51 protein-coding genes and 1 pseudogene (1 of these 52 only partly in view) are annotated in these 56,526 nt (G+C 73.2%); 35 read left to right on the forward strand and 17 right to left on the reverse strand.

Annotated features, from left to right (window positions below):
• Positions 1-57: 57 nt before the first annotated feature.
• Positions 58-972, reverse strand: coding sequence for an SGNH hydrolase domain-containing protein (locus VMF51_RS17560; RefSeq protein WP_325475752.1), 915 nt, complete (start codon positions 970-972; stop codon positions 58-60).
• Between the two features lie 95 nt (positions 973-1,067).
• Here VMF51_RS17560 and VMF51_RS17565 point away from each other — a divergent pair, with 95 nt between their 5' ends.
• Both VMF51_RS17565 and VMF51_RS17570 read left to right on the forward strand, forming a co-directional pair.
• Positions 1,068-1,415, forward strand: a complete 348-nt coding sequence (locus tag VMF51_RS17565) for a MerR family transcriptional regulator (protein ID WP_325475753.1) — start codon at positions 1,068-1,070, stop codon at positions 1,413-1,415.
• Positions 1,416-1,443: 28 nt separating this feature from the next.
• Positions 1,444-1,902, forward strand: coding sequence for a VOC family protein (locus tag VMF51_RS17570; protein WP_325475754.1), 459 nt, complete (start codon positions 1,444-1,446; stop codon positions 1,900-1,902).
• Positions 1,903-1,914: 12 nt separating this feature from the next.
• On the opposite strand, the pseudogene VMF51_RS17575 reads toward VMF51_RS17570, so the two are convergent.
• Positions 1,915-2,599: pseudogene (locus VMF51_RS17575) on the reverse strand (DUF6766 family protein).
• A gap of 81 nt (positions 2,600-2,680) precedes the next feature.
• A complete protein-coding gene (locus tag VMF51_RS17585; protein ID WP_325475756.1) occupies positions 2,681-3,148 on the reverse strand; it encodes a hypothetical protein in 468 nt (155 codons plus the stop codon).
• A gap of 29 nt (positions 3,149-3,177) precedes the next feature.
• Between VMF51_RS17585 and VMF51_RS17590 the strand changes: the two genes are divergently transcribed.
• From VMF51_RS17590 to VMF51_RS17605, 4 genes are all read left to right on the forward strand, one after another.
• Positions 3,178-3,984, forward strand: coding sequence for an SDR family NAD(P)-dependent oxidoreductase (locus tag VMF51_RS17590; protein ID WP_325475757.1), 807 nt, complete (start codon positions 3,178-3,180; stop codon positions 3,982-3,984).
• Positions 3,985-4,019: 35 nt separating this feature from the next.
• Entirely contained in the window at positions 4,020-5,363 is a 1,344-nt protein-coding gene (locus tag VMF51_RS17595) for an MFS transporter (RefSeq protein ID WP_325475758.1), read from the forward strand.
• Positions 5,360-5,983 (forward strand): hypothetical protein, encoded by a 624-nt coding sequence (locus VMF51_RS17600; protein ID WP_325475759.1) that lies wholly within the window; start codon positions 5,360-5,362, stop codon positions 5,981-5,983. Before VMF51_RS17595 ends, VMF51_RS17600 begins: the two co-directional genes overlap by 4 nt.
• A 117-nt stretch (positions 5,984-6,100) precedes the next feature.
• Entirely contained in the window at positions 6,101-7,759 is a 1,659-nt protein-coding gene (locus VMF51_RS17605) for an acyl-CoA synthetase (protein WP_325475760.1), read from the forward strand.
• Here the strand turns inward: VMF51_RS17605 and VMF51_RS17610 are convergent.
• The gene (locus VMF51_RS17610; RefSeq protein WP_325475761.1) at positions 7,735-9,432 is read right to left on the reverse strand and encodes a GMC family oxidoreductase; all 1,698 of its coding nucleotides are present in this window, start codon (positions 9,430-9,432) and stop codon (positions 7,735-7,737) included. The genes VMF51_RS17605 and VMF51_RS17610 overlap by 25 nt on opposite strands.
• A 126-nt stretch (positions 9,433-9,558) precedes the next feature.
• Here VMF51_RS17610 and VMF51_RS17615 point away from each other — a divergent pair, with 126 nt between their 5' ends.
• Entirely contained in the window at positions 9,559-10,089 is a 531-nt protein-coding gene (locus VMF51_RS17615) for a DNA starvation/stationary phase protection protein (protein ID WP_325475762.1), read from the forward strand.
• 444 nt (positions 10,090-10,533) lie between these two features.
• Here VMF51_RS17615 and VMF51_RS17620 read toward each other — a convergent pair whose 3' ends face one another.
• Positions 10,534-11,127: an acetoacetate decarboxylase family protein gene (locus VMF51_RS17620; RefSeq protein WP_325475763.1), complete on the reverse strand. Its 594-nt coding sequence runs from the start codon at positions 11,125-11,127 to the stop codon at positions 10,534-10,536.
• Positions 11,124-12,578: an NAD(P)/FAD-dependent oxidoreductase gene (locus VMF51_RS17625; RefSeq protein WP_325475764.1), complete on the reverse strand. Its 1,455-nt coding sequence runs from the start codon at positions 12,576-12,578 to the stop codon at positions 11,124-11,126. The genes VMF51_RS17620 and VMF51_RS17625 overlap by 4 nt, the downstream gene beginning before the upstream one ends.
• 69 nt (positions 12,579-12,647) lie before the next feature.
• Between VMF51_RS17625 and VMF51_RS17630 the strand changes: the two genes are divergently transcribed.
• Entirely contained in the window at positions 12,648-13,595 is a 948-nt protein-coding gene (locus VMF51_RS17630; RefSeq protein ID WP_325475765.1) for a helix-turn-helix transcriptional regulator, read from the forward strand.
• Positions 13,596-13,691: 96 nt separating this feature from the next.
• Here the strand turns inward: VMF51_RS17630 and VMF51_RS17635 are convergent, their stop codons facing one another.
• Positions 13,692-14,462: a 3-oxoacyl-ACP reductase family protein gene (locus VMF51_RS17635; RefSeq protein WP_325475766.1), complete on the reverse strand. Its 771-nt coding sequence runs from the start codon at positions 14,460-14,462 to the stop codon at positions 13,692-13,694.
• 166 nt (positions 14,463-14,628) lie between these two features.
• On the opposite strand from VMF51_RS17635, the gene leuS reads away from it, so the two are divergent.
• The 5 genes from leuS to VMF51_RS17660 all read left to right on the forward strand — a co-directional run bounded on the left by leuS (position 14,629) and on the right by VMF51_RS17660 (position 23,211).
• The gene (leuS, locus tag VMF51_RS17640; RefSeq protein WP_325475767.1) at positions 14,629-17,133 is read left to right on the forward strand and encodes a leucine--tRNA ligase; all 2,505 of its coding nucleotides are present in this window, start codon (positions 14,629-14,631) and stop codon (positions 17,131-17,133) included.
• Positions 17,134-17,168: 35 nt separating this feature from the next.
• Positions 17,169-18,038 (forward strand): DegV family protein, encoded by an 870-nt coding sequence (locus VMF51_RS17645; protein ID WP_325475768.1) that lies wholly within the window; start codon positions 17,169-17,171, stop codon positions 18,036-18,038.
• Between the two features lie 204 nt (positions 18,039-18,242).
• Positions 18,243-19,193 carry a ComEA family DNA-binding protein gene (locus tag VMF51_RS17650; RefSeq protein WP_325475769.1) on the forward strand — a complete coding sequence of 317 codons (951 nt, stop codon included), beginning with the start codon at positions 18,243-18,245 and terminating at the stop codon, positions 19,191-19,193.
• Between the two features lie 12 nt (positions 19,194-19,205).
• Positions 19,206-21,515 carry a ComEC/Rec2 family competence protein gene (locus tag VMF51_RS17655; protein ID WP_325475770.1) on the forward strand — a complete coding sequence of 770 codons (2,310 nt, stop codon included), beginning with the start codon at positions 19,206-19,208 and terminating at the stop codon, positions 21,513-21,515.
• A gap of 37 nt (positions 21,516-21,552) precedes the next feature.
• Positions 21,553-23,211 (forward strand): alpha/beta hydrolase, encoded by a 1,659-nt coding sequence (locus VMF51_RS17660; RefSeq protein WP_325475771.1) that lies wholly within the window; start codon positions 21,553-21,555, stop codon positions 23,209-23,211.
• Here the strand turns inward: VMF51_RS17660 and VMF51_RS17665 are convergent.
• Complete coding sequence (locus tag VMF51_RS17665; protein ID WP_325475772.1) at positions 23,208-23,897, reverse strand: CPBP family intramembrane glutamic endopeptidase; 690 nt, start codon at positions 23,895-23,897, stop codon at positions 23,208-23,210. The two genes, VMF51_RS17660 and VMF51_RS17665, sit on opposite strands and share 4 nt — an antisense overlap.
• Here VMF51_RS17665 and holA point away from each other — a divergent pair.
• Complete coding sequence (holA, locus tag VMF51_RS17670) at positions 23,896-24,954, forward strand: DNA polymerase III subunit delta (RefSeq protein ID WP_325475773.1); 1,059 nt, start codon at positions 23,896-23,898, stop codon at positions 24,952-24,954. The two genes, VMF51_RS17665 and holA, sit on opposite strands and share 2 nt — an antisense overlap.
• A 49-nt stretch (positions 24,955-25,003) precedes the next feature.
• Here holA and rpsT read toward each other — a convergent pair whose 3' ends face one another.
• Together rpsT and VMF51_RS17680 are read right to left on the reverse strand one after the other, a co-directional pair.
• Complete coding sequence (gene rpsT, locus VMF51_RS17675; protein ID WP_325475774.1) at positions 25,004-25,264, reverse strand: 30S ribosomal protein S20; 261 nt, start codon at positions 25,262-25,264, stop codon at positions 25,004-25,006.
• A 145-nt stretch (positions 25,265-25,409) separates the two neighbouring features.
• Positions 25,410-26,360: a hypothetical protein gene (locus tag VMF51_RS17680; protein ID WP_325475775.1), complete on the reverse strand. Its 951-nt coding sequence runs from the start codon at positions 26,358-26,360 to the stop codon at positions 25,410-25,412.
• 37 nt (positions 26,361-26,397) lie between these two features.
• Between VMF51_RS17680 and VMF51_RS17685 the strand changes: the two genes are divergently transcribed.
• The 12 genes from VMF51_RS17685 to VMF51_RS17740 all read left to right on the forward strand — a co-directional run bounded on the left by VMF51_RS17685 (position 26,398) and on the right by VMF51_RS17740 (position 43,099).
• Entirely contained in the window at positions 26,398-28,134 is a 1,737-nt protein-coding gene (locus VMF51_RS17685; protein WP_325475776.1) for a thiamine pyrophosphate-dependent enzyme, read from the forward strand.
• 73 nt (positions 28,135-28,207) lie between these two features.
• Positions 28,208-30,088 carry a translation elongation factor 4 gene (gene lepA / locus VMF51_RS17690; RefSeq protein WP_414689483.1) on the forward strand — a complete coding sequence of 627 codons (1,881 nt, stop codon included), beginning with the start codon at positions 28,208-28,210 and terminating at the stop codon, positions 30,086-30,088.
• Positions 30,088-30,927: an aminoglycoside phosphotransferase family protein gene (locus tag VMF51_RS17695; RefSeq protein ID WP_325475778.1), complete on the forward strand. Its 840-nt coding sequence runs from the start codon at positions 30,088-30,090 to the stop codon at positions 30,925-30,927. Before lepA ends, VMF51_RS17695 begins: the two co-directional genes overlap by 1 nt.
• 80 nt (positions 30,928-31,007) lie before the next feature.
• Positions 31,008-31,952 (forward strand): alpha/beta hydrolase family protein, encoded by a 945-nt coding sequence (locus VMF51_RS17700; protein WP_325475779.1) that lies wholly within the window; start codon positions 31,008-31,010, stop codon positions 31,950-31,952.
• A 37-nt stretch (positions 31,953-31,989) separates the two neighbouring features.
• Entirely contained in the window at positions 31,990-32,637 is a 648-nt protein-coding gene (locus VMF51_RS17705) for an MOSC domain-containing protein (RefSeq protein WP_325475780.1), read from the forward strand.
• Between the two features lie 165 nt (positions 32,638-32,802).
• Positions 32,803-34,623 (forward strand): AMP-dependent synthetase/ligase, encoded by a 1,821-nt coding sequence (locus VMF51_RS17710; protein ID WP_325475781.1) that lies wholly within the window; start codon positions 32,803-32,805, stop codon positions 34,621-34,623.
• Positions 34,624-34,741: 118 nt separating this feature from the next.
• Positions 34,742-35,431, forward strand: coding sequence for a hypothetical protein (locus VMF51_RS17715; RefSeq protein WP_325475782.1), 690 nt, complete (start codon positions 34,742-34,744; stop codon positions 35,429-35,431).
• The gene (locus tag VMF51_RS17720) at positions 35,431-36,987 is read left to right on the forward strand and encodes a DNA polymerase Y family protein (RefSeq protein ID WP_325475783.1); all 1,557 of its coding nucleotides are present in this window, start codon (positions 35,431-35,433) and stop codon (positions 36,985-36,987) included. The genes VMF51_RS17715 and VMF51_RS17720 overlap by 1 nt, the downstream gene beginning before the upstream one ends.
• A complete protein-coding gene (locus tag VMF51_RS17725) occupies positions 36,987-40,376 on the forward strand; it encodes an error-prone DNA polymerase (protein ID WP_325475923.1) in 3,390 nt (1,129 codons plus the stop codon). Before VMF51_RS17720 ends, VMF51_RS17725 begins: the two co-directional genes overlap by 1 nt.
• Before the next feature lie 110 nt (positions 40,377-40,486).
• Positions 40,487-41,365 (forward strand): 3,4-dioxygenase subunit beta, encoded by an 879-nt coding sequence (locus tag VMF51_RS17730; protein WP_325475784.1) that lies wholly within the window; start codon positions 40,487-40,489, stop codon positions 41,363-41,365.
• A gap of 32 nt (positions 41,366-41,397) precedes the next feature.
• Complete coding sequence (gene hemW, locus VMF51_RS17735; protein WP_325475785.1) at positions 41,398-42,624, forward strand: radical SAM family heme chaperone HemW; 1,227 nt, start codon at positions 41,398-41,400, stop codon at positions 42,622-42,624.
• 34 nt (positions 42,625-42,658) lie between these two features.
• Positions 42,659-43,099 carry a TM2 domain-containing protein gene (locus VMF51_RS17740; protein ID WP_325475786.1) on the forward strand — a complete coding sequence of 147 codons (441 nt, stop codon included), beginning with the start codon at positions 42,659-42,661 and terminating at the stop codon, positions 43,097-43,099.
• Between the two features lie 62 nt (positions 43,100-43,161).
• Here VMF51_RS17740 and VMF51_RS17745 read toward each other — a convergent pair whose 3' ends face one another.
• From VMF51_RS17745 to VMF51_RS17760, 4 genes are read right to left on the reverse strand one after another with little or no spacing between them, the layout of a single operon-like run.
• Positions 43,162-44,010: a DUF3097 domain-containing protein gene (locus VMF51_RS17745; RefSeq protein ID WP_325475787.1), complete on the reverse strand. Its 849-nt coding sequence runs from the start codon at positions 44,008-44,010 to the stop codon at positions 43,162-43,164.
• 51 nt (positions 44,011-44,061) lie between these two features.
• Complete coding sequence (locus tag VMF51_RS17750) at positions 44,062-44,292, reverse strand: hypothetical protein (protein WP_325475788.1); 231 nt, start codon at positions 44,290-44,292, stop codon at positions 44,062-44,064.
• Between the two features lie 16 nt (positions 44,293-44,308).
• Positions 44,309-45,169, reverse strand: coding sequence for an MBL fold metallo-hydrolase (locus VMF51_RS17755; protein WP_325475789.1), 861 nt, complete (start codon positions 45,167-45,169; stop codon positions 44,309-44,311).
• A gap of 26 nt (positions 45,170-45,195) precedes the next feature.
• Positions 45,196-45,939, reverse strand: coding sequence for a hypothetical protein (locus VMF51_RS17760; RefSeq protein ID WP_325475790.1), 744 nt, complete (start codon positions 45,937-45,939; stop codon positions 45,196-45,198).
• 314 nt (positions 45,940-46,253) lie between these two features.
• On the opposite strand from VMF51_RS17760, the gene hrcA reads away from it, so the two are divergent.
• Genes hrcA through VMF51_RS17775 form a run of 3 tightly spaced genes read left to right on the forward strand, consistent with a single transcriptional unit; the run spans position 46,254 to position 49,229 of the window.
• Positions 46,254-47,267: a heat-inducible transcriptional repressor HrcA gene (hrcA, locus tag VMF51_RS17765; RefSeq protein ID WP_325475791.1), complete on the forward strand. Its 1,014-nt coding sequence runs from the start codon at positions 46,254-46,256 to the stop codon at positions 47,265-47,267.
• A gap of 46 nt (positions 47,268-47,313) precedes the next feature.
• Positions 47,314-48,486 carry a molecular chaperone DnaJ gene (gene dnaJ, locus VMF51_RS17770; protein WP_325475792.1) on the forward strand — a complete coding sequence of 391 codons (1,173 nt, stop codon included), beginning with the start codon at positions 47,314-47,316 and terminating at the stop codon, positions 48,484-48,486.
• A gap of 2 nt (positions 48,487-48,488) precedes the next feature.
• Positions 48,489-49,229 (forward strand): 16S rRNA (uracil(1498)-N(3))-methyltransferase, encoded by a 741-nt coding sequence (locus VMF51_RS17775; protein WP_325475793.1) that lies wholly within the window; start codon positions 48,489-48,491, stop codon positions 49,227-49,229.
• Positions 49,230-49,243: 14 nt separating this feature from the next.
• Here VMF51_RS17775 and VMF51_RS17780 read toward each other — a convergent pair whose 3' ends face one another.
• The gene (locus VMF51_RS17780) at positions 49,244-50,296 is read right to left on the reverse strand and encodes a winged helix DNA-binding domain-containing protein (RefSeq protein WP_325475794.1); all 1,053 of its coding nucleotides are present in this window, start codon (positions 50,294-50,296) and stop codon (positions 49,244-49,246) included.
• Positions 50,297-50,324: 28 nt separating this feature from the next.
• Positions 50,325-51,227: a Gmad2 immunoglobulin-like domain-containing protein gene (locus VMF51_RS17785; RefSeq protein WP_325475795.1), complete on the reverse strand. Its 903-nt coding sequence runs from the start codon at positions 51,225-51,227 to the stop codon at positions 50,325-50,327.
• A gap of 152 nt (positions 51,228-51,379) precedes the next feature.
• On the opposite strand from VMF51_RS17785, the gene VMF51_RS17790 reads away from it, so the two are divergent.
• Together VMF51_RS17790 and VMF51_RS17795 are read left to right on the forward strand one after the other, a co-directional pair.
• The gene (locus VMF51_RS17790) at positions 51,380-51,724 is read left to right on the forward strand and encodes an HIT domain-containing protein (RefSeq protein WP_325475796.1); all 345 of its coding nucleotides are present in this window, start codon (positions 51,380-51,382) and stop codon (positions 51,722-51,724) included.
• Entirely contained in the window at positions 51,721-52,950 is a 1,230-nt protein-coding gene (locus VMF51_RS17795) for a hypothetical protein (protein ID WP_325475797.1), read from the forward strand. Before VMF51_RS17790 ends, VMF51_RS17795 begins: the two co-directional genes overlap by 4 nt.
• A 20-nt stretch (positions 52,951-52,970) precedes the next feature.
• Here VMF51_RS17795 and VMF51_RS17800 read toward each other — a convergent pair whose 3' ends face one another.
• Entirely contained in the window at positions 52,971-53,252 is a 282-nt protein-coding gene (locus tag VMF51_RS17800) for a hypothetical protein (protein WP_325475798.1), read from the reverse strand.
• 121 nt (positions 53,253-53,373) lie between these two features.
• Between VMF51_RS17800 and VMF51_RS17805 the strand changes: the two genes are divergently transcribed.
• The 4 genes in view from VMF51_RS17805 to VMF51_RS17820 are tightly spaced (each overlapping or abutting the next) and all read left to right on the forward strand, a layout consistent with a single transcriptional unit that may run on beyond the window.
• The gene (locus VMF51_RS17805) at positions 53,374-54,423 is read left to right on the forward strand and encodes a PhoH family protein (RefSeq protein WP_325475799.1); all 1,050 of its coding nucleotides are present in this window, start codon (positions 53,374-53,376) and stop codon (positions 54,421-54,423) included.
• Positions 54,420-54,884 (forward strand): rRNA maturation RNase YbeY, encoded by a 465-nt coding sequence (ybeY, locus tag VMF51_RS17810; RefSeq protein WP_325475800.1) that lies wholly within the window; start codon positions 54,420-54,422, stop codon positions 54,882-54,884. Before VMF51_RS17805 ends, ybeY begins: the two co-directional genes overlap by 4 nt.
• Positions 54,881-56,206 (forward strand): hemolysin family protein, encoded by a 1,326-nt coding sequence (locus VMF51_RS17815; protein ID WP_325475801.1) that lies wholly within the window; start codon positions 54,881-54,883, stop codon positions 56,204-56,206. Before ybeY ends, VMF51_RS17815 begins: the two co-directional genes overlap by 4 nt.
• Positions 56,199-56,526 carry the 5' portion of a cytidine deaminase gene (locus VMF51_RS17820; protein ID WP_325475802.1) on the forward strand. It continues 17 nt past the right edge of the window, so only the first 328 of its 345 coding nucleotides appear in the window; it begins with the start codon at positions 56,199-56,201; the stop codon falls past the right edge of the window. Before VMF51_RS17815 ends, VMF51_RS17820 begins: the two co-directional genes overlap by 8 nt.

Genomic DNA, 56,526 nt, shown 5'->3' on the forward strand with positions numbered 1-56,526 from the left:
GAGTCGGCAGTAACTACTGCCGACTCGACCCGCAACTTCTGCCGACTCGGCGGTGGGTCAGCGGCGGCCGAGGCGGCCGCGGGTGGAGCTGTGCAGGGCGCGGGAGAGCGCGCGGGTGCGGGAGGTGGCGTAGGTGTCGGAGATGTGCGAGCCGCCGCGGTAGACGAGGATGCCGCGGAGCACCGCGGGGCAGGTGGAGCGCGGGCACATGTGGCGGCTCATGTCGATCGCCTTGACGCCGCGCAGGGTTCGGGCGGCCTCGCGCGCGGCTGACGCTCCGGAGGACCGCATCGCGGGCGCCTTCGGGAAGGCGCAGCGCGACAGATCGTCCCGGTTCTTGCGGACGCACGCCGGAGCGTCGCCGGACGGCGGGCCGGGGGTGTCCAGGATCGGGCTCACCCGCGCGCCGGTCCGCAGCACCTGCCGCCAGTACGCGACCAGGCCGCGCACCATGGCGGCCTCGGTCTGCTGACCGGAGCGGGCGCCACGGGGGAGCCCGTCGCCCCAGCGGGTCACGGGGACGACCACGTCGGGCCGCAGTTGCTTGATCGTCCGCAGCGCCCTTTTCGACCAGTCCTCGCACTTGCGGTCCGGCCGGCCGTCGCGCATGCGGGTGACCCGGGCGAAGGAGCAGCCGTTCTTCGCGATGACCACGAGCCGCCACTTCTGCGCCTTCGCGATGCGCTCGAGCGGCGTGAACCATTGGGCGGCCTTGGAGTCGCCGACCAGGACGACGGTATGGCGACCGTTCCGGTCGCCGAAGCGGCACGCCTTGAAGGCCCGCGAGGACTGGCTGACCACGCAACCGGTGTGGTGCAGGGCCGGCAGGTCCTGGTAGGCGCGGGTGGGCGACGGGCGGACGGGAGCGGCGGCACTCGGAGGGGCGGGGGCCAGGGCGGCCGCGACGATCGTCACGAGGACGACCGCGCCGAGCCGTCCGGCCAGGCGCCGGAGCGAGGGGAGGGAGACCATACGCGCCGTGGTACCCCATGACCGGGCCGATATCCAGTCGTCACGCCGTGCCGGGGTCGCGGGAAGCCTCCGCGCCCGCCGCTGGTTGGGACGACATGCGCATCGGAGAGCTCGCGGAGGCGACCGGGGTCAGCCACCGCTCGCTGCGGTACTACGAGTCGGTCGGGCTGGTCGGCTCGGCGCGGACCCCCGGCGGCTGGCGGGAGTACGACGCCCGCACGGTCGACCGCGTCGTCCTCATCCAGCACCTGTACGCCGCCGGGCTGTGCAGCTCGACCATCGCCGACCTCCTGCCCTGCCTCGAGGCTCCGGCGACCGAGCGCACCGGCATGCTCGGTCTCCGGCTGACCGCGGAGGTCGACCGGCTGGAGGCGCAGCGCCGCGACCTCGACCGGCAGCTCGACGTCCTGATCACCCTCCGCGACGAGGCGGCTTGCACCTGACACCGGTGTCAGGACGCAGACTCGGGGCATGACGACCGAACCTTCCCGCGTCCGCCAGCTCCGCGTCATCGTGGAGGCCGAGGACTACGACGCCGCCGTGACCTTCTACCGCGACGTGCTCGGCATGCCCGAGCTGATCGCGTACGCCGAGGGCGGGGACGACCGCGTGTCGATCCTCGACGCCGGCCGGGCGACCCTGGAGATCGCCAACCCCGTGCACAAGGCCGTGATCGACCGGGTCGAGGGCGTGAGCGAGGAGAGCCCGCGGATCCGCCTCGCCTTCGAGGTGGACGACTCCGCCGCGGTCACCGACGAGCTCGACGCCGCCGGCGCGCGGGTCGTGGCGCCGCCCACCCTGACGCCGTGGAAGTCGCTGAACGCCCGCCTCAGCGCTCCGGCCGGACTGCAGATCACGCTCTTCCAGGAGACCGTGGACGCCGAGGAGCGCGCGGGCCTGCCGGGCTTCGACACCGACGAGTCCCGGTAGCGGCGCCGCGCCCTACCCGTCGATCCCGGTGGCGTCGTGCGGGGCGCCCACCGGCTTGCTCTGCGACGACCCGCGCTGCCGCAGGTAGATCGCCAGCACCGCCATGGTGCCGACGGCGAGGAACTCGCTCTGCCAGTTCTGCAGGGTGCGCGCCCAGAAGTCCGCGTTGCCGAGGTAGGCACCCCAGCCGATCGGGTCCTGGAGGCGCTGCAGCCGGGTCTCGTTGAAGGCGGCCCAGCCGGCGACGGACTGCGCCAGCCAGGAGCCGAGGAAGAACGCGCCCATGACCAGGGCGAGCGACGAGGAGTAGATCCGGGTCCGCCATCCGCCGGTCGCCGCCCAGCGGGGCGAGTCCTCGGTCGCGTACCGCCCGACCTTCTGCTCCTCGTCCGACTCGCGGCCGGCCTCCTCCAGCTTCTTCGACTCCGGCGAGCCGCGCTGGACCAGCCACACGGTCGCCATCAGGTAGACCCAGCTGGAGGAACTCGCTCTGCCAGTTCTCCGCCACGTCGACGGCGAACGCCGCCGAGGTGAGGTAGTCGGGGAGCCCGAGGGTGCCGAGCTCCTCGGCGACCTGGTCGGCGTTGAACTGGTGCCACCCCGCGATCGCCTGCCCGACCAGGGCGGCCAGGAAGATCAGCCCGAAGAAGAGGCTGAGCGAGCACTCGCGGACGAAGGAGCGGGGCCGGGGGCTCATGAGTGCCGGAGTCCGATCGCGACCAGGTAGGCCAGGCCCACGACGACGAAGGACAGGTACGCGACGAAGACGATCCGCACGTCAGCCTCCCTCGACCTGGCAGTCCTGGGGGAGCTCGCCGCGGGGACTGCACCCGGCCGCGAGCACGAGCCAGCGACCGTCGTACCGGGCCAGGAAGAGGGTGTCGTCCTCCATCCGCACCTGCGCCGCAGTACCGAACACCTCGGCGTCCCTCGCGGCGCCCGGGTCGGCGCCCACCTCGTCCACGACGGCCTCCTCGCACGGCTGCCCCGCCGACTCCTCGACGGTGCTCCGGGTGCTGGCCATCAGCAGGGCGCACGCGGCCGCGCCCTCGTCGGACCGCACCGCGCTCGCGAAGTCGTCGGCGGTACGACGGGCGGCGTCCACGTCGTCCGTGCTCGCGCACGAGGAGACGAGCAGCGACGCGAGGACGGCGGTCGCGCCGAGCCGGACCGATGCCCGTCCTGCGGAGGTGAGCCCCATCCCGCCCGAATACCCCGGTACGCCGTACGGCACGCGGGGGCGCATGGCGCACCGGCGGGGGGATACCAGCCGACATGACAGCCTCGAGCTCATCCAGCAACCTCGCCGTCGTCACCGGCGCCTCGACCGGCATCGGTCGTGCCCTCGCCGAAGTCTTCGTGGAGCACGGCTTCGACGTCGTCCTTGCGGCAAACGAGCCGGCCGTCCACGACGCCGCCGCCGAGCTCGGCGCCTCCGGCCGGCAGGTCGTCGCGGTCGAGGTCGACCTCGCGACCGCGGCGGGGGTCGAGGAGCTGTACGACCGGGTGCGGGCGCAGGGCCGGGGCGTCACCGCAGCCGCGCTCAACGCGGGCATCGGCGCCAGCGGGCGCTTCGACCAGATCTCCCTGGAGGCGGACCTGGAGCTGGTCGACCTCAACGTCCGCTCCACCGTCCACCTGGCCAAGCTGCTGGTCCGCGACATGGTCGACGCCGGCGCGGGCCGGATCCTGGTGACCTCGTCGATCGCGGCGGTGGCGCCCGGGCCGTACCACGCGACGTACGCCGCCTCGAAGGCCTTCGTGCACTCGTTCGCGGAGGGCCTGCGCCAGGAGCTGAAGGACACCGGGGTCACGGTCACCTCGCTGATGCCCGGCCCGACCGACACCGAGTTCTTCTCCCGTGCGGGGATGGGCGACACCAAGCTCGGCCAGCAGGAGGACAAGGACGACCCCCGCCAGGTCGCCGAGCAGGGGTACGACGCGCTGATGGCCGGGCGGTCCTCCGTCGTGGCCGGATCGCTGAGCAACCGGATCCAGGCCGAGCTGGGCACCCATCTGCCCGACGCGCTGGCCGCGCCCCTCCTCGCTCGGATGACCAAGCCCCAGGACCGCGTCGACTGACCCGTCGGACTTGGGGCTGTTGGCAGGATGCTCCCGTGCGTCGTGCCGTGGCTCCTCTGCTCGCCGTGACCGTGGCCCTGGTGCTCGCGGACTCGGCGGTGGTGACGCTCGCGCTGCCCGACATCCTCCAGCACCTGGACGCCACCGTCGGGCAGGTCGCCTGGGTGCTGATCTCGTTCAACCTGGTGCTGGGACTCATCGCCGTACCGGCTGCCGTGGCCTTCGACCGGGCGCAGCCGCGGATCCTCAGCGCCGTCGGGATCGCGCTGTTCGCGGGCGCCTCGGCCTGGTGCGCGGTGGCCGGCTCGATCGACGTGCTGATCGCCGCCCGGTGCCTGCAGGCCCTCGGCGGTGCGCTGGCCCTGGTCGGGTGCCTGGAGCTGATGGTGGCGGAGTGGGGCGAGCGCCGCGGGGTGGCGGCCTGGGTCACCGCAGGCGTGCTCGGCACGGCCGTCGGGCCGGTCGCGGGTGGGCTGCTCACGCAGGCCATCTCGTGGCAGGCCATCTTCGTGGTGCAGGTGCCGTTCGCGGTGCTGGCCGTCCCAGCCGCGCTGGCCGTCCGCGTCGTACCCGCGCTGCCACCGGACCGGCACCGACCCGCGGTGCGCCCCAACCTGACCCTCGCCCTGCTGTCGGCGGCGTTGACGGCGGCGCTGTTCCTGCTGGTCCTGCTCCTGGTCGAGGGTTGGGGCCGATCTCCGGCCATCGCGGCCGTGACCGTGTCCGTCGTACCGCTCGCCGCGCTCGCGGCCCGCCCGCTCGCCCGCCTGCTGAGGCCGTCGTCCGAGACGGAGGTCGCGGTGGGCTGCTTCCTGGTCGCCGGGGGACTGGCCGGGCTCGCGATCCTGCCGTCGGCGCACCTGGTGTGGACCGTCGCGCCCCAGGCACTCGTGGGCCTGGGCCTCGGCCTGACCATGGACCGGCTCACCGCGCAGGCGATGGAGCTGCGCCTGCCGCGGGCGCACCACGCGGGCTGGACGATCGGCGCGCGGCACGTCGGCGTCGTGGTGGGCCTGGCGATCCTGACGCCGGTCTTCACCGCCGACCTGCAGGACGCCCAGGAGCCGGCCCAGGAGGCGATCGCGTCCCTGGTCCTCGACGCGCCCCTGACCGCCCAGGACAAGATCGCCGTCGCCCGGGGACTCGGCGACGAGCTGACCCAGCAGCAGGGCCGGATCCCCGACCTGCACCGCGCGTTCGAGGCGGCGGAGCTCGCGCCGAGCGAGCGCCCGGCCGCGGCCGCGCTGGAGCGGGACCTCGACACCCAGCTGGAGGCGGCGGCCACGCGGGCGTTCCGTGACTCGTTCCTCATCGGGGCGGCGCTGGCTCTGCTCGCCCTGCTCACCGTGGTCTGGCCCGGACGGCGGCGAGCCGCATGAGCACCCGTCTGTCCGCGCTCGGCCTGCCGGCGCTCGCGCTGGCCCTGGTCGGCGGGGTGCTCGGCGTCCAGCTCGCGTACGGCGGGGGCAGCTTCGAGCCGCTCCGCTCCGCCGATCCCTGTACGACGCGGGAGGTCGCCTCGCGCTCCGACGGGATCGAGGGCCTCACCGAGCGCCTCGTGCTGATCGGCGTCGACGAGGCCGCCTGCGACCTGGGCGTCACGCGCGAGGCCCTCATCCTCGAGCTCGGTCAGCCGGGCACCCGCTCCGACGCCCAGATCGATGTCCAGATCGACGCACTGCGCGACGGGCTGTCGGCCGCCGTACGGCGGATGGACGAGGAGGGGACGCTGCCGCCCGCCTCGGAGCTGGTCGACGAGGCGCTCGACTCCGCCGACCTCAACCGCTTCCTCGAGATCGCGATCCGCGCGATCCCGGACTCGGTCGTGAACGCGGCCCTGAAGACCGACGACGTGCTGCTCCGCACGATCGCCGACCTCGACCTGCGCGCCCTGCTCGCGAACCTCGACGACCAGGCCGACCTCAACGCCCAGCTGGAGGAGGCGGTCACCCAGGCCGTCGTGGACTCGCTCGCCGATCGGCTCCGCGACCTGGTCTGAGCGCGTTGCGCAAGTCGGTGGGAGTTCGGCTGCACGGTCCGCACGTTTCACCTATCGTGCCGAGAACGTGTTCTACATCACTTGGGCCGTCACTCGGGCAGTCACTGGGAGCGATCGATGACCGACTTCAACCTCTCGACCGTGTTCGCGACCGTGGCCGCCGCGGTCCCCGACCAGGACGTCGTCGTCTGGCGCGACCTGCGGATGAGCTACGGCGAGATGGACCGGCGCATCGACGGGCTGGCGCACTACCTGGTCGAGCAGGGCCTCGGCTGCCACACCGAGCGCGACCGGCTGGCCGGGCACGAGTCGGGTCAGGACCACGTCGGCATCTACCTGCGCAACGGCAACCAGTACATCGAGTCGATGGTCGCGGGATGCCGCTCCCGGACGGGGGCGTTCAACGTCAACTACCGCTACGTCGAGGAGGAGCTGCTCTACCTGCTCACCGACGCGGACACCAAGGGGCTGATCTACCACGCCGAGTTCGCGCCGACGGTCGCCGCGATCCGCGACCGGCTGCCCGGGCTGCGGGTGCTGGTGCAGGTCGCCGACGAGTCCGGCAACCCGCTGCTCCCGGGCGCGGTCGACTACGAGGAGGCCGTCCGGACGCCGCGACCGGCCGCGGGCATGCCGACGCCCAGCGGCGACGACCTGTTCCTGATCTACACCGGCGGCACCACCGGGATGCCCAAGGGCGTGATGTGGCGCCAGGCCGACATCTACGTCAACTCGATGGGCGGCACCCCCTTCGGGGCGACCGAGCCGTACCCGTCGTACGATGCGATCGGCGAGGCCGCGAAGGCCGCGAACGGCGGCATGGGCCTGCTGATGGTGGCCCCGCTGATGCACGGCGCCGCGCAGTGGTCGACGTTCTTCTCGATCACCTCCGGCGGCAAGATCGTCTTCCCCGACGACGTGACCACCTTCGACCCGGTCAACGTGCTGACCCTGGCCTCTCGGGAGCGGGTCGCCAGCATCCCGACCGTCGGCGACGCGATCGCCAAGCCCCTGGTCGAGGAGATGGAGCGAGGGTCGTACGACCTGTCGGGCCTGTTCGCCCTCGGCAACGGCGGGGCCGCGCTCACGCCGGGCGTGCGCGAGCGGCTCTTCGCCGTCGCGCCGCACGTCATCGTCATCGACTCCGCCGGGGCCTCGGAGACCGGGCTGCAGATGAGCCAGCTGGTCGGCAAGGGCGGCAGCGAGGAGGCGATGGTCTTCGAGCCCAAGGTCGGCACCGGCGTCGTCGACGACCTGATGACCCGCCAGCTGCAGCCGGGGGAGTCCGGCGGCTGGCTCGCGATGCAGGGCCAGATCCCGCTGGGCTACCTGGGCGACGAGGCCAAGACCGCGCGGACCTTCCCCGTGGTCGACGGCGTCCGCTGGGCCGTGCCCGGCGACCGGGCCAACGTGCTCGAGGACGGCCGCATCCAGCTGCTCGGCCGCGAGAGCGTCACCATCAACTCCGGTGGCGAGAAGATCTTCGTCGAGGAGGTCGAGCGTGCGATGGCGGCTCACCCGTCGGTGCGTGACGTCGTGGTCGCCGGCCGGCCCTCGGAGCGGTGGGGGAGCGAGGTCGTCGCGATCGTCCAGCTCGAGGACGGCAGCACCGCCACCGACGAGGACCTGCTCGCCGAGTGCGCGACCCACGTCGCCCGCTACAAGCTGCCCAAAGCGATCGTCCGGGTCCCGTCCGTGCAGCGCTCGCCCGCGGGCAAGGCCGACTACCGCTGGGCCAAGGACCAGGCGGCTCAGTCGCTGGCCTCGGCCACGTAGAGCGGCAGCCGCAGCGCCGCCGGCGCGCTCGGAGGTACGACGGGGGCGCGCGGCGCGACCGCGGGCAGCCGCGTGTACCCGGTCGCCGGGCGCGGGTCGGCCTCGCCGCGGTTCGGCCAGAAGGAGGTGGCCCGCTCCGCCATCGCCGTGATGGTGAGCGAGGGGTTCACGCCGAGGTTGGCGGCGACGACCGAGCCGTCCATCACGTGCAGCCCCGGGTAGCCGTGCACCCGGTGGTAGGGGTCGACCACGCCGGTCTCCCGGCCGAGCCCGATCGGGCAGCCGCCGAGGAAGTGCGCGGTGATCGGGATGTCGAAGGCCTCGTACCACCCGGCGCCCGGGATGCCGTCCATCCGGCGGCCGATCGCGCGGCCGACCAGGTTGGCCTCCGGCAGGTGGGTGGGGTTCGGCTCGCCGATGCCCTGGCGGGTGGTCATCACCCGACCCCGCCCGAGCCGCCGGCGTCGGGTGAAGGTGGTCAGCGAGTTGTCGGCGGTCTGCATGACCAGCAGGCCGATCGTCTGCTCCGACCAGTGCCGCGGGTCGTGCAGCCGGCGCAGGTCGCGGCGGCCCCGCCACATCTGCCGCAGCATCAGCCCGAGCCGGCGCCGGCCGGGCTCGGGGTCGGTCATGGTCGCCATCGCCAGGCCCATCGCGTCGGACCCCTTGCCGTAGCGGCACGGCTCGACGTGGGTGCGCTCGTCGAGGTGGATCGAGGAGGTGATCGCTACCCCCTCGGTGTAGTCGACGTCGTCGCCGCGGGCGCGGACCGCCAGGCCCGCCTCGGAGTTGGTGCGGGTCAGCTCGCCGAGCCGCGGCGAGAGGTCGGCCAGGGTGCCGTCGTCGCGCAGCGCGTGCAGCAGCCGCTGGGTCCCGAGCGCGGCGGCCGCCATCACGACGTGCTCGGCGGTGAACGTGCGCCGGATGCGCCGGCGGTCCGTCCGGTGCGTGTCGACGGCCCAGCCGCCGTCGGGCAGCGGACGCACCCGGGTCACGGTGGTCAGCGGGCGCACGCTGGCCCCGGCCCGCTCGGCCAGGTGCAGGTAGTTCTTGACCAGGGTGTTCTTCGCGTTGTGCCGGCAGCCGGTCATGCACTCGCCACAGTGCCGGCAGGCGTTCCGCTCGGGGCCGACCCCACCGAAGTACGGGTCCCCGACGGGGGCGCCCGGCTCCGGACCGAGCACGACGCCGACGTCGGTGGGCCTCCAGGTGTCGCCGACGCCGAGGTCGTCGGCGACCTGCTGCATCACCCGGTCGGCGGGCGTCACCCGGTCGTACGTCGTGACGCCGAGCATCCGGCGCGCCTGGTCGTAGTGCGGCGCGAGCTCGGCCTCCCAGTCGGTGACGTCGCGCCAGTGCGGGTCGTCGTAGAACGACCGGCCGGGCTGGTAGAGCGTGTTGCCGTAGACCAGTGACCCGCCGCCGACTCCGGCGCCGCTGACCACCAGGACGTCGCGCAGCAGGTCGAAGCGCTGGATGCCGAGCATCCGCAGGGCCGGCACGAAGAGGTACCTCCGCGCGTCCCACGACGTGGCGGCGTACTCGTCGTCGGCGAAGCGGCGACCCGCCTCGAGCACGCCCACGTCGTACCCCTTCTCGGTGAGGCGGAGCGCGGCGACGCTGCCCCCGAACCCGGAGCCGATGACGAGGACGTCGTGGTCGAAGGCACCCATGCCGGGACAGTACGGCGACTTGCGGACGGTCGTCGTCGGAATCGCACTCAGGCTAGCCTCACCTTTCTGGAATCATTCCAGAAAGAGTGGTTGAGTGGTGACGTCACCGACCCGAAAGGAACTCTCGTGTCCGACCTCCTGCACGCCGGCGCCCCCACCCACGTCGCCCGTCCCGCCTTCCAGGCCTCGGCCCAGCTCGCCGCCCACCTGCAGCAGCTGCTCGTCGACCTCACCGACCTCCACCTGCAGGGCAAGCAGGCCCACTGGAACGTCGTCGGCCTCAACTTCCGCGACCTGCACCTCGCCCTCGACGAGGTCGTCGACGCCGCCCGCGACTTCTCCGACACCGTCGCCGAGCGGATGCGGGCGATCTACGCCGAGCCCGACGCCCGCGCCAAGACGGTCGCGGAGCAGACCAGCCTCCCGGAGTTCCCGGCCACCGAGGTCAACACCTCCCAGACCGTGGACCTGATCAGCGCGGCGCTCTACGCCACCGCCGGCACCGCCCGCCGGATCCACGACGAGGTCGACGCCGAGGACCCCACCTCCGCCGACATCCTGCACGCCATCCTCGAGCGCCTCGAGCAGCTCGCCTGGATGATCGACTCCGAGAACCGCGTCGCCGGGAAGAGCCTCCCGCGCCCCGTCCACCGCTGACCGACTGACGCTGGTTGAGGCGCGAAGGACGGAGCCCTGGCCGCCGCGCCGCTGGTTGGGGTGCGAAGGACGAAGTCCTGGCCGCCGCGCCGCTGGTTGAGGTGCGAAGGACGGAGTCCTGAGCCTCGAAACCGAGTGAGCTGGCAGTCGGCCTCGATCGGGCTTGCTTGTCGTCGTGCGGGGTTTCGAGGCTCGCTTCGCTCGCACCTCAACCGGCGTGGAGCGCCGCTGGTTGAGGTGCGCAGGACGAAGTCCTGGCCTGACGCTGGTTGAGGTGTGAAGGACGGAGTCCTGAGCCTCGAAACCCGGTGAGCCGGGAGTCGGCCTCGGTCGAGCTTGCTTGTCGTCGTGCCGGGTTTCGAGGCTCGCTTCGCTCGCACCTCAGCCGGCGTGGGCCGCCGCACCTCAACCGGCGTGGGGCGCCGCACCTCGACCAGCGGGGGGTCAGGAGCCGAAGCGCATCGAGAAGTCCTCGGCGATGACCGAGGTGACCGGACGGCCCGCTCGCAGCCAGGCGAGCGGGCCGTCGGCGTGCAGGGACCAGTCCGCCCGAGAGGATCGGACCCGACCGCCGGCGCGGATCGGGCTGGCGACGGTGCGGCCGCCGAGGGTCTGGACGGTGGAGCCCCGCAGCAGGCGGGGCACGGGGAACCCGACCCGCCGCGGGGAGAACGAAGCGGAGGCGATCGGCCCGGTGGCCGTCTCCGCGGTGAGCGGCCCGAAGTCGGCCATCTCCTTAGGGATGCCCCACAGGGCGCGACCGCCCCGCAACGAGGACTCGCTGTCGACCCAGATGTCGGTGATCGACAGCCCGACCCGCCGCCCGAGGCGCACGAGTACGCCGGCGAGCAGCTCGTCGTAGGCCATCAGCCCGCGGTCGTCGTACGACACGAACGCCGTGGCGACCAGCGCCGTACCCCGCACCGCGAGCGGCGTTGCCGACGCTGGCAGGGCTGGCAGCGAGCGAACCGGCAGACGCCACAGCGTGATGTGACCGACCCCCGTGAGGTCCCAGGGCTCGGGCGGGTAGCCGGTCACGAGACCTCCTCCAGGTCGTTCCAGTCGACGTGGGCGAGGCGGGCGCGGTACTCCGCGACCAGGCCCGGCCAGTTGGTGGTGATCCGGGCGCCGTCGAGGTACCAGCTGTCACACCCGGCGAACGCGCTGCGGCCGAGGCGCTGCTGCATCTCGCGGTCGTAGGCGTCGTACCGCTCGGGTCGTACGCCGACCAGCCGGGCGCCGCCGTCGGCGATCCGGCGCGCGATCTGGGCGACATACTCGGCCTGCGCCTCGAGCATATTGACGATCGAGCTGCCGCCGAGGTTGGTGTTCGGGCCGTAGATGCAGAACAGGTTCGGGAAGCCCGGGACGCTGATGCCGAGGTGCGCCCGGGCGCCGCCGGCCCAGTCCTCGCGCAGGTCCCGGCCGCCGACGCCGGTGACGGTGAGCGGGCCGAGGAACTCCGTGGCGGCGAAGCCGGTGCCCCAGACGACGACGTCGACCTCGTGCAGCCGTCCGTCGGCGGTGCGGACGCCCGTGGCCTCTAGGCCGGTCACGCGGTCGGTGACGACGTCGACGTGCGGTCGGTCGAGCGCGGGATACCAGTCGTTGGAGAAGAGCAGCCGCTTGCAGCCCAGGTGGTACGACGGGACCAGCTTGCGGCGCAGGGCCGGATCGGAGACCTGGCGGCGCAGGTGTCCCCGCCAGGCCAGCCGGAGTGCGGCGAGCAGCGGGCGGCTGATCGCCGCGTCGCCCGAGAGGGCCGCGTTGAACCGCTCGGTGAGCCAGAACCACGAGCGCCGCTCCGCGCGGATCAGCGCGGGGTGGCGGGTGAGCAGCCGGTGGTGCCGCGGCCGGTAGGCCTGGTCCGGCTTCGGCACGACGTACGGCGCCGATCGCTGGAAGACCGTCATCGAGGCGACCCGGTCGACGATGCCGGGCACCAGCTGGATCGCGCTCGCGCCGGTGCCGATCACGGCGACCCGCTTGCCGGTCAGGTCGACATCGTGGCGCCACTGCGCGGAGTGGAAGGTGGGGCCGTCGAAGCGGCCCGGGATCGCGGGGACCACGGGGTTGGACAGCTGGCCGAGGGCGGGCACCACGATGTCGGCGTCGTACGACGGGCCGCCCGCGGTCTCGACCCGCCAGCGCAGCGTGACGTCGTCGAAGCGCACCGCGGTGACCTCGACGCCGGTGTGCACGAGGTCGAGCAGCCCCTCGTCGGCGGCGGCCTTGCGCAGGTAGTCGAGGATCTCCGGCTGGGTGCCGTAGCGGCGGCTCCAGTCCCGCTTGACCGCCCACGACCAGGAGTAGAGCGGCGACGGTACGTCGCAGGCGGCCCCCGGGTAGGTGTTGTCGCGCCACACCCCGCCGACGTCGTCGGCCCGCTCGAGCACGACGATGTCGCTCAGGCCCTGCTCGCGCAGGGCCCGCGCGACCCCGAGGCCGCCGAAGCCGGCCCCGATCACGACCACCCGCGGTTGTCCCATGCGACGACGGTAGGAATCCGCTGTCGGATGGGGGAGACGTCAGCGGTCCCATGGTTGATAATTCCGGACATGCGCCTCCCGCCCCCGGCCGCCGACGACTGGGAGTTCCCGCGTGCCGTCGCCGGCGTCGCCCACCTCGTGGAGTACGCCGCGGCCCGCGGCGCGGAGCGCAACGCCCTGTTGGCCGGGACCGGCCTGAAGGTCGCGGACCTCGCCGTCGCGGACGGCGAGGTGACCGCGGCGCAGGAGCTGCGCGTGGTGCGCACCCTGCAGCGGCTCTTCCCGGGCGCCGGGGCGGACGTGGGGGCGACGTACCGGCCGGAGAGCTTCGGGGTCTTCGGCTTCGGCCTGCTCGCCAGCCGCACGGTGCTCGACGCGATGGAGCTCGCGTTGCGGTTCATCGACCTCAGCTACACCTTCGCGATCCCGCGGGCCGAGATCGAGGGTGAACGGGTGCTCGTCACCGTCGACGGGACCCGGCTGCCGCGCGACGTACGCGCGTTCCTGGTGGCCCGGGACGCGAGCGCGATCGACGCGGTGCTGGCCCTGCTGGTGCCCGGCGGTGTCGGTGCCCGGCTGGAGCTCGGCGAGGACGTGGCGACGCTCGCGCTGGCGGCCGCGGAGCTCGACCGGCCCCTGCCGACCCGGGGCTCGCCCGAGGTCGCCGAGGCGATGTGCCGCGACATCGTCGCGCCCCGCCGCTCGCGGGCGGGCGTCGTGGGCGACGTCCGGGTGCTGATCACCCAGCGGCTGCAGACGGGCGCGCCGATGGGCGCGGTCGCGGCCGAGCTCGGCCTCACCGAGCGCAGCCTGCGCCGCCGGCTGAGCGCCGAGCAGACCAGCTACCAGGCCCTGCTCGACGAGGTGCGCTCGGCGCTCGCCCGCTCGCTCCTCGGCGGCCGCGCCACCATCCCGGTCGCGGACGTCGCCGCGCGGCTGGGGTACGCCGACGCCGCCGCCTTCACCCACGCCTTCCGCCGCTGGACCGGCACCACCCCCGCCGCCTACCGCGGCTGACGCCGAGTCGGCAGTACTTGCTGACAGATCTGAGGCATCTGTGCGCAAGTTCTGCCGACTCGGCGCGCAACTACTGCCGACTCGGCGGCGTCGGGGTCAGGTGATGGTCAGTCCGCCGTCGACGGCGAGGGTCTGGCCGGTGATGTAGCCGCCCGCGGGGGAGGCGAGGAAGACCGCGGTCGCGGCGAGCTCGCGCGGGTCGCCCTTGCGGCCGGCGGGCATCCGGGAGCCCTGGGACTCCAGGTAGCCGGGCGGGTACTGGTCGGTCATCTCCGAGGTGAAGAAGCCGGGTGCGATCGAGTTGACGCGGATGCCCTTGCGGCCGGTCCACTGCTGGGCCAGGTCGCGGGTCAGGCCGATCAGGCCCGCCTTGGACGCGGCGTACGCCGCCTGCGGCAGACCCGCGGTGGTGATCCCCAGGACCGAGGAGATGTTGATGATGCTGGAGCCGGGCTGCATCACGCGCCCGCAGGCCTGCGCCATCCAGTAGCAGCCGTTGAGGTTGACGTCGATGACCTGGCGGAACTGCTCGGGCGTCTCGCGGGTCGCCGGGACCGCCGTACCGATGCCGGCGTTGTTGACGAGGACGTCGACGTGCCCGAACTCCTCCATCGCCAGCGCCACGATGTTCGTGCACGCGTCGGGGTCGGCCACGTCGGTCTGGACCGACAGCGCGCGGCGGCCGGCGGCCTCGACGAGCGACGCGGTCTCGGTGAGCCGGTCGGCACGGCGGGCGCCCAGCACCACGTCGGCCCCGGCCTCCGCGAAGCCCTGCGCGAAGGCGACGCCGAGGCCGCTGGAGGCGCCGGTGACGACGACGACCTTGCCGTCGAGTCGGAACAGGTCGGTGATCGGGTTGTCGGCCATGCCCGCGATCGTAGGGGCCGCGCGGCAGGCGGTACCATGGCCTCGTGCCCAGGACCCTGCTCCTTACCTAGCCGCGTCGAGCAAGACCCGACGCGGCAGCCCCTCTGTGCGAGGGGCTTTTTCGTGTCCGGAGCAGACAGACGAGAGAGCGCGAGAGAGTAACCAGATGAGCGAGCAGACCCCGGTCGCCGAGCAGGCCCACGCCGAGCAGACCTTCGACGTCGCCACCGTGCAGGACAAGTGGCGGCCGATCTGGGAGCGCCTCGACTCGTTCCGCGCCGGCTCGGCGGCCGAGGGCGCCGAGAAGCGCTACGCGCTGACGATGTTCCCCTACCCCTCCGGCGACCTGCACATGGGCCACGCCGAGGTGATGGCGCTGCACGACGTGATCGCGCGCTACTGGTGGCAGCAGGGGTACGACGTCCTCAACCCCATCGGCTGGGACTCCTTCGGTCTGCCCGCGGAGAACGCCGCGATCCGCAACGACGAGCATCCCTCGACGTACACCTACGCCAACATCGAGACCCAGGCCGAGTCGTTCCGCCGGTACGCCGTCTCCTTCGACTGGTCGCGCCGGCTGCACACCTCCGACCCGGAGTACTACCGCTGGACCCAGTGGCTGTTCCTGAAGTTCCGCGAGCGCGGGCTGGCCTACCGCAAGAACAGCCCGGTCAACTGGTGCCCGAACGACCAGACCGTGCTGGCCAACGAGCAGGTCGTGCAGGGGATGTGCGAGCGCTGCGGCGCCGAGGTCACCAAGCGCGAGCTGAACCAGTGGTACTTCAAGGTCACCGAGTACGCCCAGCGGCTGCTGGACGACATGGACGACCTGGCCGAGACCTGGCCGGAGCGCGTGCTGGCCATGCAGCGCAACTGGATCGGCCGGTCCGAGGGCGCGCACGTCGACTTCGACATCGCGCTGGCCGACGGCTCGACCCGCACGGTCACGGTCTTCACGACCCATCCGGACACGCTGTACGGCGCCACGTTCATGGTCGTCGCCGCCGACGCGAAGCTGGCGGCCGACATCGTCGCCCCCGGCCAGGCCGACGCGCTGGCGTCGTACCTCGCCGAGGTGCGCAAGGCCAGCGACATCGACCGGCTGGCCACCGACCGGCCCAAGTCCGGCGTGGACCTGGGCGTCACCGCGACCAACCCGGTCACCGGCGAGCAGATGCCGGTGTGGGCCTCGGACTACGTGCTGGCCGACTACGGCACCGGCGCGATCATGGCCGTGCCCGCGCACGACCAGCGCGACCTCGACTTCGCGAAGGCCTTCGGGCTGCCGGTGCGCCGGGTCGTCGACACGGGGGAGGACAACCCGGAGGAGACGTACGTCGCCACCACCGGCGACGGCGCCTACGTCAACAGCGGCGCCCTGGACGGCCTGGCGGACAAGACCGCCGGGATCAGCCGGATCATCGAACAGCTGGAGGCCGACGGCCGCGGCACCGGCACGGTCAACTTCCGGCTGCGCGACTGGCTGCTGAGCCGGCAGCGCTTCTGGGGCGCGCCGATCCCGATCATCCACTGCGCCGACTGCGGCGAGGTCGCGGTGCCCGAGGACCAGCTGCCGGTCCGGCTGCCCGACAACCTCAAGGGCGCCGACCTGAAGCCGAAGGGCACCTCCCCGCTGGCCGCGGCCGAGGACTGGGTCAACGTGGACTGCCCGCAGTGCGGCGGTCCGGCCAAGCGCGACAGCGACACGATGGACACCTTCGTCGACTCGTCGTGGTACTTCCTGCGCTACCTCGACCCGTCCTACACCGAGGGCCCGTTCGACCCGGCCCAGGCTCGCGAGTGGATGCCTGTCGCGCAGTACGTCGGCGGCGTCGAGCACGCGATCCTGCATCTGCTCTACAGCCGGTTCTTCACCAAGGTCCTGCACGACATGGGGATGATCGACTTCGTCGAGCCGTTCACCGCGCTGCTGAACCAGGGGCAGGTGATCAACCAGGGCAAGGCGATGTCGAAGTCGCTGGGCAACGGCGTCAACCTGGGCGAGATGATCGACCGGTACGGCGTGGACGCCGTCCGGCTGACCATGGTCTTCGCCGGCCCGCCCGAGGACGACATCGACTGGGCCGACATGTCACCGGGGGGCGCGGTGAAGTTCCTGCAGCGCGCCTGGCGGCTGTCCGGCGACGTGACCTCCGAGGTGGGCGCGTCCGCCGACGGCGGTGACCTGGCGCTGCGCCGCGCCACGCACAAGACGCTGCACGAGGCCGAGCAGCTGATCGAGGCGCACCGGTTCAACGTGGTGGTCGCGCGGACCATGGAGCTGGTCAACGTCACTCGCAAGGCGATCGACTCTGGCTGCGGCCCTGCCGACCCGGCGGTCCGCGAGGCGACCGAGGCGGTGGCGATCCTGCTGTCGCTGGTGGCGCCGTACACCGCGGAGGAGATGTGGGAGCGCCTGGGCCACGAGCCCACGGTCGCCCGTGCGGGCTGGCCGGTGGTCGACCCGGCGCTGCTGGTCGAGGACTCGGTGACCGCCGTCGTCCAGGTCCAGGGGAAGGTGCGGGCCCGGCTCGAGGTCGCCCCCGACATCTCCGAGGCCGACCTGGAGGCGCTCGCGCTGGCCGACGCGGGCGTCGTACGCGCCATCGACGGGAAGCCCGTGCGCAAGGTGATCGTGCGCGCGCCCAAGCTGGTCAACGTCGTCGTCTGAGCCGTGCTCGCGCGCGGTGGTCTAGGGTGCGGCGCATGCCGGTCGTGATCGTCACCGACTCGACCGCCAGCCTCCCCGCGGAGGTGGCGGCCGAGCACGGGATCATCGTCGTACCGCTCCAGGTCGTGATCGGCGCCGAGGTGTACGACGAGGGGTCACCGGAGGCGACCCCGGCACGGCTCGCGGAGGCGCTCCGCGCGTGGACGCCGGTGAGTACGTCGCGCCCCTCGCCGGCGACGATGCGCGCGGTGTACGAGGAGGCCGCCCGGGAGGGAGCCACCGAGATCGTCTCCGTGCACCTCTCCGGCGACATGAGCGGCACCTACGAGTCGGCGCAGCTCGCGGCGCGAGAGGCGCCCGTGCGGGTGCTGGCCGTCGACAGCCGCCAGGTCGGGGTGGCGACGGGCTTCGCCGCGCTCGCGGCGGCCGAGGTCGTCGCCGCCGGAGGCACCGCCGACGAGGCCGCCGAGGCCGCGCGCGCCCGCGCCGCCGCTTCGGTCTCGCTCTTCTACGTCGACACCCTCGAGTACCTGCGTCGCGGTGGCCGGATCGGTGCCGCCGCCGCCCTCTTCGGCGGCGCGCTGGCGGTCAAGCCGCTGCTGCAGATCGAGGACGGCAAGGTCGCCTCGCTGGAGCGGGTCCGCACCTCGACCCGCGCGCTCGGCCGCCTCGAGGAGATCGCCGTCGCGGCCGCCGGTGAGGAGCAGGTCGACGTCTGGGTCGGCCACCTCGCCAACGCCGAGCGTGCCGAGCAGCTCGTCGAGCGACTCTCGGGGCGCCTCGCCCCCAACCTCGCGGGTCCCGAGGGCGACCGCCCGATCTGGTGCGGCGAGCTCGGCGCGGTCCTCGGCGCCCACGTGGGCCCCGGCATGATCGCCGTCTGCGTCGCCCCCCGCCTCACCTGACCTCTCACCTGACCCACGCCGAGTCGGCAGTACTTGCTGACAGATCGGCGGGATCTGTGCGCAAGTTCTGCCGACTCGACGCGCAAGTTCTGCCGACTCGGCGTGGGGGCCGGGGGTGGTGCACAGGGTGGTCGCGTGGCCGGTTCTCCACAGGGCTGGCGTCGGCGGCTGCGGGTGGGGGTCCGGTCTTCCTAGGTTCGTCGCATGCGCACCCGACGCCCGAGCCCCGAGCACCAGGAGGCCGTCGCCCGACGGCTGGCGCAGCTGAGCGCCGAGCTGGCCACCTCCCGCGCAGAGCCGGAGCCGGTCGTCGAGGAGGCCGTCGTCGAGGTGCCGGACGAGCCCGACGACTGGTGGGCGCAGCACGCCCGGGAGGCGTGGCCGAGCGCGCCGGATCCGGAGCCTCCTCCGGGGCCGGAGCTGCCCGTGCCCGGCCGGCACGCCGCCCGGCGCCGGCTGGCGCCGGGGCGGCTCGTGGCGGGCCTGCTGCCGGAGACGCTCCGCGGACCGGTCGGCCTGGGGCCGTCCCACGTGGCGGTCGTCGCGGTGCTCGTCGCGCTCGGGCTGGGGGTGACCTGCTGGTGGGTGGTGCGCGGCGACGCCGAGCCCGCGCCGGGCCGGATCGATGCCGCCGGGAGCCCAGCGCCGGTCCCGGACGCCTCGCCGGCCGCGCTCCAGCCGCCGGCCCCCACCGCCGCGCCGGCGACCGGTGGCGCGACCCCGTCCGCGGGGACCGTGACCGTCGACGTCGCCGGCAAGGTACGACGCCCCGGCATCGCCGTCCTCGACGCCGGCGCCCGGGTGGTCGACGCACTCGAGGCTGCCGGGGGAGCGCGACGCGGAGTCGACCTGTCCCCGCTCAACCTGGCCCGGGTGCTGGTCGACGGCGAGCAGATCCTGGTCGGCGAGCCCGCGCGGCCTGCAGTGGCCTCCGTGCCGGGCGCCGCCGCGCCGGCGGCGGGTGCCCTGGTCAACCTGAACACCGCGACGGCCGCCGAGCTCGAGCTGCTGCCCGAGGTGGGTCCGGTGACGGCCCAGGCGATCGTGACCTGGAGGGACGAGCACGGCGGATTCACCGCGGTCCAGGAGCTGCTCGAGGTCGACGGCATCGGCGACAAGACGCTCGCCACGATCACCCCGCACGTCACGGTGTGAGGTGGGGGTGAGGTGCGGCTCGATCCCGCCGGGACGCGGGAACCACCCGACCTCCGGATGCCGCTGCTCGCGCTGGCGGCCTGGCTCGGTGCGCTCCTCGGTCACCTCGGGAGCCGGCCGGCCGCCGCCGCTGCGGCGGTCGCGGTGCTGGCGGCGGTCCCGGTCCTGGCGCGGCGACGGGGCCGGCGGGCGGCGCTGACGGCCCTCGCGGTGCTGCTCGTGGGGACGGCAGTCGCGGGCGCCGCCCTGCTCCGCGCCGAGCAGGTCGCCGGCAACCCGGTCGCTCGGCTGGCGGCCGACGGCGCCGTGGCGACGCTGGAGGCGACGGTGACGTCCGACCCCCGGGTCGTCACCGGCCGGTACGCCGACCAGGTGCTGCTGCGCCTGGAGGTCCGGCACGTCACGGGTCGTGGCGCGTCGTACTCCCTCGCGACGCCGGTCGTGCTGCTCGGGGACGAGGCCTGGCGCGAGGTCCCGCTCGGGACCACGGTGCGCACGACGGGTCGGCTCTCGCCCTCCGACGACGGCGACGCCGCCGCGGTCCTCGGAGCGGCGGGCGACCCGGTCGTGCTGGCCGAGCCCGATGTGTGGTGGCGAGGCGCCGACCGGGTCCGCAGCTCGATCCGCGACGCGGTCGCCCACCGCCCGCCGGACCAGCGGGCACTGGTGCCCGCGCTGGTCGACGGCGACGACGCGGGCCTCGACCCCGGGCTCGCCGACGACTTCCGGGCTACGGGGCTGACCCACCTGCTGGCCGTGTCCGGCACCAACCTGACCCTGGTGGTGGGGTTCCTGCTGGTCGTGTGCCGCTGGGCCGGCGTCCGCGGCCGCTGGCTCTACCTGGTCGGAGCGGTCGGGATCTGCGGCTTCATCCTGCTCGCCCGCACCGAGCCGAGCGTCGTCCGCGCCGCAGCGATGGGCACGGTCGGGCTGGTGGGCATGGGCGTCGACGGCCGCCGCCGGGGCTTCCGGGCACTGGGCGTCGCCGTGACGGCGCTGCTGCTCGTGCAGCCCGCCCTGGCGGTCTCCATCGGCTTCGCGCTGTCCGTGCTCGCCACCGGCGGCATCCTGGTCCTCGCCCCGGGCTGGCGGGACGCGATGGCCCGCTGGCTGCCGCGGTCGCTGGCCGAGGCGGTCGCGGTGCCGGCGGCCGCACAGCTGGCCTGTACGCCGCTCGTCGCCGCCATCTCCGGCCAGGTCAGCCTGGTCGCGGTCGCCGCGAACCTGCTCGTCGCCCCGGTCGTGGGGCCGGCCACCGTGCTCGGTCTCCTGGGCGGGCTGGTGGGCCTGGTGTCGGATCCGCTGGCGCGGGTCCTCGGCACCCTGGCGGGCTGGTGCGTCGCCTGGATCGTGCTGGTCGCACGCCGGGGCGCGGACCTGCCCGCCGCGGCGATGGACTGGGGCACGGGCGTGCTGCCGTTGCTGGGGCTCACCGTCCTGATGGTCGTGGTCGCGCTGGTGGCGCCCCGGGTGCTCCGTCATCGCTCGGCCGGCCTGGTCTGCGCCGCGGTGATGGTGCTCGCGGTCTCGGTGCGACTGCCGACCCCGGGGTGGCCACCCGAGGGCTGGGTGGTCGCGGCCTGCGACGTGGGGCAGGGCGACGCGCTCGCCGTCCGGGTCGCGCCCGGCGCGGCGATCGTCGTCGACGTCGGTCCCGACCCCGCGGCGGTCGACGCGTGCCTGGACCGGCTGGATGTCGGCTCGGTGCCGCTGGTGGTGCTGAGCCACTTCCACGCCGACCACGTCGACGGACTGGTCGGCGTACTGGACGGGCGCGACGTCGGGGTGGTCGAGACCACGCCGGTGCTCGACCCGCCGTCGGGAGTGGCGGTCGTGCGCGCCGCCACCGTCGCCGCCGGGGTCCCGGTCCGCACGGCCCTGCCCGGCACCCGCACGATCGGGGAGGCGACCGTCCAGGTGCTCGGTCCGCTCGGACCGGTGCGGGCCGGGCCGGGCGACGGCAGCGCGGCCAACGACGCGAGCGTGGTGCTCCTCGTGGAGGTGCGCGGGCTGCGCGTCCTGCTCACCGGCGACCTCGAGCCGCCCGGTCAGGCCGCGCTCGCCCGCGGCGCGCCCGGCCTGCGGGTCGACGTCCTGAAGGTGCCGCACCACGGCAGCCGGCACCAGGACCTGGCGTTCCTGAAGGCGCTCGACGCCGATGTCGCCCTGGTGTCGGTGGGCGCCGACAACGACTACGGTCACCCGGCCGCGAGCGTGCTGCAGCCCCTCGAGGACGGCGGCGTCGAGGTGCTGCGCACCGACCGGGACGGCGACCTGGTGGTCGGTGTCGAGGGCGAGGAGGTGGTGACCCGCGTCCGATGAGCGCCCGAGCGCGTGCCAAATGCGCAAGGATCGCGCCATGGTGAGACGTGTCGCCCGACGACTCCGCTGTCCGATCGCGCCGACCATCGGTGCGATCGTCCTCTTCTGGCTGGCGCTGACGCCGTCCCTGCTGCCCCGCAGCCCGCTGTTCCAGGGCCTGGTGTGCGGCGTCGCCGCCGCGCTGGGGTACGCCGTGGGCGCGCTGCTCGGCTGGGTGCTGCGCAGCTGCGGACTGCACCTGGAGGGGCGGCTCCGCCGGATCTTCTGGTGGGTCGTCGCCGTAGGCGCGGTGGTGGGCTCGGCGATCTGCCTGGTCTGGTACGTCCGCTGGGAGGACGACCTGCGCGAGCGGGTGGGCACGGAGGCGGTCGATCTCGCCCACGTGCCCGTGCTCCTGGTCGTCGGCCTCGTGGTCTTCGTGCTGATCGTCGCGATCGCGCGCCTGCTGCGGCTCGCGGGCCGGGTCGTCGGACGTCAGGTGTCGCGACTGCTCCCGCAGCGCGTCGCGGCCGTCATCGGTGCGGCCGTGGTCGCCCTGTGCTGCTGGGTCGTCGTCGACGACGTGGTGGCCGCGCGGGTGCTCGCCACCATGGACGCCACCTTCATCGCCATCAACGACGAGTTCGCGACCGACGTCCCGGCACCGACCAGCCCGTCGCTGTCCGCCGGTCCTGCCTCGTCGGTCGAGTGGGAGGACCTCGGCCGCCAGGGCCGGGTGTTCATCGCGAACGCGCCGAGCGCGGAGACCATCTCCGCGTTCACCGGACGTCCGGCGCTGCAGCCGGTGCGGGCGTACGTCGGGGTCGGCACCGACGGCGAGATCGACCTCCGTGAGGAGGCGCAGCGCGCGGTCGAGGAGCTGGAGCTGACCGGCGGGTTCGAGCGGCAGGTCGTCAACGTCGTCACCGGGACCGGTCGCGGCTGGGTGAACGAGAACCAGGCCCGCGCGCTCGAGTACATGTGGGACGGCGACGCCGCGACCGTCAGCATGCAGTACTCCTACCTGCCCAGCTGGATGTCCTTCATCGTCGACGGCAGCCGGGCGCAGGAGGCGGGCCGGCTGCTCTTCGAGGCGGTGTACGCACGGTGGCTGGAGCTTCCGGAGGACGCGCGACCCAAGCTGGTCGTGAGCGGCGAGAGCCTCGGCACGTTCGGCGGTGAGGCGGCCTTCAGCGGCGCCCAGGACCTGGCCGAGCGGACGTCCGGCGCGCTGTTCGTCGGACCGACCGGGAACAACCGACTGTGGCAGCAGTTCACCGAGGAGCGCGACCCCGGTACGCCGGAGGTGCTGCCGATCTACGGCGGCGGTGAGATCGTCCGCTTCGGCGACCAGCAGGAGGACTGGCAGCGCCCCGACCCGACCTGGGAGGGGCCGCGGATCGGCTACCTCCAGCACGCCAACGACCCGATCACCTGGTGGACGTGGTCGCTGGCCCTGCACAAGCCGGACTGGCTGGACGAGCCGCGGGGCCGGGACGTCTCGCCGAAGATCCGCTGGATCCCGGTGGTCACGATGCTGCAGCTGGCGGCCGACCAGATGGTCGCCAACGACGTTCCCGAGGGCCAGGGGCACCAGTTCGGGCAGGAGCCGGTGCGCGCGTGGGCGGAGATCCTGCCGTCGCCCGGCTGGGACGACGCCGACACCGACCGGCTGGCGGAGGAGATCGCGAGCCAGCAGCTGGACGACGTCAGCTAGCCGAGGAGGAACCCGACGACCGTGCCGCCGGCGTTGGTCGTCCAGTGCACCAGGGCCGGGGCGAGCAGGCTGCCCGAGCGGCGGCGCAGCTCGGCGAAGAGCAGCCCCGCGACCCCGGTCGCCACGACGATCCCGCCGACGACCGCCAGCGTGCCCAGGACCGATCCGGACGCGCCGTCGAGCGCGTCGTTGGTGTCGAGCACCACGAACGCGGTCGGCAGGTGCCACAGGCCGAACGCCGCCGACGACCAGTACGTCGCCGCCGGCGCGCCGCGGCGCTCGGCCAGCAGTCCCCACAGCACGCCCCGGAACGCCAGCTCCTCCAGCAGGACGGTGCGCAGCGGGATCACCACGAGCACCTTCAGCGCGACCTCGCCGGCGTCCTGCGGCGTACGACCGTCCGCGAACGCGGACTCCAGCCAGGGCAGCAGCGCCGCGGCCACGAGGCCCGCCGCGATGATGGCCGAGGGGACGGCACCCCACAGCAGTCCCCGGCCCAGGTGGGCCCGGTCCAGGCCGAGCTCGGCGGCCCCGAGCCCGGCGCGCCGGGCGATGACCAGCAGGGCGGCGGTCGCGGCCACGGACACCAGTACCGTCCACCGGTCCTGGTCGAGCAGGACCAGGTCGGTCACGACGAGGACCGCCGCGACGGCCAGCAGCGGCGGGGCGAGCGAGGTGCGGGTCATGCTCGGGCTCCTGCCGTCGGCGACGGGAGGACGGTACGGCACCGTCGGTGGGCTGTGGGAGGCTGAGCGCACCATGACGCGAGGTCCCCAGGCAGCAGACGTCCTCGGCCGGGTCACCCTGGTGACCGGCAAGGAGGAGTTCCTCAACGAGCGCACGGTCGGGGCCGTCCGGGCCGCGGTCCGGGCCTACGACGCCGAGGCGGAGCTCGCCGAGACGCCCGCGGCCGACCTGTCGCTCGCGACGCTGGGCGAGCTGGCGGCGCCGTCGCTGTTCTCCAGCATCCGGTGCGTCGTCGTCCGTTCCCTGGAGAACCTCCCCGAGGAGTCCGTCGAGGGCCTGCTGGGGTACGCCGCCGCGCCCGCCGACGAGGTCGCCCTGGTGCTCGTGCATGGGGGCGGTCCCAAGGGATCCGGCGTGCTCAACAAGCTCCGCAAGATGCCGACCGTCACCGAGTCCAAGTCGGGGGAGCTGAAGGCCTCCGAGCTCCCCGCCTTCGTGGCGAGCGAGGTGCGCAGCCACGGCTCCAGCATCGACAAGGAGGGCGCCGCCTTCCTGGTCCAGGCGGTCGGCCAGGACCTCCGCTCACTCTCGGCGGCGGCCCACCAGCTGACCAACGACTTCGCGGGCGCGGCCATCGACGTCGACAAGGTCCGCCGCTACTACGGCGGCCGGGCCGAGGCCAAGTCGTTCGCGGTCGCCGACGCGGCGTTCGCCGGGCGGCGTCAGGCGGCGCTCGAGGAGCTCCGGTGGGCGCTGGAGGGCGGGACGGCCGCGGTGCTGGTCACCTCGGCGTTCGCGGGCAGCGCGCGCGGGCTGGCCCGCTTCAAGTCGGCACCCGGCCGGATGCGCGACGCCGACCTGGCCCGCGAGGTCGGCGTACCGCCGTGGAAGCTGCGGACCCTGCGCGAGCAGGCCCGGGGCTGGAGCGACGCCGGCATCGGCCGCGCCATCCGGGCGGTGGCCCAGGCCGACGCCGACATCAAGGGCGCGGCGAGCGACGCGTCGTACACCCTCGAGCGGCTGGTGCTGACGGTCACCGGCCTGCGCGACCGCTAACGCGAAAAAGGCGCCGGCCCCGAGGGGGCGGCGCCTTCGCGGAGGCGACTCAGAGAGAGGCGGCCTTCTGGGCGATCGCGGACTTGCGGTTCGCGGCCTGGTTCTTGTGGATGACGCCCTTGGAGGCGGCCTTGTCGAGCTTCTTGGTGGCCTCGCGACCGGCGACCATCGCGGCCTCCTTGTCACCGGCCTCGGCGAGCTCGCGGAACTTGCGGATGGCGGACTTCAGGCCGGTCTTGACGGCCTTGTTCCGCTCGTGCGCCTTCTCGTTCTGCTTGTTCCGCTTGATCTGGGACTTGATGTTCGCCACTACTGCGCCTTCGTCGTAGGTGTGGATGCTGCCGGGAGGTCGTGCTGCAAAGTCTTCTTGCGCGGTCGGCGCAGGCTGCGGCCAGACACGCGACGTACGAGATTAACAGCGGCGCGGGGTGCCGCCCAAATCGCACGCGGGCCGATCAGGCCCAACCGCGGCGCTCGGCGAGCCACGCCCAGGCGACGTCGCCCTGCCAGCGCTGGAAGTCTCGCAGGTACGGCGAGGTGGGCGGCACCCGCTCGTCGCCCTGGCGCCAGAAGTAGCCGGTGACCAGGGCGAGGAAGGTGTCGATCGACTCGGCCGGTACGTCGCGGGTCAGCGGGAGCCGGGTCAGCAGGGCGTCGACGTCGAGCCCGTCCCCGCGCGGCCCGAGCAGGAGGAGCACGGTGTCGAGCCAGGCGGCGCCGACGGCCGGCCAGTTCCAGTCGCACAGCAGCACCCGCCCGTCGGCGGTCAGCAGCAGGTTGTCGTCGCGCACGTCGGTGTGGACCAGGGTGTCCCCGGCCGTCACCGCGGCGAAGCCGGCGGCCAGGCCTGCCGCCTCGTCCAGGTGCGGGAGGTCGGGGCGGGTCGCGCGGACGTGGTCCCAGGCCCGCGGCCAGTCGGCGAGCTCGTCGGCGACGGGGTCGAGCGACAGCGACGCGGGCACCGGGGTCAGGGCCTCGGCGAGCCGTTCGAGCATCCGCGCGCTCGCCTCCACCTCCGGCAGCCGCCAGGGGCGCCGCGGTGCCGAGGAGTCGACGTACTCGATGCCCAGGACGACCCAGTCGTCGCGGTCGTGCTGCCACAGCAGCCGGGGTGCGGGCGCCCCGGTCGGCAGTGCGGCGAGCCGGCGGGCCTCCTCGCGGTAGGAGTGGGCGACGGCACGCTGGGCCTTGGCCGAGGCGGCCTTCACGAAGTGCCGGCGCCCGTCGGCTCCGACCAGGACGGACGCGAAGCCCGGGGTGAAGCCGCCGCCCTGCGAGATCGCGTCGACCACCGGGGCGCCGCACTCCCGCTCGACGAGGGTCCGGACGTGGGGCGGCAGGTGCGCCCACTCGAGTCGGCGGGCGGTGCGGCCGACGGGCACGGGCGGGGTCTGGCTGGTGGACACCGGGACATCCTGCCGTGGGAGCGGGTACCGGCGCCCCATGAGCCGCTCCGAGAGCACCGTCGCCGAACTGCTGATCGCATCCCTGGCCGAGCACGGGGTCACCCAGGTCTGGGGCGTCGTCGGCGACGCCCTCAACCCCGTCACCGACGCCATCCGGCGCGAGGACCGGATCGAGTGGATGGGAGTCCGCCACGAGGAGGTGGCCGCGTTCGCGGCCGGGGCGCAGGCCCAGCTCACCGGGCGGCTGGGGGTGTGCCTGGGGACCGTCGGGCCGGGGTCCATCCACCTCCTCAACGGCCTGTACGACGCCAAGAAGTCCCACGCGCCCGTGCTGGCCATCTGCGGCCAGGTGCCTCGTGCGGACATCGGGAGCGACTTCTTCCAGGAGGTCGACAACGACGCGCTGTTCGCCGACGTCGCGGTCTTCCGCGCGACCATCACCAGTCCGGACCAGCTCCCCGGCGTGATCGAGCAGGCCGGCAACGCCGCGCTCCAGCAGCGGGGCGTCGCCGTCCTCACCCTGCCCGGGGACGTCGGCGGGCTCGCCGTCGACCAGCACGCTCCGGTCCCGCGCTTCGTCGTCGAGCAGCCGCCGGTCCCGCCCTCGTCCGAGTCGGTCGGCGAGGCCGCGCGGGCGATCGACGCCGCGACGAAGGTGACGATGCTGGTCGGCCAGGGTGCGCGTCACGCCCGGGACGAGGTGCTCGCGCTGGCGGAGCGGCTGCAGGCCCCGATGGTGCTCACCCTGAAGGCGAAGGAGGGCCTGGAGCACGACAACCCCTACGAGGTCGGCCAGTCCGGCCTGCTCGGCAACCGCGCCAGCGCCATCGCCTTCGACGGCTGCGACCTGCTGCTCATGGTCGGCACCGACTTCCCCTACACCGAGTTCCTGCCGCACGGGACCGCCACCGTCCAGATCGACGCCGACGGCTCGCACGTCGGCCGGCGTACCCCCGTCGAGCACGCGGTGGTCGGCGACGCCCGGCTGGCGCTGCGCGAGCTGGTCGACCGGGTGGCCCCGAAGCCCGACCGCGCGCACCTCGACGAGGCGCGGTCGTCGTACGACGCGTGGCGCGAGCGGCAGCAGCAGTTCGTGGACCCGTCGTACGACAGCAAGCCGAAGGGGCTGTTGCGCCGCAAGGTCGACAACCCCGAGGGCCGGGTGCGCCCGGAGCTGCTCGCCGGGCTGGTCGACCGGTACGCCGCCTCGGACGCGATCTTCACCGTCGACACCGGGATGGCGACCACCTGGCTGGCCCGCTTCATCCGGATGAGCGGTGAGCGGCGGCTGCTCGGGTCGTTCAACCTCGGCTCGATGGCCAACGCGATGCCCCAGGCGCTCGGTGCCGCGGGGCTCGACCGGTCGCGCCAGGTGGTCGCGTGCTGCGGCGACGGCGGGCTGTCGATGCTGCTGGGCGACCTGCTCACCGCGGTCAGCCACGAGCTGCCGGTCAAGCTCGTGGTCTTCGACAACGCCCGGCTCGGCATGGTGAAGCTGGAGATGGAGCAGGCGGGTCTGCCGGAGTTCGGCACCGTGCTGCACAACCCCGACTTCGCCCGGGTGGCCGAGGCGATCGGCATGCGCGGCCTCCGCGTCACCGATCCGCACGACCTCGAGGACGCCGTCCGCCAGACGATGGCCCACGACGGTCCGGTCCTGCTCGACGTGCTCACGAACGCCGAAGAGGTGGCGATCCCGCCGAAGCCGACGCTCGAGCAGGGCTGGGGCTTCGCGATCGCCAAGACCAAGGAGGCGCTCACCAGCCCCGAGTGAGCCCCGACGGGAAGGTCGGGAACGTCGGGGGCGTGTGGGAGAATCCTGAAGTCCCCGAGCACTCGAACGAGAGATGTCCGTGCCCACGAACACCGCGCCCCCTCCCGGCGGCACCGCTCCGGCGATCATCCGGAACTTCTGCATCATCGCCCACATCGACCACGGCAAGTCGACGCTGGCCGACCGGATGCTGCAGCTGACCGGGGTCGTCGACGCGCGAGCCGCCCGGGCGCAGTACCTCGACCGGATGGACATCGAGCGCGAGCGCGGCATCACGATCAAGAGCCAGGCCGTGCGGATGCCCTGGACCGTGCCGGACGGCAACGAGGAGGGGGCCGAGCCCGGCACCTACGTCCTCAACATGATCGACACCCCGGGCCACGTCGACTTCACCTACGAGGTGTCCCGGTCGCTGGAGGCCTGCGAGGCCGCGATCCTGCTCGTCGACGCCGCCCAGGGCATCGAGGCGCAGACGCTCGCGAACCTCTACCTCGCGATGGGCGCCGACCTCCACATCATCCCGGTGCTCAACAAGATCGACCTGCCGAGCGCCAACCCGGACAAGTACGCCGCGGAGATCGCCGGCCTGGTCGGCTGCGAGCCGTCCGACGTGCTGCGGGTCAGCGCCAAGACCGGCATGGGCGTCGAGAGCCTGCTCAACCACATCGTCGCGGAGACGCCGCCGCCCGTCGGCGAGGCCGACGAGCCGGCCCGCGCGCTGATCTTCGACTCCGTCTACGACACCTACCGCGGCGTGATCACCTACGTCCGGGTCGTCGACGGCGAGCTCACGCACCGCGACCGGATCAAGATGATGTCGACCGGCGCCACCCACGAGCTCCTCGAGCTCGGCGTGATCAGCCCCGAGCAGGTCAAGGCCGACAAGATCGGCGTCGGCGAGGTCGGCTACCTCATCACCGGCGTGAAGGACGTGCGCCAGTCGCGCGTGGGTGACACCGTCACCACCCAGCACCACGGCGCGACCACCGCGCTCGGCGGCTACAAGCACCCCAACCCCATGGTGTACGCCGGGCTGTACCCCATCGACGGCGACCAGTTCGGCGACCTGCGCGAGGCCCTGGAGAAGCTGCAGCTCAACGACGCGGCGCTCACCTACGAGCCGGAGACCTCGGGCGCCCTGGGCTTCGGCTTCCGCTGCGGCTTCCTCGGCCTGCTGCACATGGAGATCACCCGCGACCGGCTCGAGCGCGAGTTCAACCTCGACCTCATCTCCACCGCCCCCAACGTGGTCTACGGCGTCCTGATGGAGGACGGCTCCGAGCTCGAGGTGACCAACCCGAGCGAGTTCCCCGAGGGCAAGATCGCCGAGGTCCGCGAGCCGGTCGTCAAGGCCACGATCCTCAGCCCGAGCGACTACATCGGCACGATCATGGAGCTCTGCCAGGCCAAGCGCGGCGCCATGCAGGGGATGGACTACCTCTCCGAGGACCGCGTGGAGATGCGCTACACGCTGCCGATGGGCGAGATCGTCTTCGACTTCTTCGACCAGCTGAAGTCGCGCACCAAGGGCTACGCCTCGCTCGACTACGAGCGCTCCGGCGAGCAGGCCGCCGACCTGGTCAAGGTCGACATCCTGCTGCAGGGCGAGCCGGTCGACGCGTTCTCCGCGATCGTGCACAAGGACGCCGCGTACTCCTACGGCGTGATGATGGCCGGCAAGCTCAAGGAGCTGATCCCGCGCCAGCAGTTCGAGGTGCCGATCCAGGCCGCCATCGGCGCCCGGGTCATCGCCCGCGAGAACATCCGCGCCATCCGCAAGGACGTCCTCGCCAAGTGCTACGGCGGCGACATCACCCGCAAGCGCAAGCTGCTGGAGAAGCAGAAGGCCGGCAAGAAGCGGATGAAGAACATCGGCACCGTCGAGGTCCCGCCCGAGGCCTTCGTGGCCGCGCTGGCGACCACGCAGCCCGGCGAGAAGACCACCAAGAAGTAGTGCGCCTCGACGGCCCGGGAGCGCTCGCGCGCGGGCTGCTCGAGGAGTGGGCGCTGGCCCCCGACGGCGCGGAGCTGCGGGGGACCGGCGCGGTCGTGCTCCCGGTCCGCACCGGCGACGGCGAGCGCGCGGTGCTGAAGGTGTCGGTCCCGCACCCCGAGGCCGAGCACGAGCACCTCGCGCTGCAGCACTGGCACGGACGCGGCGCCGTACGCCTGCTGCGGGCCGACCCGCGACGCTTCGCGCTGCTGCTGGAGCGGCTGCACCCCGAGGACCTCGGCGACCGGTGGGACGTCGAGGCCTGCGAGATCGTGGGAAGCCTCTACGCGCGGCTGCACGTCCCCGCGCCGCCGCAGCTGAGGCCGCTGACGTCGTACGTCGGGGAGTCGACCGACCGGCTCGCGCAGCTGCCCCGGGACGCGCCGGTGCCGCACCGGCTCGTCGAGCAGGCGGTCTCGCTCGCCCGCGACCTGGTCGCCGACCCGGCGAGCACCGGCACGATGATCCACGGCGACCTGCACTACGCGAACGTGCTGGCCGCCGACCGGGAGCCGTGGCTGGCCATCGACCCCAAGCCGATGAGCGGCGACCCGCACTACGAGGTCGCGCCGCTGCTGTGGAACCGGTGGGACGAGCTCGCCGGCGACGTGCGGGGCGGCGTACGACGTCGGTTCCACGCGGCGATCGACGCCGCCGGCCTCGACGAGGACCGGGCCCGCGACTGGGTGGTGGTCCGGATGCTCCACAACGTGCTGTGGGAACTCGAGGACCACCCGGGCGCGCCCGACCGTGCGTGGCTGACGACCTGCGTCGCCGTCGCGAAGGCCGTCCAGGAATAGAGACGGTCCAGACCGGCGAGACGGCGGCGACCTGCTCTGCCATTCTCCGCATGGAATATACGATCTACGAAAGGTCTACCATGCGTCCCCCCGCAGTGCTCACCCGGCCTCGGTCGGTGCTCACGACCCTCGTCCTGGCGGCCGGCCTCCTGGTCGCCGCCCCGGCCCCCTCGGGCGCCGACACCTCGGCCCCCGTGACCCCGGTGCCGGTCTCGTCGTACCAGAGCAAGATCGTCAACGACGGCACCACGGTCTACTACCCGTCGAACCCGACGGGCGAGCTGCCCGTCGCGCTGCTCCTCCAGGGCGGCAAGGTGCACCGCCAGTACTACAGCCAGTACGCCGCCGCCGTGGCGTCGTACGGCTTCGTGGTGGTCACGCCCACCCACCGCCGGCTGAACTTCTTCGACACGAACTACTACACCTCGACCAGCCAGGTGGGGGAGACGCTCGGCTGGATGGCCACCGAGAACGCCGCCGCCTCGTCGCCGCTGAACGGCCACATCGACACCGACACGATGGTCCTGCTCGGACACTCCTTCGGCGGCGCGACCGGTCTGTCGATCACTGAGGACAAGTGCTCGATCCCGTTCTGCACGACGCTGGGCTTCAACCTGCCCGACGCGGTGAAGGCCGGGTCGTTCTACGGCACGAACAACGCGATCCTCGGGATCTACCCCGCCATCGACAACCAGGTGCCGGTGCAGCTGGTGCAGGGGCAGTCCGACGGCATGGCCGAGCCCGCCCAGGCGGAGTCCAGCTACGCCAAGCTGCAGCACGGGCCGAAGCAGATCGTGCGCGTCAGCGGCGCCAACCACTACGGCATCACCGACGTCCAGAGCCCGGCCGGCGCCGAGGCCGAGGTCAACAGCCAGAGCCTGAGCCAGGCCGCCAGCATCGAGGTCACCGCGCGGTGGGCCGCACTGTGGCTGCGCGCGCAGCTCGGCGACGCCGCGGCGGCGTCGTACGTCCTCGGGACCGGGGACGCCGCGGACCCGCTGGTCACGGTGACGAGCGGTAACTGATTCGCCGGGGGCGAGGTGGGTGCACGAGAATCGCGCCGTGGCCCACCTCGTCTCCGTCAACGTCGGCGCCCCGCGCGAGGCGGACTGGGCCGGCATCGGACGCACCAGCATCGACAAGGTGGCGCTGCCCGGCCGTGTCGAGGTACGCCGCCTCGGCCTCGACGGCGACCAGGTCTCCGACACCAAGCACCACGGCGGTCCCGACCAGGCGGTGTACGCCTTCGCCCGCGAGGACCTCGACCTGTGGGCCGCCGAGCTCGGCCAGGAGATCCGCGACGGGCAGTTCGGCGAGAACCTCACCACGGCCGGGATCGACGTCAACGAGGCCGAGATCGGCGAGCGCTGGCGGATCGGGGACGTGCTGCTCGAGGTCGCCGCGGTCCGCACCCCCTGCAACGACTTCAAGAACTGGATGGGCCGCAACGGCTACGACGACACCGCCTGGGTGCGGCGCTTCGCCCAGGCGGCCCGTCCCGGCCCCTACCTCCGGGTGCTCGTCGAGGGTGAGATCGGCGCCGGGGACCCGATCGAGGTCGTGCACCGGCCCGGCCACGGCGTCACCGTCTCGCTGGTGTTCCAGGCCCTCCATCTCGACCGGACGCTGCTGCCCCGGCTGATCGGCGTCGAGGGGCTCGCGAGGAAGGTCCGGCTGAAGGCCGAGGACTACGTGGCGGCCCTCGCCTGAGCCTGCCCGGGGTGCCGCTCGGGCAAAGACGGATGCGGATTCCGGACACGCACCACCGATCGGGTTACCGGCGAGTTGCGAGTGACGTAGGTTACTCCGCAACAGCCGCGCTGGGAGGGTGCCGGGACCGCCAGCCTCCCGCAGCCATCCCTGCACAGGAGTGACATGCCCGCGAATCACGACACGAGCTTCGTCGACCATCTCGAGCCCAATGTGGCCGTGCAGTTCCTCAACCGGGTGGCCGCGTCGCCCGGCAACGAGGCCTTCCGCTTCCCGCGCGGCGACGCCTGGGAATCGGTGACCTGGCAGCAGGCCGGGGACCGGGTCTCCCAGCTCGCCGCCGGACTCCTCGCGCTCGGGATCGAGTCCGAGCAGCGGGTCGGCATCGTGTCCGGAACCCGCTACGAGTGGATCCTCGCCGACCTCGCGGTGATGTGCGGTGGCGGTGCCACCACGACCGTCTACCCGACGACGAACGGTGAGGACACGACGTACATCCTCGCCGACGCGGAGTGCCGGGTCGTCTTCGCCGAGGACGACGAGCAGCTTGCCAAGCTGCGCGAGCACAAGAACGAGCTGCCGCACGTGGCGAAGGTCGTCACCTTCGACGGCGCGACCGATGGTGACTGGATCATCGGGATGGACGACCTCGCCGCGCTCGGCGACGGCTATCTCGCCGAGCACCCCGACGTGATCGAGCAGACGGCGAAGTCGATCGCCCCCGACCAGCTCGCCACGCTGATCTACACCTCCGGCACCACGGGCAAGCCCAAGGGCGTCCGGCTCAAGCACCGCTCGTGGGTCTACGAGGGGGCGGCGATCGAGGCGCAGCACATCCTGGGCGAGGACGACCTGCAGTTCCTGTGGTTGCCGATGGCCCACTCCTTCGGCAAGGTGCTGCTCTCCGCGCAGCTCGCCTGCGGCTTCGCCACCGCCATCGACGGCCGGGTCGACAAGATCGTCGACAACCTCGGCGTCGTGAAGCCGACCTTCATGGGCGCCGCGCCCCGCATCTTCGAGAAGGCCCACGGCCGGATCGTCACGATGCAGGCCGCCGAGGGCGGGCTGAAGGAGAAGCTGTTCCTCAAGGCCTTCGAGGTCGGCATCAAGGTCGACGGGCTCAAGCGCGAGGGCAGGTCCGTCCCGTTCCTGCTCAACCTGCAGCACGGGCTGTTCGACAAGCTCGTCTTCAGCAAGGTGCGCGCGCGCTTCGGCGGCCGGGTCCGGTTCTTCATCTCCGGGTCCGCGGCGCTGAACTCCGAGATCGCGGAGTGGTTCCACGCCGCCGGCATCCTCATCCTCGAGGGCTACGGCATGACCGAGAACGCCGCGGGCGCCACGGTCAACCACCCCGACGAGTACCGGATCGGCACGGTCGGCCCCGCGCTCCCGGGCGCCGAGGTCCGCATCGGCGAGGGCGACGAGGTGCAGCTGCGCGGGCCGCACATCATGGAGGGCTACCACAACCTCCCGGAGGAGACTGCCAAGGCGTTCACCGAGGACGGCTGGCTGCGCACCGGCGACAAGGGCAGCCTCGACGCCGACGGGTTCCTGACCATCACCGGCCGGATCAAGGACCTGTTCAAGACCTCGGGCGGCAAGTACATCGCGCCGTCGGCGATCGAGTCGAAGTTCAAGGCGATCTGCCCCTACACCAGCCAGTTCATGGTCTTCGGCAGCGAGCGCAACTACGTCGTCGCGCTGGTCACCCTGGACCCGGACGCGATGGCGGGCTGGGCCGAGGAGAACGGCATGAGCGGCGCGTCGTACTCCGAGATCGTCTCCTCGCCCGCGGTCAAGGCGATGGTCGCCGGGTACGTCGAGGAGCTCAACGCCAAGCTGAACCGGTGGGAGACCATCAAGAAGTGGGAGATCCTCGACCACGACCTGACCATCGAGTCCGGCGAGCTCACCCCCTCGATGAAGGTCAAGCGCAACGTGGTGGAGAACAACAACGCGGAGCGCATCGCCGCCCTCTACACCTGATCCACCCCACCTCCGCCGAGCCGGCGTGAGTTTGCTGCCGAGCCGGCGCGAACTCGCGCCGGCTCGGCGATTTGGGGGGCCGGATTGACTCGATCGAACAGGTGTTCGATCATGGAGTGTGTCCGCAGCCGTCGCCTCCCTGAGCCCGGATCAGCCTCCTGATCTGGCGGTGCTGCGCGAGCGGATGCAGCGGATGTCCGGCGGGATGCCGCGGGTCCCGGTGGCGATGCACCCGGCGCTCTCCGGGGTCGTCCAGCTGTACGCCGGCGCCAGCTACGAGGTCGACGGCCTGGGGCTGGCGATGGCGCTGCTGGCCGGTCCGTCGCGGGCAGGGGACTGGTGCGCGGTCGTGGGGATCCCCGACTTCGGCGCCGAGGCCGCGGCCGAGACCGGGGTCGAGCTCGCCCGCACCGTGCTGGTGCCCGAGCCGGGGGAGCAGTGGCTGGAGGTCACCGCCGCCCTCGTCGACGTCACGCCCGTGGTGCTGCTCCGGCCGGGCGGCCGGGTCGCGCCGTCGGTCGCCGAGCGGCTGGGCGCCCGGCTGCGCAAGCGCTCCGCGGTGCTGCTGGTGCAGGGCGAGTGGCCGCGCTGCGAGGCCCGGATCGGCGCCGAGGAGCCGGCCTGGACGGGGCTCGGCCGGGGGCACGGCCACCTCGAGGCACGCCGGGTCACGGTCTCGGTACGCCGCGGCGCGGCGCCCGCGCGGAGCACCGGCCTCTGGCTGCCCGACCCCGCCGCCGGCGTACGACGGGCCGCGCCGGAGGCGCCCGCGACGGTGACGACCTCCGACGTGCGGGAGGCCGGCTGATGCCCGCCCGGGTGCTGGTCGTGTGGTGCCCCGACTGGCCGGTGGTGGCCGCGGCCACCGAGGCCGGCCTGCCCGGTCGGCTGCCCGCGGCGGTCTTCCGGGCCAACCTGGTCCAGGCCTGCAACGAGCCCGCCCGCGCCCTCGGCGTACGACGCGGGATGCGCCGGCGCGACGCCCAGTCCCGGTGCCCGGAGCTCGCCGTACTCCCGGCGTCGCCGGACCGGGACGCGCGCGCCTTCGAGGACGTGCTGGTGGCGGTCGAGGAGATCCGGCCCGGCATCGCGCCGCTGCGACCGGGGCTGGTCGCGCTGCACTCGCCCGGCCGCTTCTACGGCGGCGAGGAGGAGGCGGGCGCGGTGCTCGCCGAGCGGCTGGTCGCCCTCGGGGTCTGGGACAGCCGCGCCGGGGTGGCCGACGAGCTGTTCACCGCCGAGCAGGCCGCCCGGCGCGCGCGGCCCCAGGAGAGCCTGGTGGTCCCCGCGGGCGGGTCGCCCGAGTTCCTGCGGGCGCTGCCCGTCGACGTCCTCGACGAGCCCGACGCGGTCAGCCTGCTGCGCCGGCTCGGCCTGCGCACCCTGGGCGACCTGGCCCGGCTGCGAGCGGCCGACGTGCGCGACCGGTTCGGCAGCCACGTCGCCTGGGTGCACCGGGTGGTCGGCGGCGACGGCGCGGTCCACCTCCCTACCCGCACCCCGCCGCCCGAGCTCGAGCGGCACGTCGACTTCGAGCCGCCGCTGGACTCCGCCGAGACGATCGTCTTCAGCGTGCGCCGTACCGCCGAGGAGTTCGTGGCGGGCATCGCCCGGCAGGGCCTGGTCTGCACCGAGGTGCGGGTCGAAGCGCGGGCCGAGGGCGACGACCCCGAGGGCCGGCCCGCCTCGGTCCGCACCTGGATGCACCCCCGGTTCTTCACCGCCACCGACCTGGTCGACCGGCTGCACTGGCAGCTGCAGGGCGCCCTGCACGGCTCGGCCACCCGGGCCGGCGAGGTGCGTGCGCCGGTCGAACGGGTCCGGTTCGTCCCGGAGACCGTCGTCCCCGACGCCGTGCACGCCGACGTGCTCTGGGGCGGCACCGACGAGCGGGTGGAGCGGGGTATCGCGCGCGTGCAGGGGATGCTCGGCCACGACGCGGTCGTCGTCCCCGTGCTCCAGGGGGGTCGGGGGCCGGCCGACCGTCAGGCCTGGGTGCCGTGGGGGCAGCGGCCGACCGGCCTGCGGCCGAGCGGGCCGCCGTGGCCGGGCAGCCTGCCGCCTCCCGCCCCTGCTCGGGTGCTGCGCAGCCCGTGGGCGGCCGAGGTGGCCGACGCCCGCGGGCGTCCGGTCGCGCTCGACGAGCGCGGGTCGCTGACGGGGGAGCCGGACCGGTTCCGTCCCGCCGCCGGTGACGACTGGCAGCCGGTCGCGGCCTGGGCCGGTCCGTGGGTCGTCGAGGAGCAGTGGTGGGAGGCCGGCGGTCGCCGGGTCGCGCGGTTCCAGGTCGTCGGCGTCGACGGCCGGGCCTGGCTGCTCGCCCTCGACGGCGACGTGTGGTGGACCGAGGCGGCGTACGACTGATGGGCTGGAACAACCCCGCCAACATGTCCTGGGGTGACCTGGAGGCGCGCCTCTCGGGCCGCCCGCGGCCCACGGATCCCGAGGCGCCGATCTCGACCCGCAAGCACCGGCGCGACCAGACGGTCGTCACCCGGCCGTCCGGCCCGCTCACGCCGTACGCCGAGCTGCACTGCCACTCCAGCTTCAGCTTCCTCGACGGCTCCAGCGGCGCCGACCACCTGGTGCTGGAGGCGGCCCGGCTCGGCCTGCACGCCCTGGCGATCACCGACCACGACGGCTTCTACGGCGCCCCGCTGTTCGCCGAGACCGCCCAGCAGCAGGACCTGCGCACGGTCTACGGCGCCGAGCTGTCGCTGGGGCTGACCCGGCCGCAGCTGGGCGTGGCCGACCCGGAGGGCAGCCACCTGCTGGTGCTGGCACGCGGGGTCGAGGGCTACCACCGGCTGGCCGCCGCGATGACCGACGCCCACCTGCGCGGCGACGAGAAGGGCCGTCCGCTCTACGACCTCGACGAGCTCGCCGAGCAGGGGCGGGGGCACTGGCTCGTGCTCACCGGGTGCCGCAAGGGCACGGTCCGCCAGGCGCTGGTCGCCGACGGCCCGCGGGCCGCCGCCGAGGAGGTCGACCTGCTGGTCGCCCGGTTCGGCGCCGAGCACGTCGTGGTCGAGCTGACCGACCACGGCTTCCCGCTCGACTCGCGCCACAACGACCTGCTGGCCGCGGTCGCGGCCGACCGCGGGCTGCCGGTCGTCGCCACCAACAACGTCCACCACGCGACCCCGGAGGGGCACCGGACGGCCGCGGCGATGGCCGCCGTACGCGCCCGCCGGAGCCTGGCCGAGATGGACGGCTGGCTGCGTCCCTCGGGCGCGGCGAGCCTGCGCTCCGGCGCGGAGATGGCCCGCCGCTTCGCCCGCCACCACGACGCGGTCCCGCGCAGCGTGGTGCTCGCCGACGAGCTCGCCTTCGACCTGCAGAAGGCCACGCCGCGGCTGCCCAAGGACGGCATCCCCGAGGGGCACACCCCGATCAGCTGGCTGCGGCACCTGACCGAGCAGGGCTTCCAACGGTGGTACGCCGGCGGCCCGCACGAGCGGGAGGCCCGGAGCAAGATCGAGCACGAGCTCGACGTCATCGAGCGCAAGGACTTCGCCGGCTACTTCGTGATCGTCCACGACATCGTGGCCTTCGCGAAGGAGAAGAAGATCCTGTGCCAGGGCCGGGGGAGCGCAGCCAGCTCGGCGGTCTGCTACGCGCTCGGCATCACCGCCATCGACCCGGTCTTCTACGGCCTGCCCTTCGAGCGGTTCATCTCCGAGCACCGCGACGAGGAGCCCGACATCGACGTCGACTTCGACTCCGACAAGCGCGAGCAGGTGATCCAGTGGGTCTACGACCGCTACGGCCGGCACCGTGCCGCGCAGGTCTCCAACGTGATCGGCTACCGCCCCAAGATGGCCGTCCGTGACGCCGCGAAGGCGCTCGGCCACGCCCCCGGCCAGCAGGACGCGTGGTCGAAGCAGATCAGCTCCTGGAGCGAGGTCACCACCGAGGGCGACGTACCCGCGCCCGTGGTCGAGCTCGCCAACGACCTGCTCGGGGCGCCGCGCCACCTCGGCATCCACTCGGGCGGGATGGTGCTCACCGAGCGGCCGATCGGCGAGGTGTGCCCGATCGAGCGGGCGCGGATGGACAAGCGCACGGTCCTGCAGTGGGACAAGGACGCCTGCGAGTTCATGGGGCTGGTGAAGTTCGACCTGCTCGGCCTCGGCATGCTCTCCGCGCTCGACCACATGATGTCGATCGCGGCCGAGCACCTGGGGGAGCGCTACGAGCTGAGCACGGTGCCCAAGGAGGAGCCGGCGGTCTTCGACATGCTCTGCCGGGCCGACTCGATCGGGGTGTTCCAGGTCGAGAGCCGAGCCCAGATCGGCACCCTGCCCCGCCTGCGCCCCCGGAGCTTCTACGACCTGGCCATCGAGATCGCGCTGATCCGCCCCGGGCCGATCCAGGGCGGTGCCGTCCACCCCTACATCCGCCGCGCCACCGGCCGCGAGCCGGTCACCTACCCGCACGAGGACCTGGTCCCGGTGCTCGAGCGGACCCTCGGCGTCCCCCTCTTCCAGGAGCAGCTGATGGACATGGCCAAGGCCATCGGCGACTGCACCCCCGACGAGGCCGACCTGCTGCGCCGCGCGATGGGCTCCAAGCGCGGGGTGGAGCGGATCGAGAGCATCAAGGACAAGCTGTACGCCGGGATGCGCCGCCGCGGCATCGAGGGCGAGGACGCCGACGCGATCTACCTGAAGATCCTGTCCTTCGCGAACTTCGGCTTCGCGGAGAGCCACTCGCTCTCCTTCGCCAAGCTGGTCTACGCGAGCTCGTGGTTCAAGCTGCACCATCCTGGGGCGTTCCTGGCCGCGCTGCTGCGCGCCCAGCCGATGGGCTTCTACTCCCCGCAGTCGCTGGTCGGCGACGCGCGCCGGCACGGCGTGACGGTGCTCCGGCCCGACCTGGCCGTCTCGCGCGCCACCGCCGACCTGGAGCTGCTCCCCGGCGAGACGCCCGGCCCGACCGGGCTCGACTCCTGCCTGGAGGACCATCCCGAGCGCACCGCCTTCGTCGAGGGCACGCCCGACCCGACGCCGGTCCACCGCCGCGACACGTCGTACGCCGTCCGGCTCGGGCTCGACTCGGTCCGGGGCATCGGGAAGGAGGTCGCGGAGCGCATCGTCGCCGCCCGTGCCGAGCGGCCGTTCGCCGACCAGCTCGACCTGTCCCGCCGGGCCGGCCTCGACGCCCGCCAGCTGGAGGCGCTGGCGACGGCGGGGGTGTTCGAGAGTGCCGGGCTGAGCCGCCGTCGGGCGCTGTGGAACGCCGGCTGGACCGAGCGCGACGACCAGCTGGAGGGGCTGCGGCTGACGTCGGAGGCGCCGATGCTGCCCGAGATGGACGGTGTCGAGACCACGATGGCCGACCTCTGGGCCACCGGGATGACCCCGGAGGCGCACCCTTTCGTGCATCTGCGCGAGCGGCTGCGCGCCGGGGGGATCCGCACCGTCACCGACCTGGCGGAGGTCGGCTCGGGGCGGCGAGTCAGCGTCGCCGGGATGATCACCCACCGTCAGCGCCCGGGCACCGCCGGCGGGGTCACCTTCCTCAACCTCGAGGACGAGACCGGGATGCTCAACGTCATCTGCACCGTCGGGGTCTGGCGCCGCTACCGGGAGGTCGCCACCTCGGCGGCCGGCATGGTCATCCGCGGGGTGGTCGAGCACGAGGACGGCGCCACCAACCTGCTCGCCGACCGGCTCGGGACCCTGGAGGAGGTCGACCCCGACGCCGGCGCCGCGCTGCGAGCCCGCCACCGGTCGCGGGACTTCCATTGATCGGGTCTGAGGAACGAGGTCGCGACGGAGCCTGTCGAGACCCGGTGAGACAAACGAAGGCCTCAACCGTCGCACAGGGGACGCACAGGGTCGCGGGCTTCCCTGTCCCCATGAGCCACCACGAACACGACCTCGGTCTCTCCCACGACCTCCCGAAGATCGTCGAGCGCAACCGGCTCGGACGGCGCGGGATGCTGTCGATCTTCGGCGGCGTCGGGGCGGCGGCCGCGCTCGCGGCCTGCTCCTCCGACAGCGGTACGACGATCAGCTCGACGCCCGAGGGCGCCCCGCCGGGAGGACCGGGCGGCGGCGGACCCGGTGGCGGCGGGCCGATGGGTGCCGAGTCCGACGTCGAGGTCGCCGAGGGCGAGATCCCCGAGGAGACGGCGGGTCCCTATCCGGGCGACGGCTCCAACGGCCCGAACGTGCTCAGCGAGTCCGGCATCGTCCGCAGCGACATCACCACCAGCTTCGGCGACGCCTCCGGGGTGGCCGAGGGCGTCCCGACCACCGTGCGGCTGAAGGTCTACGACCTCAACGGCGACGACATCACCGTGCTCAGCGGCGCGGCGGTCTACCTGTGGCACTGCGACCGCAACGGCGACTACTCGATGTACTCCGAGGCGATCGCCGACGAGAACTACCTGCGCGGCGTCCAGGAGACCGATGCCGACGGCATGGTGGAGTTCACCACCATCTTCCCGGCCGCCTACTCGGGGCGCTGGCCGCACATGCACTTCGAGGTCTACGAGACCCTCGCTGACGCCACGACGTACACCAACAAGCTGCGCACCTCCCAGCTCGCCATCCCCGAGGACGTCTGTGACGCGGTCTTCGCGACCGAGGGCTACGAGCAGAGCGTCACCAACATGGAGCAGACCCCGCTGGAGAGCGACGGCATCTTCTCCGACGGCTACTCCCTGCAGATGGCCAAGGCGACGGGCTCGGTGGCGGAGGGCTACACGCTGACCCTGAACGTGCCGATCTGACCGGGCGGCCGACCCTGGGGGATGATGGACGGGTGCCTTCCGCCCTGCCCGCCGGAGACCCCGTCCCGGAGGACGGGACCCTTCCCGCGTCCGCCCTCGCGGGCCTCGGGCGTCGGCCGTTCGGCTTCTACGTGCACGTGCCGTTCTGCACGGTGCGCTGCGGCTACTGCGACTTCAACACCTACACCGCCGAGGAGCTCGGGCCGGCGGGCGGTGCGCCGGGCGCGTCCCGGGCGACGTACGCCGAGGCGGCCATCGCCGAGGTACGCCGCGCCCGCGCCGTGCTCGGTGACGTCGACCTCCCCGTCTCGACGGTCTTCTTCGGCGGCGGCACCCCGACGCTGCTCAGTCCCGCCGATCTCGGGTCGGTGGTCGCCGCGATCGCCGGCGAGTTCGGGCTCACCGACGACGTCGAGGTGACCACCGAGGCCAACCCCGACAGCGTCGCGCTGTGGGACCTGGAGGAGCTGCGCTCGGTCGGCATCAACCGGATCTCCTTCGGGATGCAGTCCGCGGTCGACCACGTCCTGAAGGTGCTGGAACGCACCCACGACCCGCTCCGGGTGCCGGCGGCTGTGGAGTGGGCGCGCACGGCAGGCTTCGAGCAGATCAGCCTGGACCTGATCTACGGCACGCCGGGGGAGAGCATCGCGGACTGGGAGGTCTCGGTGGAGTCGGCCCTGGCCTGCGCGCCGGACCACGTCTCGGCGTACTCCCTGATCGTCGAGGAGGGCACCGCCCTCGCCCGCCGGGTCCGGCGCGGCGAGCTGCCGATGCCCGACGAGGACGACCTGGCCGACAAGTACCAGCTCGCCGACGAGCGGTTCGGTGCCGCCGGGCTCGGCTGGTACGAGGTGTCGAACTGGTCCACCGGACCGGACACCCGGTGCCGCCACAACCTCCTGTACTGGACCGGCGGCGACTGGTGGGGCGTCGGACCGGGAGCCCACTCTCACGTCGGCGGGGTGCGGTGGTGGAACGTCAAGCACCCGGCCGCGTACGCCGACCGCCTCGCCGCCGACCGGAGCCCCGCCCACGCCCGCGAGCTGCTGGACGAGGAGGACCGGCGCGTCGAGCGGGTGCTGCTGGAGCTGCGGCTGCGCGACGGGCTGCCCGTGGCCGTGCTCGACCGGGTCGGCCGGGCCGCCGTGGCGACGCTCGTCGGCGACGGGCTGCTCACCCTGGAGACCGAGCGGCTGGTGCTCACTCCCCGGGGTCGGCTGCTCGCCGACGCCGTCGTCCGCGACCTGCTGCCCTGAGCGTCGCGCGGGCCGGCGACACTAGGCTGCTCCCATGACCCAGGGACCTGAGTACCCCACCCCGCAGGAGCCCTCGGGCGACGAGCCCACCCAGCCCTACGGCCGGCAGCCGTACGGCCAGCAGCCGCCGCCTCCGCCGTCGGGCGAGCAGCCGACGCACCAGCAGCAGCCGTACCAGCCCTACCCCGGCTTCCCCTGCGGGCCGTACGGCGCCTCGCCGGCCGCGCCGTACGGCGTGCACCCGATGACGGGCGTGCCGTACTCCGAGAAGTCCAAGATCGTCGCCGGGCTGCTGCAGATCCTGCTCCCGCTCGGGATCGGCCGGTTCTACATCGGCGACACCGGCATCGGGGTGGCCCAGCTGCTGGTCACGATCTTCACCTGCGGCATCGGCGCGCTGTGGCCGGTCATCGACGGGATCATCATCCTGGCCTCGGACAGCAAGGACTCGCAGGGCTTGATGCTGCGCAGCTGAGGGCCGATCGCGACGTCATACGTGCTGGCTGTTGGAACCGCCAGCTCGTATGACGTCCGCGCTCAGGGCGTCGACGTGACGAAGTCGATGAGTTCCTCGACGCGACCGAGGAGGGCCGGGTCGAGGTCGTGGTACGACGAGACGCGGCCCAGGATCTGCTTCCAGGCCCGGGCGATGTCGGCCTGGTCGCGGTGCGGCCAGCCGAGGTGCTGGCACACGCCCTTCTTCCACTCGATGGAGCGCGGGATGTCGGGCCAGCGCTCGAGGCCGACCCGGGCGGGCTTGACCGCCGCCCAGATGTCGATGAAGGGGTGGCCGACGATCAGCACGTGCTTGCCGATCGGGGACTTGGCGACGCCCTGGGCGATCCGGCTCTCCTTGGAGCCGGGGACCAGGTGGTCGACCAGGACGCCGACCTTGCGCTCGGGGCCGGGCCGGAAGTCGCGCAGGTGCTCGGCGAGGTCGTCGACGCCGTCGAGGTACTCCACGACGACGCCCTCGATGCGCAGGTCGTCTCCCCAGACCTTCTCGACGAGCTCCGCGTCGTGGCGGCCCTCGACGAAGATCCGGCTCGCGCGCGCCACCCGGGCCTTCGCGTCGTGGACGGCGACCGAGCCGGACGCGGTGCGGGTGGGCTTGGCCGGGGCGCTCTGACGCACCGGCGCGACCAGGATCACCGGCCGGCCCTCGAGCAGGAAGCCGGGGCCGAGCGGGAAGGTGCGCCGGCGGGAGCGGCGGTCCTCCAGGGTGACGGTGTGCAGGTCGCGGTCGACCGCCACGATCTCGCCGCACCAGTCGGTGGTGACCTCCTCGACGACGGTGCCGAGGTCGGCCGGCGCCTCGACCGCCCGACCGCGCTTGGGCGCGCGCCAGTCGGTGGAGAGGACGTCGGAGCCGTACCGGTCAGCCATGCGGGTCACGCTAGGTGCCGCGACCGACAGTCCCCGGCAGGGCGCGCCGCCTCACTCCTCCTGTGAGGTGTCCGACGGATCACGTCCCTCGCCGGCGGCGTCGCCCGGCTTCGGCTCGCCCTTCCCCTCCTGGTCCGCGGCCTTCCCGCCGGTCAGCAGGTCCTCGACGGTGTCGCCGGGCTCGAGGCCCTCGGCGAGCGGGTTGTCGTCGCTCGGCACCAGGTCCTCGGGCAGGTCCTCGTCGGGGATCCCGGTCGTGTTCTCGTTCTCCGCGTGGCTCATGCCGCCCGGTACCCGCTCAGACCAGCGGCAGCCGCTTCTGGCTGCGGGGCAGCTGCTCGTAGCCCCGGCGTACGGCGCTCGCGAGCTCCTCGCGCGGATAGGGCCACGGGGCGGCCTCCAGCGCCTCCCCGACGGGTACGCCGCGGGAGGCCAGGTCGCGGATGGTCTCGGCCACGATGCCGATCGTGTTGCGCTGCTCCTCGACGAAGTCGCGGTCGACCGGCGCGCCGTGCCCCGGGACGACGACCGACGACCCGGTCGTCAGCCCGAGCACGAGGTCGAGGGTCAGCGGCCAGTCCAGCGGGTAGCAGTCGTCGCCGAAGCCGGGTACGGCGTCGCGCACGGCCGACTCCTCGACCAGGTCACCGGCGAGCAGCGTGTCGGCGTCGGGCACCCGGACGACGAGGTCGCCGGCGGTGTGGCCCCGGCCCGGGTGCACGAGCTCGACCAGCCGGCTGCCGAGGTCGAGCGTCACCGCGGAGGAGAACGTGTGGTCGGCCGGCACGATCCCGGTCGCCAGCACCTCGTCGCGGTGCGGGTCGTCGGGGTCGGCGTCGTACAGCGCCTTGATCCGCTCCCCGGCGGGCACCGTCCGCTCGGCGGCGGTCTCGTGCGCGTGGATCGGGAGGGCGCCGTACGCCGCCCGCAGCTCGCCGTTGCCGAAGGTGTGGTCGAAGTGCTCGTGGGTGTTGACGATGCCGACGACCCGGCCGGCACCGAGCCGGCGGACGTCCTCGACGACCCCGCGCGCGGCGAGCGCCGAGGCGTGCGTGTCCACGACGAGCAGCCCGTCGGCGCCGCCGACCAGCGTCACGTTGACGTCGAACCAGTCGTAGCGCGCGACCCAGATCCGGTCCGCGACCTCGGTGAAGGGCACGCGAGCAGGCTAGCCCGCCGCGTGTCTCAGCAGAGGCCGGAGTGCAGCTCGCGGCGCAGCATCTCGCCGAGCTCGGCGGTGGTCCGCGCGGCGCGGGGGAACGTGACGTCGAGGTGCCGGGCGCCGTCCACGTCGACCCAGCGCACCTGCACGCCGGCGGGGGAGAGCCCGGAGAGGGCGACGCCGAGCAGCCGGCCCATGGGGGTCCCGGTCGTGGTCGAGACCGCCCGGCGCAGCTCCTCCTGGTGGCAGTTGTTGGCGTGCTCGACCGAGCGCTGGAGGTAGCCCCGGTTGAGGTGGTGCGCGGGAGAGCGGAAGTGCTCGAGCGGCACCCGGAACTGCTCGTCGGGCCGCTCCTCGTCGGCACCCGGTGCGGCTCGCCGGCTCAGCAGTGCGAAGTTGAGCTCGAGGACGACCACGTGCCGCGTCTCGGCGCAGCACGCGCAGTCCTCGACGCCCCGGGTCTCCAGGCGGCCCGCCAGGGTCAGCGTCATCCGGCGCTCCGCGGACCCGGCGGCGCCGAGGCCGCTCTCGATCGTGATCAGCGCGCTGCGGTGGTGGCCGGCCGCCGTCGCCAGCTCGCTCTCGGGCGGGCACGAGAACGTCGGGGTGCCGTGCACGTCCTGCATGCCGAGCGCCTCGTCGTCGAGCACGGTGGGATGGCCGTCGACGACCAGGCTGACGCTGCCGGGGCAGGCGAGGATGCTGCGCGCCTCGGCCGCGAGCTCGGCCGGATCGAGCAGCGGGCGGGTCGTGGGGTCCGCGGTCATGGTGCCTCCTGAGTGACTTAGGCAAGCCTAACCTATGCGACGGCTCCGCTGTCGGGAAACGTGTCGTCCGCATCGCGAACGCGGGTTCCGTCGCCGCCGCGAGGAGACCGCCGAACGACCCGGCCGGCTGCGCGCCGCGGTGGACGCGCGCCGGCTGCGTTGTCGACGCTCGACGCACCCCGGTGCGCCTTCGCGTCTCCGCCTTGCCGGCACACGTCCCTCGCGACGCTCGCCTCGTCCGGCTCGTTCAGCAGTCTCCTAGTAGAGTTGGCACTCCGATCATTCGAGTGCCAGGACCCGGCGGAGGAGGCGAGATGCAGGAGGAGCGTCGACTCGCGGTGCTGCGCGCGATCGTCGAGGACTACGTCTCCACCGAGGAGCCCGTCGGCTCCAAGGCCCTCGTCGAGCGGCACGGGCTCGGGGTCTCCCCGGCGACCGTGCGCAACGACATGGCCGCGCTCGAGGACGAGGGCTACATCACACAGCCGCACACCAGCGCGGGCCGGGTGCCCACCGACAAGGGCTACCGCCTGTTCGTCGACCGGCTCACGACCGTCAAGCCGATGAGCGCCGCCGAGAAGCGCGCGATCTCGACGTTCCTCGACGGCGCGGTCGACCTCGACGACGTCGTCCAGCGCTCGGTGCGGACGCTCTCCCAGCTGACCCGCCAGGTCGCGGTCGTGCAGTACCCCACGCTCTCGCGCTCGACGGTGCGCCACATCGAGCTGGTCTCCCTCGCGCCCAACCGGCTGCTCGCGGTCCTCATCCTCAGCACCGGCCGCGTCGAGCAGCGCGTCGTCGAGCTCGCCGCCGACCTCGACGACACCGACCTCGCCGACCTCCGCACCCGGGTCAACCGGGCCGCGACCGGTGCCGTGATCGCCGACGCCGCGGTCGCGCTGCGCGCGGCGATCCCGGAGGTCGACGGCGGCTCGACGGCCGCCGTCGTCGACGTCCTCGTCGAGGCCATGGTCGACCACCGCTCGGACCAGCGGATCGCCGTCGGCGGCGCCGCCAACCTGGCCCGGTACGGCGACTCCTTCGACTCGGCCGTCCGCCCGCTCCTGGAGGCGCTCGAGGAGCACGTCGTACTCCTGAAGCTGCTCGGCGAGGCCAGCACCGGCGGGATGGTGACCGTCCGGATCGGCGCCGAGGGACCCTACGAGGAGCTCGCCTCGACCAGCGTCGTGGCCACCGGCTACGGCCCGCGCGACGAGGCGCTCGCCACCCTCGGCATCGTCGGTCCCACCCGCATGGACTACCCGGGGACGATGACGGCGGTGCGCGCCGTCGCCCGCTACGTCTCCCGCATCCTCGACGAGGGCTGACGCCCGCCTCTCCCGACCCACCCCCGAACGACCAGAAGGAACCTTCGTGAGCCAGGACCTGTACGAGCTTCTCGGTGTCGCCCGCGACGCGGACGCCGACACCATCAAGAAGGCCTACCGGCGCCTCGCCCGTCAGCTGCACCCCGACGTCAACCCGGACCCGGAGACCCAGGAGCGGTTCAAGGAGGTCACTCGGGCCTACGAGGTGCTCTCGGACCCGCAGAAGCGCGCGTCGTACGACCGTGGCGGCGACCCGTTCGGCGGCGGCGCCGGCGGCTTCGGCCAGGGTGCCGGGTTCTCGTTCACCGACATCATGGACGCCTTCTTCGGCGGCCAGGGCCAGGGCGCCGGCGGCGGCCGGGGTCCCCGGCCGCGCACCCGCCGCGGCCAGGACGCCCTGATCCGGCTGGAGGTCGAGCTCGCCGAGGCGGCGTTCGGCGTGACCCGCGAGCTGACCGTCGACACCGCGGTGCTGTGCTCGACCTGCCACGGCGAGGGCGCCGCGCCCGGCACGCACGCCGTGCCCTGCGAGACCTGCCGCGGCCAGGGCGAGGTCGCGCACGTGCAGCGCTCCTTCCTCGGCGAGATCCGCACCCTCCGTCCGTGCGCGGCCTGCCGCGGGCTCGGCACCGTCATCCCCGAGCCGTGCCGGGAGTGCTCCGGCGACGGCCGGGTGCGCTCGCGGCGCTCGCTGACCGTCAAGATCCCCGCCGGCGTCGACACCGGCACCCGGGTCCAGCTGTCCGAGCAGGGCGAGGTCGGCCCCGGCGGCGGCCCGGCCGGTGACCTGTACGTCGAGATCCACGTCGCGCAGCACGAGGTGTTCACCCGCCAGGGCAACGACCTGCACTGCACGGTGACCGTGCCGATGTCGGCGGCCGCCCTCGGGACCACGCTGACGCTGCCCACGCTGGAGGCCGACGTCGAGCAGGGTGCCGACTCAGGCGTCGAGACCACCTTCGACCTCGACGTGCGTCCCGGCACCCAGTCCGGCACCCAGCAGGTGCTCCGGGCGCGCGGCGTCCCCGGCCTGCGCGGGGGACGCGGCGACCTGATCGTCACGGTCGCGGTGGAGACGCCCACCAAGCTCGACCCGCGCCAGGAGGAGCTGCTCCGCGAGCTGGCCGCGATCCGCGGCGAGGAGGACCCCACCGGTCAGCTCCGGCCTGGCTCGAAGTCCGTCTTCGGCCGGCTCCGCGACGCCTTCAACGCGCACTGACCATGTCCCTGCCGGTCCATCTCGTGCCGTCGCTGGACGGCGTCCGCGTCGGCTCGTCGGTGACCGTCGAGGGCGACGAGGCGCACCACGCGGTCGCCGTACGACGGCTGCGGGTCGGCGAGTCCGTGGTGCTCACCGACGGGCACGGCACGTCCGTGGTGGCCGAGGTCGCGACGACCGGCAAGCGGGTGTTCTCGGTGACGGTGGCCTCGGTCGGCTCGGCCCCGGCGCCGACGCCGGACGTCACGGTGGTCCAGGCGCTGCCGAAGGGCGACCGCGGCGAGCTGGCCGTCGAGGTGCTGACCGAGATCGGGGTCGCGCGCATCGTCCCGTGGGCGGCGTCGCGCAGCGTGGCGGTGTGGAAGGGCGACCGGGCCGAGAAGTCCCTCGCCCGCTGGCGCTCGACGGCCCGCGAGGCGGCCAAGCAGGCCCGGCGGTCCTGGTTCCCCGAGGTCGAGCCGCTGGCCTCGACCGCCGACGTCGCGGGGCTGGTGGCCGCGGCCCCGCTCGCCGTCGTCCTCCACGAGGCGGCGACCGTGCCGCTGGCCTCGCTCGAGGTGCCCGCCGAGGGCCCGGTGCTCGTCGTGGTCGGCCCGGAGGGTGGGCTCGCCGACGACGAGGTGGCGGCGTTCGTCGCCGCCGGCGCGACGTCGGTGCGGCTGGGGGCCGAGGTGCTGCGCACCTCCACCGCCGGACTCGCCGCGGTGTCCGCGCTGCTCGCCCGGACCCCGCGCTGGGCCTGACCGCTCCCTAGGTGTCAAGGGCGCGCCAGGAGCTCCTCGACGCGCGCCGACTCGGTCGCCAGCTCGTCGCGCTCGGCCCTGGTCAGCGGCCGCAGGGTCTCGACGACCTCGACGCGGCCGTCCACGGCCCGCCACAGTCCCTCGAGCCAGCCGTCCACGAGGAGCGCGTTCGCGCTGCCGCCGTTCAGGCCCATCCAGGCGGTGCGCTTCTCCGGCTCGGTGACCCGGTCGCGCCGGGCGTGGGAGAGCCAGACGTTGTCGTAGCAGCCCAGCAGGCGCACCGGCGCCGGCTCGTCCTCCTCGGCGAGGACCGCGTCCGGGACGTCGTACAGGGTGCGGCCGTCCTCGTCCTCGTGCCGCACCAGGTCGTCCATTGCGGAGAGGACCGGCCCGAGCCGGGTGATGGCCGACCAGGCGGTCACGTCGGCCGCGGTCGCCGGCCCGAAGGCGCGCAGGTAGCGCCGGACGATCCCAGGTACGTCGGGCGGCCCCGTGTCCGGCTCGGCCAGCCAGGCGTCGGCGTCCTGGTAGACGACCCCGCCCGCCTGCTTCCAGCAGCCGCGAGGCGGGACCTGGACCAGCGGCGCGACCAGCCGAGCGACCTGCCCCAGGGCCGTCGGTGGCCGGTCCGCGAAGGTCTCCGCCAGCCTCGACCCGAGGGCCTTCTGCGGGAGCGGACCGTCGGCCAGGGCGGCCCGCAGCGCCGCGTCGAAGGCCGCTCGGTCGACGTCCGCGGCGCCACGGACGTTCTGGCTGGAGCGCAGCTCCTGCTCCATCCGGGGCTGGACCCAGGCCCGCAGCGGCCGCGCGTCGGCGCTGCGCAGGAGGTGGATCGTCCCGCGCATCGTCAGCAGCCGCACCAGGGTGCGGTCCGTCAGGCCGCGGGTGACGTCCTCGGGGTCGAATCGCGTCAGCCGGGCGTGCAGGGAGAGGTACGGCGGGAGGTTCTCCTGCGCCTGCAGCCCGATCAGGTGACCGGCCAGGTCCGCGACCGAGGCGTCGGTGCGGGCGAGCAGGTGCTGGCGTCGGAGCAGGGTGCGGTTCAGCCGGCGGCGGCTCAGCCTCATGGCGGCGACCCTCCTCCGGCCGGCGGTGCTACTCGACCGTGATGGTCTTGGTGTCCTCGTGCGGCCCCGCACCCTCGGCGCCGCCGGACGGGTCGTCGGTGCGGGCGACGAAGGTGTACTCGCCCGGCTCCAGGTCCGACACGTCGACCTCGGCCTCCCACGGGTAGAGCTTGTCCATCCAGCCCTCCGCGGTGGCGAAGCCGTCCAGGACGACCTCGTCGCCCCGGCGGACCTCCCACGGGACGGTCGCCTCGAACGAGCTGGCGACCCCGCTGGCGGTGAACGTGCCGGAGACGGTGGCGCCCTCCTCCGGCGAGGTGATGCTGACCAGGCCGAGGACGTCGAGCTGCGGCTCCGCCTGCACGCCGGCGGCGGTGTCGACGCCGAACAGGGTGACGGGGGAGTCGCCGACGAGGACGGTGACGGGCACGCGCTCCTGCTGGACGCCCTGCAGCGTGTAGACCAGCTGCTGGACGGCGAGCGGCGCCTCCTCGGAGCTGTCCAGCCCGGAGGTGGTCGTCCACGTGTCGTCGGGGAGGACGACGCGGAACCCGCCGTCGGCGTACTCGACGCTCGCGAAGGCGCCGTCGGGGTACGCCGTCCGGTAGTCCGGGTCGAGCGCGTCACCGGCGGCCATCAGCGCGGCCGCCTCCTCGAGCGGGTTGTCGGCCGGGACCGTGCGGAACTCCCGGAACAGCCGTGGCCCCTGCGGGGTGTCGCCGACGAAGTAGACCGGCACCGTCACCTCGTCCTCGCTCGCGCCCGTCTCCGGGTCCACCTCGGTCTCGGCGGGGGTGGTGCTGCTGTCGGCGGGGTCGGTCGCCACCGGGGTGTCGGAGCCGTCGTCCGAGCCGCAGCCGGTGAGGACGGTGCCGAGGGCAGCGGTGAGCGCGAGGGCGGCCACGCGGGTACGGCGGGGAAGTGCGGTCATGGGGCCCATCCTTGTCGATCGAGCGGAAACACGTCGGACCTGCCCGGCGATCGGGTGCGCGTGTCGAGGTGGGACGCGCCAGGATGGGTCTCGGTTGCCGCGAGACAGCAGCCGAGTTCCGTGCGAGCATTCCCGAGGGGGAGGAACACCACGTGTCCGAGAACGACTGCCTGTTCTGCAAGATCGTCGCCGGCGAGATCCCGGGGGACGTCGTGCACGTCACCGAGCGCACCGTCGCCTTCCGCGACATCAACGGCCAGGCGCCGACGCACGTGCTGGTGGTGCCGCGCGAGCACTACGCCAACGCCGCGGAGCTCGCCGCGGGCGACCCGGTCGCGAGCGCCGAGCTGGTCACCGCGGCCGCCGCGGTCGCCGCGGCCGAGGGGTACGACGACTACCGCCTCGTCTACAACACGGGAGCCGGGGTCGGGCAGACCGTCTTCCACACCCACCTGCACGTCCTCGCCGGACGCCCGATGACCTGGCCGCCGGGATGAGGTCCCTCCGGGCACTTGCCGCGGCGTCGGCGCTGCTGTTGGCCGTCACCGCGTGCAGCAGCGGCGGCGACCCGCAGTCGCAGGACCCGCCCGCTGCCCCGGCCGACACCACGGGCGTCGCCGGGGAGCCGGCCGCCGAGACCCCGGCGGCCGCCGGGTCGCACGCCGCCCACGCGGCGCCGAAGCCCGGCAGGGTGAAGCCACTGCGCGCGGGCGAGCGCCGCCGCACGCTGACCATGCCGGCGGCGTACACGCCCTCGGCCCCGACGGGGGTCGGCACCGACGACTACCGCTGCTTCCTGCTGGACCCGCAGCTGAAGCGGGACTCCTGGCTGACCGGCACCAACGTGCTGCCCGGCAACCCCGACGTCGTCCACCACGTGATCCTGTTCCGGGTCCCGCCGGAGGACGTCGCGAAGGCCGAGGCCAAGGACGCCGAGACCCCCGACGACCAGGGCTGGACCTGCTTCGGCGGCACCGCCCTGGAGGGGGAGTTCGCCCAGCTCGACGACGCCCCGTGGCTGGGTGCCTGGGCGCCCGGCGGCGACGAGGTCGTCACCCGCGACGGCTACGGCACCGACCTGCCGAAGGGCAGCCGGATCATCATGCAGGTCCACTACAACCTGCTCGCCGGGACGGCGCCCGACGTCTCGGCCACCCAGATCCGGACCATGCCCCGCTCCCGGGACCTGACCGCGCTGCACACCTTCCTGATGCCCGCGCCGGTCGAGCTGCCCTGCCGCCCCGCGCACGCCGACGGACCGCTGTGCGAGCGTGACGCGGCCGTGGCGGACGCGAAGAGCCGCTTCGGCCAGGGGCCGGGCTCGACCGCCGACCTCCTGTACTTCCTCTGCGGCGGCAAGCCGGTGGCCTCGAAGCGGACCTCGTGCGTACGCCGGGTCCAGGAGCCGGTGACGATCCTCGGTGCCGCGGGCCACATGCACCTGCTCGGCCGGAAGCTGCGCATCGAGACCAACCCCGGCACGCCCGAGGAGCGCACCATCCTCGACATCCCGATGTGGGACTTCGACGACCAGGGCTCCCGCCCGATCGACCCGGTCCGCCTGGACACCTGGGACACCGTGCGGATCACCTGCACGCACTCCCAGGAGCTCCGCGACCGGCTGCCCGCGTTCGCGACCCAGCGCGACGACAAGTACGTCGTGTGGGCCGACGGCACCACCGACGAGATGTGTCTCGGGATGCTCTCGGTCGCCTTCGGATAGTCCCCGACGTTCGGCAGGGACTAACCCGCCAGGTCGCGCAGCAGGCGCAGCACGTAGAAGACCACCGGCATCCCGAACACGACCAGCATCACCCAGGCGGTGATCCGGTGCAGCGGCTTGGTGGAGTCCAGCCGGCCGGCGAAGTCGAGCAGCGCGCCGTCCGGGACGGTGTGGTTCAGGCCCATCCGCCGGGCGTCCTCCGGGAGGTGCTGGCCGGCGAACCAGATCGGCGGCGTGTCGTCGTCGTGACCGTGGTCCTCGTCGTCCCACGCCTCGCCGCCCCGCTCCTGTGGAGGAACCATGCGTCCACGGTACGTGCCCGCTCCCCGCCGTGGGGACAACTCGCTCGATGGCACGACGGCGCTCCCGTAGCATGGAGGACGCTCGCAGACCCGTGTAGGAAGGCCGCCCATCCGGGCATCCATGACTGACAGCCACCAGCAGGGGGACCACCAGGGTCCCCGCTCCACGACCCGGCACACCGTGGTCGTCCCGAACAGCATCAACATGGTGAGCCTGCTCGGTCCCGGCGACGAGCACCTCGGCATCATCGAGGGCGCCTTCGACGCCGAGATCCACGTGCGCGGCAACCGGATCTCGCTGCAGGGCGAGCCCGGCGAGGTCGCGCTCGCCGACCGCCTCCTCGACGAGCTCGTCGCGATCATCCGCACCGGCCAGGGGGTCACCTCCGAGACCGTCGAGCGGGTGATCACCATGCTCCGGGCCGAGACGACCGAGCGCCCCGCCGACGTGCTCAGCCTGAACATCCTGTCGAACCGCGGTCGCTCCATCCGGCCGAAGACGCTCAACCAGAAGCGGTACGTCGACTCGATCGACCAGCACACGATCACCTTCGGCATCGGACCGGCCGGCACCGGCAAGACCTACCTCGCGGTGGCGAAGGCCGTCCAGGCGCTGCAGTCCAAGCAGGTCAACCGGATCATCCTGAGCCGCCCGGCGGTCGAGGCGGGGGAGCGGCTGGGCTTCCTGCCCGGCACGCTGACCGAGAAGATCGACCCCTACCTGCGGCCGCTGTACGACGCGCTGCACGACATGCTCGACCCGGAGCTGATCCCCAAGCTGATGGCGGCCGGCACCATCGAGGTCGCCCCGCTGGCCTTCCTGCGCGGCCGCTCGCTCAACGACTCCTTCATCATCCTCGACGAGGCGCAGAACACCACGCCCGAGCAGATGAAGATGTTCCTGACCCGGCTCGGCTTCGGCTCGAAGATCGTGGTCACCGGGGACGTCACCCAGACCGACCTGCCCAACGGCCAGAGGTCCGGCCTGCGCGTGGTCGAGGGCATCCTCGACGACGTCGGCGACATCTCGTTCAACCGGCTCACCAGCAGCGACGTCGTCCGGCACCGGCTGGTCGGCAAGATCGTCGCGGCGTACGACGAGCACGACGCCCGCAACGAGCTGGCCCGGGAGCGCGTCGAGCAGGAGCGGACGCAGGGGGGCCGGTCGTGAGCATCGAGGTGCTGGACGAGTCCGGCCACGACCTCGACGTACAGCACCTCGCGTCGCTGAGCCGGTTCGTGATGGACCGGATGCGGGTCCACCCGATGGCAGAGCTGTGCATCAAGGCGGTCGACGAGGCCACCATCGCCGAGCTCAACGAGCACTGGATGGAGAAGGAGGGGCCGACCGACGTGCTCGCCTTCCCGATGGACGAGCTGCGCCCCGGCCTGGTCGACGAGGAGCCCGAGGAGGGCGTGCTCGGCGACCTGGTGCTCTGCCCCGCGATCGCGGTCACCCAGGGCGCGACCGCCGGGCACGGCACGCTCGCCGAGATCGAGCTGCTCACCACCCACGGCATCCTGCACCTGCTCGGCTACGACCACGCCGAGCCCGAGGAGCACGCGGAGATGTTCGGCCTCCAGGACCGGCTGCTCGCCGAGTGGCGCGCGAGTCCGGGGGCCTCGGAGTGACCTCCGGTGATCTCTGGCTGCTGGTCACAGCAGCCGCCCTCGTCGTACTCGCCGGTGCGTTCTCGGCCGCCGAGGCCGCCCTGTCCACGTTCTCCCACGCCCGGGCCGAGGAGCTCGCGGCCGAGCGGCGTCCCGGTGCGAAGCGCCTGCTCGCCCTCCTGACCGACACCCCCCGCTACCTCAACACCGCGCTGCTGCTGCGGCTGCTCTGCGAGATCTCCGCGACCGTCCTGGTCGCCCAGCTGGCCGACGAGGCGCTGGACGGCGAGTTCTGGGTCAGCACCCTGGTGGCGATCGGCGTGATGCTCGTGGTCTCGTTCGTCGTCATCGGCGTCGCGACGCGCACCCTGGGCCGCCAGCACAGCGAGACCGTGGCGCTCTTCTCGGCCGGTCCGCTGACCCTGGTGACCCGGATCCTCGGCCCGCTGCCCCGGCTGCTGATCGTGATCGGCAACGCGCTGACGCCGGGGCGCGGGTTCAGCCAGGGACCGTTCTCGACCGAGACCGAGCTGCGCGAACTGGTCGACCTCGCCGAGGCCTCGGCGCTGATCGAGTCCGACGAGCGCCGGATGATCCACTCGGTCTTCGAGCTCGGCGACACCACGGTCCGCGAGGTGATGGTGCCGCGCAACGACGTGGTCTACGTCGAGCGGCACAAGAACCTGCGCCAGACCATGTCGCTCTTCCTGCGCAGCGGCTTCTCGCGGGTCCCCGTCATCGGTGAGAACCTCGACAACATCGTCGGCTTCGCCTACCTCAAGGACATCGTCCGCCGGGACTTCGAGGCCCCGCAGGCCGAGACCACCGAGCGGATCGAGTCGGTCATGCGACCCGTGCACTGGGTGCCGGAGTCCAAGCCGGTCGACGAGCTGCTGCGCGAGATGCAGGCGCGGCGCCAGCACATCGCCGTCGTCGTCGACGAGTACGGCGGCACCGCCGGGATCATCACCATCGAGGACCTGCTCGAGGAGATCGTCGGCGAGATCACTGACGAGTACGACGAGGAGGAGATCGAGGTCGAGCGGCTGGACGACGGCGCCGTACGCGTCTCCTCGCGCTACCCGGTCGACGACCTCGACGAGCTGTTCGGCTTCTCGGTCGAGGAGGAGGACGTCGACTCGGTCGGTGGCCTGATGGCCAAGCACCTCGGCCTGGTGCCCATCCCGGGCTCCACGGTGCAGGCGCACGGCCTGCGCTTCACCGCCGAGGACACCGCGGGACGCCGCAACAAGGTCGGCACCGTGATGATCTCACTGGTCGCCGAGCCGGTCGACCAGGACGCCGACGAGCGCGAGCACGAGAACGAGGATGCCGATGTCTGACTCCCTGTCCGCCGAGGACCGCAAGCTCATCACCCTGGCCCGGGCCACCCGCGCCCGCACGGGTGCCGCCGAGGGCGCGGCCGTGCGCGACTCCGACGGCCGCACGTACGCCGCCGCGACGGTCGACCTGCCCTCGTTGCAGGTCAGCGCGCTCGGCGTCTGCGTCGCGATGGCGGTCGCCTCCGGCTCGTCGGGCCTGGAGGCGGCGGTGCTGCTCACCGGCGCCGGGCAGGTGGCCGAGGGCGACGTGGCGGCCGTGCGCGACCTGGGCGGGAGCGGCGTCGTGGTCCACCGTGGTGACGTGCGGGGCACGGTCGCCG

This window comes from Nocardioides sp. (assembly GCF_035503875.1).
Classification (GTDB): Bacteria; Actinomycetota; Actinomycetes; order Propionibacteriales; family Nocardioidaceae; genus Nocardioides.

What these genes read in the sequence shown, in the direction of transcription:
- VMF51_RS17560 (WP_325475752.1), bottom strand. Translation starts at nt 972, where the DNA reads ATGGTCTCCCTCCCCTCGCTCCGGCGCCTGGCCGGACGGCTCGGCGCG.
- VMF51_RS17565 (WP_325475753.1), top strand. Translation starts at nt 1,068, where the DNA reads ATGCGCATCGGAGAGCTCGCGGAGGCGACCGGGGTCAGCCACCGCTCG.
- VMF51_RS17570 (WP_325475754.1), top strand. Translation starts at nt 1,444, where the DNA reads ATGACGACCGAACCTTCCCGCGTCCGCCAGCTCCGCGTCATCGTGGAG.
- VMF51_RS17585 (WP_325475756.1), bottom strand. Translation starts at nt 3,148, where the DNA reads ATGCGCCCCCGCGTGCCGTACGGCGTACCGGGGTATTCGGGCGGGATG.
- VMF51_RS17590 (WP_325475757.1), top strand. Translation starts at nt 3,178, where the DNA reads ATGACAGCCTCGAGCTCATCCAGCAACCTCGCCGTCGTCACCGGCGCC.
- VMF51_RS17600 (WP_325475759.1), top strand. Translation starts at nt 5,360, where the DNA reads ATGAGCACCCGTCTGTCCGCGCTCGGCCTGCCGGCGCTCGCGCTGGCC.
- VMF51_RS17605 (WP_325475760.1), top strand. Translation starts at nt 6,101, where the DNA reads ATGACCGACTTCAACCTCTCGACCGTGTTCGCGACCGTGGCCGCCGCG.
- VMF51_RS17610 (WP_325475761.1), bottom strand. Translation starts at nt 9,432, where the DNA reads ATGGGTGCCTTCGACCACGACGTCCTCGTCATCGGCTCCGGGTTCGGG.
- VMF51_RS17625 (WP_325475764.1), bottom strand. Translation starts at nt 12,578, where the DNA reads ATGGGACAACCGCGGGTGGTCGTGATCGGGGCCGGCTTCGGCGGCCTC.
- VMF51_RS17630 (WP_325475765.1), top strand. Translation starts at nt 12,648, where the DNA reads ATGCGCCTCCCGCCCCCGGCCGCCGACGACTGGGAGTTCCCGCGTGCC.
- VMF51_RS17635 (WP_325475766.1), bottom strand. Translation starts at nt 14,462, where the DNA reads ATGGCCGACAACCCGATCACCGACCTGTTCCGACTCGACGGCAAGGTC.
- leuS (WP_325475767.1), top strand. Translation starts at nt 14,629, where the DNA reads ATGAGCGAGCAGACCCCGGTCGCCGAGCAGGCCCACGCCGAGCAGACC.
- VMF51_RS17645 (WP_325475768.1), top strand. Translation starts at nt 17,169, where the DNA reads ATGCCGGTCGTGATCGTCACCGACTCGACCGCCAGCCTCCCCGCGGAG.
- VMF51_RS17650 (WP_325475769.1), top strand. Translation starts at nt 18,243, where the DNA reads ATGCGCACCCGACGCCCGAGCCCCGAGCACCAGGAGGCCGTCGCCCGA.
- VMF51_RS17660 (WP_325475771.1), top strand. Translation starts at nt 21,553, where the DNA reads ATGGTGAGACGTGTCGCCCGACGACTCCGCTGTCCGATCGCGCCGACC.
- holA (WP_325475773.1), top strand. Translation starts at nt 23,896, where the DNA reads ATGCTCGGGCTCCTGCCGTCGGCGACGGGAGGACGGTACGGCACCGTC.
- VMF51_RS17665 (WP_325475772.1), bottom strand. Translation starts at nt 23,897, where the DNA reads ATGACCCGCACCTCGCTCGCCCCGCCGCTGCTGGCCGTCGCGGCGGTC.
- VMF51_RS17685 (WP_325475776.1), top strand. Translation starts at nt 26,398, where the DNA reads ATGAGCCGCTCCGAGAGCACCGTCGCCGAACTGCTGATCGCATCCCTG.
- lepA (WP_414689483.1), top strand. Translation starts at nt 28,208, where the DNA reads ATGTCCGTGCCCACGAACACCGCGCCCCCTCCCGGCGGCACCGCTCCG.
- VMF51_RS17700 (WP_325475779.1), top strand. Translation starts at nt 31,008, where the DNA reads ATGCGTCCCCCCGCAGTGCTCACCCGGCCTCGGTCGGTGCTCACGACC.
- VMF51_RS17710 (WP_325475781.1), top strand. Translation starts at nt 32,803, where the DNA reads ATGCCCGCGAATCACGACACGAGCTTCGTCGACCATCTCGAGCCCAAT.
- VMF51_RS17720 (WP_325475783.1), top strand. Translation starts at nt 35,431, where the DNA reads ATGCCCGCCCGGGTGCTGGTCGTGTGGTGCCCCGACTGGCCGGTGGTG.
- VMF51_RS17725 (WP_325475923.1), top strand. Translation starts at nt 36,987, where the DNA reads ATGGGCTGGAACAACCCCGCCAACATGTCCTGGGGTGACCTGGAGGCG.
- VMF51_RS17730 (WP_325475784.1), top strand. Translation starts at nt 40,487, where the DNA reads ATGAGCCACCACGAACACGACCTCGGTCTCTCCCACGACCTCCCGAAG.
- VMF51_RS17740 (WP_325475786.1), top strand. Translation starts at nt 42,659, where the DNA reads ATGACCCAGGGACCTGAGTACCCCACCCCGCAGGAGCCCTCGGGCGAC.
- VMF51_RS17745 (WP_325475787.1), bottom strand. Translation starts at nt 44,010, where the DNA reads ATGGCTGACCGGTACGGCTCCGACGTCCTCTCCACCGACTGGCGCGCG.
- VMF51_RS17750 (WP_325475788.1), bottom strand. Translation starts at nt 44,292, where the DNA reads ATGAGCCACGCGGAGAACGAGAACACGACCGGGATCCCCGACGAGGAC.
- VMF51_RS17760 (WP_325475790.1), bottom strand. Translation starts at nt 45,939, where the DNA reads ATGACCGCGGACCCCACGACCCGCCCGCTGCTCGATCCGGCCGAGCTC.
- hrcA (WP_325475791.1), top strand. Translation starts at nt 46,254, where the DNA reads ATGCAGGAGGAGCGTCGACTCGCGGTGCTGCGCGCGATCGTCGAGGAC.
- VMF51_RS17775 (WP_325475793.1), top strand. Translation starts at nt 48,489, where the DNA reads ATGTCCCTGCCGGTCCATCTCGTGCCGTCGCTGGACGGCGTCCGCGTC.
- VMF51_RS17780 (WP_325475794.1), bottom strand. Translation starts at nt 50,296, where the DNA reads ATGAGGCTGAGCCGCCGCCGGCTGAACCGCACCCTGCTCCGACGCCAG.
- VMF51_RS17785 (WP_325475795.1), bottom strand. Translation starts at nt 51,227, where the DNA reads ATGACCGCACTTCCCCGCCGTACCCGCGTGGCCGCCCTCGCGCTCACC.
- VMF51_RS17795 (WP_325475797.1), top strand. Translation starts at nt 51,721, where the DNA reads ATGAGGTCCCTCCGGGCACTTGCCGCGGCGTCGGCGCTGCTGTTGGCC.
- VMF51_RS17800 (WP_325475798.1), bottom strand. Translation starts at nt 53,252, where the DNA reads ATGGTTCCTCCACAGGAGCGGGGCGGCGAGGCGTGGGACGACGAGGAC.
- VMF51_RS17805 (WP_325475799.1), top strand. Translation starts at nt 53,374, where the DNA reads ATGACTGACAGCCACCAGCAGGGGGACCACCAGGGTCCCCGCTCCACG.